This window comes from Streptomyces sp. NPDC052107, assembly GCF_040680215.1.
Lineage (GTDB): Bacteria > Actinomycetota > Actinomycetes > Streptomycetales > Streptomycetaceae > Streptomyces.
The window spans coordinates 113574-167961 of sequence record NZ_JBFAWG010000002.1 but is presented as its reverse complement, the minus strand read 5'-3'; the positions used below and the strand labels follow the sequence as shown (position 1 = coordinate 167961).

At 72.0% G+C, this 54388-nt stretch carries 54 protein-coding genes and 1 tRNA gene (2 of these 55 only partly in view); 29 read left to right on the top strand and 26 right to left on the bottom strand.

The genetic code is table 11. The features are described from left to right. On the top strand, positions 1 to 1474 hold the 3' portion of the coding sequence (locus AB0M27_RS02670; RefSeq protein ID WP_365717161.1) for a helix-hairpin-helix domain-containing protein. Its footprint begins 791 nt before the window's first position; only the last 1474 of its 2265 coding nucleotides appear in the window; its start codon lies off the left edge, out of view; it ends in the stop codon at positions 1472 to 1474. Between the two features lie 139 nt (positions 1475 to 1613). On the opposite strand, the gene AB0M27_RS02665 is transcribed toward AB0M27_RS02670, so the two are convergent. Next, a complete protein-coding gene (locus tag AB0M27_RS02665) occupies positions 1614 to 2291 on the bottom strand; it encodes a hypothetical protein (RefSeq protein ID WP_365717159.1) in 678 nt (225 codons plus the stop codon). A gap of 47 nt (positions 2292 to 2338) precedes the next feature. Between AB0M27_RS02665 and AB0M27_RS02660 the strand changes: the two genes are divergently transcribed. Further along, the gene (locus AB0M27_RS02660) at positions 2339 to 2527 is read left to right on the top strand and encodes a DUF5703 family protein (RefSeq protein WP_014671721.1); all 189 of its coding nucleotides are present in this window, start codon (positions 2339 to 2341) and stop codon (positions 2525 to 2527) included. 67 nt (positions 2528 to 2594) lie between these two features. Here AB0M27_RS02660 and AB0M27_RS02655 read toward each other — a convergent pair whose 3' ends face one another. The 3 genes from AB0M27_RS02655 to AB0M27_RS02645 all read right to left on the bottom strand — a co-directional run bounded on the left by AB0M27_RS02655 (position 2595) and on the right by AB0M27_RS02645 (position 5447). Beyond that, entirely contained in the window at positions 2595 to 3575 is a 981-nt protein-coding gene (locus tag AB0M27_RS02655; protein WP_365717157.1) for a chaplin, read from the bottom strand. A gap of 165 nt (positions 3576 to 3740) precedes the next feature. Then, entirely contained in the window at positions 3741 to 3974 is a 234-nt protein-coding gene (chpH, locus tag AB0M27_RS02650; protein WP_031162172.1) for a chaplin ChpH, read from the bottom strand. Between the two features lie 147 nt (positions 3975 to 4121). Further along, a complete protein-coding gene (locus tag AB0M27_RS02645) occupies positions 4122 to 5447 on the bottom strand; it encodes a M20/M25/M40 family metallo-hydrolase (RefSeq protein WP_365717155.1) in 1326 nt (441 codons plus the stop codon). Between the two features lie 216 nt (positions 5448 to 5663). On the opposite strand from AB0M27_RS02645, the gene AB0M27_RS02640 reads away from it, so the two are divergent. From AB0M27_RS02640 to polX, 4 genes are all read left to right on the top strand, one after another. Next, positions 5664 to 5751, top strand: a tRNA-Leu gene (locus AB0M27_RS02640). Between the two features lie 258 nt (positions 5752 to 6009). Then, a complete protein-coding gene (locus AB0M27_RS02635; protein ID WP_365717153.1) occupies positions 6010 to 9891 on the top strand; it encodes a Pls/PosA family non-ribosomal peptide synthetase in 3882 nt (1293 codons plus the stop codon). Positions 9892 to 9962: 71 nt separating this feature from the next. After that, positions 9963 to 11300: a M1 family metallopeptidase gene (locus AB0M27_RS02630; protein ID WP_365717151.1), complete on the top strand. Its 1338-nt coding sequence runs from the start codon at positions 9963 to 9965 to the stop codon at positions 11298 to 11300. Between the two features lie 40 nt (positions 11301 to 11340). Next, positions 11341 to 13062, top strand: coding sequence for a DNA polymerase/3'-5' exonuclease PolX (gene polX / locus AB0M27_RS02625; protein ID WP_365717149.1), 1722 nt, complete (start codon positions 11341 to 11343; stop codon positions 13060 to 13062). A 6-nt stretch (positions 13063 to 13068) separates the two neighbouring features. Here the strand turns inward: polX and AB0M27_RS02620 are convergent, their stop codons facing one another. After that, entirely contained in the window at positions 13069 to 13389 is a 321-nt protein-coding gene (locus tag AB0M27_RS02620) for a dsRBD fold-containing protein (protein WP_351804138.1), read from the bottom strand. An 86-nt stretch (positions 13390 to 13475) separates the two neighbouring features. On the opposite strand from AB0M27_RS02620, the gene AB0M27_RS02615 reads away from it, so the two are divergent. Beyond that, positions 13476 to 13850, top strand: coding sequence for a YchJ family metal-binding protein (locus AB0M27_RS02615; protein WP_365717147.1), 375 nt, complete (start codon positions 13476 to 13478; stop codon positions 13848 to 13850). A 27-nt stretch (positions 13851 to 13877) separates the two neighbouring features. Here AB0M27_RS02615 and AB0M27_RS02610 read toward each other — a convergent pair whose 3' ends face one another. Next, positions 13878 to 14579, bottom strand: a complete 702-nt coding sequence (locus tag AB0M27_RS02610) for a FadR/GntR family transcriptional regulator (RefSeq protein WP_365717145.1) — start codon at positions 14577 to 14579, stop codon at positions 13878 to 13880. A gap of 140 nt (positions 14580 to 14719) precedes the next feature. Between AB0M27_RS02610 and AB0M27_RS02605 the strand changes: the two genes are divergently transcribed. The 4 genes from AB0M27_RS02605 to AB0M27_RS02590 are packed head-to-tail and all read left to right on the top strand — an operon-like array spanning position 14720 to position 18483. Next, positions 14720 to 15238, top strand: coding sequence for a gluconokinase (locus AB0M27_RS02605; RefSeq protein ID WP_365717143.1), 519 nt, complete (start codon positions 14720 to 14722; stop codon positions 15236 to 15238). A gap of 38 nt (positions 15239 to 15276) precedes the next feature. Continuing rightward, complete coding sequence (locus tag AB0M27_RS02600; protein WP_365717141.1) at positions 15277 to 16674, top strand: gluconate:H+ symporter; 1398 nt, start codon at positions 15277 to 15279, stop codon at positions 16672 to 16674. Between the two features lie 13 nt (positions 16675 to 16687). Next, a complete protein-coding gene (locus AB0M27_RS02595) occupies positions 16688 to 17449 on the top strand; it encodes an SDR family oxidoreductase (protein ID WP_365717139.1) in 762 nt (253 codons plus the stop codon). 14 nt (positions 17450 to 17463) lie between these two features. Further along, positions 17464 to 18483, top strand: coding sequence for an L-idonate 5-dehydrogenase (locus tag AB0M27_RS02590; RefSeq protein WP_365717137.1), 1020 nt, complete (start codon positions 17464 to 17466; stop codon positions 18481 to 18483). A gap of 38 nt (positions 18484 to 18521) precedes the next feature. Here AB0M27_RS02590 and AB0M27_RS02585 read toward each other — a convergent pair whose 3' ends face one another. The 3 genes from AB0M27_RS02585 to AB0M27_RS02575 form a co-directional block, all read right to left on the bottom strand. Continuing rightward, the gene (locus AB0M27_RS02585; RefSeq protein WP_365717135.1) at positions 18522 to 19148 is read right to left on the bottom strand and encodes a cytochrome b/b6 domain-containing protein; all 627 of its coding nucleotides are present in this window, start codon (positions 19146 to 19148) and stop codon (positions 18522 to 18524) included. After that, entirely contained in the window at positions 19132 to 19860 is a 729-nt protein-coding gene (locus AB0M27_RS02580) for a molybdopterin-dependent oxidoreductase (RefSeq protein WP_365717133.1), read from the bottom strand. Before AB0M27_RS02580 ends, AB0M27_RS02585 begins: the two co-directional genes overlap by 17 nt. A gap of 101 nt (positions 19861 to 19961) precedes the next feature. Further along, positions 19962 to 20975 (bottom strand): hypothetical protein, encoded by a 1014-nt coding sequence (locus tag AB0M27_RS02575; protein WP_365717131.1) that lies wholly within the window; start codon positions 20973 to 20975, stop codon positions 19962 to 19964. A 329-nt stretch (positions 20976 to 21304) separates the two neighbouring features. Here AB0M27_RS02575 and AB0M27_RS02570 point away from each other — a divergent pair, with 329 nt between their 5' ends. The 4 genes from AB0M27_RS02570 to AB0M27_RS02555 are packed head-to-tail and all read left to right on the top strand — an operon-like array spanning position 21305 to position 23464. Beyond that, on the top strand, positions 21305 to 22201 hold the full coding sequence (locus AB0M27_RS02570) for a DMT family transporter (RefSeq protein ID WP_365717129.1): 897 nt from the start codon (positions 21305 to 21307) through the stop codon (positions 22199 to 22201). A gap of 22 nt (positions 22202 to 22223) precedes the next feature. After that, the gene (locus AB0M27_RS02565) at positions 22224 to 22739 is read left to right on the top strand and encodes an NUDIX domain-containing protein (RefSeq protein WP_365717127.1); all 516 of its coding nucleotides are present in this window, start codon (positions 22224 to 22226) and stop codon (positions 22737 to 22739) included. A 21-nt stretch (positions 22740 to 22760) separates the two neighbouring features. Beyond that, entirely contained in the window at positions 22761 to 23153 is a 393-nt protein-coding gene (locus AB0M27_RS02560) for a DUF202 domain-containing protein (protein ID WP_365717125.1), read from the top strand. Continuing rightward, positions 23141 to 23464, top strand: a complete 324-nt coding sequence (locus AB0M27_RS02555) for a DUF202 domain-containing protein (protein ID WP_365717123.1) — start codon at positions 23141 to 23143, stop codon at positions 23462 to 23464. The genes AB0M27_RS02560 and AB0M27_RS02555 overlap by 13 nt, the downstream gene beginning before the upstream one ends. Here AB0M27_RS02555 and AB0M27_RS02550 read toward each other — a convergent pair. Next, a complete protein-coding gene (locus AB0M27_RS02550; RefSeq protein WP_365717121.1) occupies positions 23461 to 24465 on the bottom strand; it encodes an NADP-dependent oxidoreductase in 1005 nt (334 codons plus the stop codon). The genes AB0M27_RS02555 and AB0M27_RS02550 overlap by 4 nt on opposite strands. A 114-nt stretch (positions 24466 to 24579) precedes the next feature. Here AB0M27_RS02550 and AB0M27_RS02545 point away from each other — a divergent pair, with 114 nt between their 5' ends. The 5 genes from AB0M27_RS02545 (at position 24580) to AB0M27_RS02525 (ending at position 28358) form a co-directional block, all read left to right on the top strand. Then, the gene (locus AB0M27_RS02545) at positions 24580 to 24879 is read left to right on the top strand and encodes a hypothetical protein (RefSeq protein WP_365717119.1); all 300 of its coding nucleotides are present in this window, start codon (positions 24580 to 24582) and stop codon (positions 24877 to 24879) included. Between the two features lie 167 nt (positions 24880 to 25046). After that, a complete protein-coding gene (locus AB0M27_RS02540) occupies positions 25047 to 26069 on the top strand; it encodes a phosphotransferase family protein (protein WP_365717117.1) in 1023 nt (340 codons plus the stop codon). Between the two features lie 7 nt (positions 26070 to 26076). After that, a complete protein-coding gene (locus AB0M27_RS02535; RefSeq protein WP_365717115.1) occupies positions 26077 to 27291 on the top strand; it encodes an acyl-CoA dehydrogenase family protein in 1215 nt (404 codons plus the stop codon). 54 nt (positions 27292 to 27345) lie between these two features. Then, positions 27346 to 27675: a LysR family transcriptional regulator gene (locus AB0M27_RS02530; RefSeq protein ID WP_365717113.1), complete on the top strand. Its 330-nt coding sequence runs from the start codon at positions 27346 to 27348 to the stop codon at positions 27673 to 27675. Next, positions 27654 to 28358, top strand: coding sequence for a LysR substrate-binding domain-containing protein (locus tag AB0M27_RS02525; protein WP_365717111.1), 705 nt, complete (start codon positions 27654 to 27656; stop codon positions 28356 to 28358). The genes AB0M27_RS02530 and AB0M27_RS02525 overlap by 22 nt, the downstream gene beginning before the upstream one ends. Here the strand turns inward: AB0M27_RS02525 and AB0M27_RS02520 are convergent. From AB0M27_RS02520 to AB0M27_RS02510, 3 genes are read right to left on the bottom strand one after another with little or no spacing between them, the layout of a single operon-like run. Then, positions 28297 to 28890 (bottom strand): TetR/AcrR family transcriptional regulator, encoded by a 594-nt coding sequence (locus tag AB0M27_RS02520; protein WP_228618572.1) that lies wholly within the window; start codon positions 28888 to 28890, stop codon positions 28297 to 28299. The two genes, AB0M27_RS02525 and AB0M27_RS02520, sit on opposite strands and share 62 nt — an antisense overlap. A gap of 26 nt (positions 28891 to 28916) precedes the next feature. After that, entirely contained in the window at positions 28917 to 30596 is a 1680-nt protein-coding gene (locus tag AB0M27_RS02515) for an AMP-binding protein (protein ID WP_365717109.1), read from the bottom strand. Beyond that, the gene (locus AB0M27_RS02510) at positions 30593 to 31366 is read right to left on the bottom strand and encodes an SDR family oxidoreductase (RefSeq protein ID WP_365717107.1); all 774 of its coding nucleotides are present in this window, start codon (positions 31364 to 31366) and stop codon (positions 30593 to 30595) included. Before AB0M27_RS02510 ends, AB0M27_RS02515 begins: the two co-directional genes overlap by 4 nt. A gap of 104 nt (positions 31367 to 31470) precedes the next feature. Here AB0M27_RS02510 and AB0M27_RS02505 point away from each other — a divergent pair, with 104 nt between their 5' ends. After that, the gene (locus AB0M27_RS02505) at positions 31471 to 32691 is read left to right on the top strand and encodes a DUF1343 domain-containing protein (RefSeq protein ID WP_365717105.1); all 1221 of its coding nucleotides are present in this window, start codon (positions 31471 to 31473) and stop codon (positions 32689 to 32691) included. Positions 32692 to 32784: 93 nt separating this feature from the next. Beyond that, on the top strand, positions 32785 to 34086 hold the full coding sequence (locus AB0M27_RS02500) for a serine-threonine protein kinase (protein ID WP_365717103.1): 1302 nt from the start codon (positions 32785 to 32787) through the stop codon (positions 34084 to 34086). Positions 34087 to 34272: 186 nt separating this feature from the next. On the opposite strand, the gene AB0M27_RS02495 is transcribed toward AB0M27_RS02500, so the two are convergent. Beyond that, on the bottom strand, positions 34273 to 37053 hold the full coding sequence (locus tag AB0M27_RS02495; protein ID WP_365717101.1) for a penicillin acylase family protein: 2781 nt from the start codon (positions 37051 to 37053) through the stop codon (positions 34273 to 34275). A gap of 208 nt (positions 37054 to 37261) precedes the next feature. On the opposite strand from AB0M27_RS02495, the gene AB0M27_RS02490 reads away from it, so the two are divergent. Beyond that, entirely contained in the window at positions 37262 to 37864 is a 603-nt protein-coding gene (locus AB0M27_RS02490; RefSeq protein ID WP_365717099.1) for a hypothetical protein, read from the top strand. Between the two features lie 119 nt (positions 37865 to 37983). Further along, positions 37984 to 38712 (top strand): 3-keto-5-aminohexanoate cleavage protein, encoded by a 729-nt coding sequence (locus AB0M27_RS02485; RefSeq protein WP_365717097.1) that lies wholly within the window; start codon positions 37984 to 37986, stop codon positions 38710 to 38712. Here the strand turns inward: AB0M27_RS02485 and AB0M27_RS02480 are convergent. Further along, on the bottom strand, positions 38658 to 39392 hold the full coding sequence (locus AB0M27_RS02480; RefSeq protein WP_365717095.1) for a hypothetical protein: 735 nt from the start codon (positions 39390 to 39392) through the stop codon (positions 38658 to 38660). The genes AB0M27_RS02485 and AB0M27_RS02480 overlap by 55 nt on opposite strands. Positions 39393 to 39559: 167 nt before the next feature. Between AB0M27_RS02480 and AB0M27_RS02475 the strand changes: the two genes are divergently transcribed. After that, on the top strand, positions 39560 to 40627 hold the full coding sequence (locus tag AB0M27_RS02475) for an RNA ligase (ATP) (protein ID WP_365717093.1): 1068 nt from the start codon (positions 39560 to 39562) through the stop codon (positions 40625 to 40627). Between the two features lie 132 nt (positions 40628 to 40759). Here the strand turns inward: AB0M27_RS02475 and soxR are convergent, their stop codons facing one another. Next, on the bottom strand, positions 40760 to 41218 hold the full coding sequence (gene soxR / locus AB0M27_RS02470) for a redox-sensitive transcriptional activator SoxR (RefSeq protein WP_365717091.1): 459 nt from the start codon (positions 41216 to 41218) through the stop codon (positions 40760 to 40762). A 116-nt stretch (positions 41219 to 41334) separates the two neighbouring features. On the opposite strand from soxR, the gene AB0M27_RS02465 reads away from it, so the two are divergent. Then, positions 41335 to 41796, top strand: a complete 462-nt coding sequence (locus AB0M27_RS02465) for a MaoC family dehydratase (RefSeq protein WP_351804079.1) — start codon at positions 41335 to 41337, stop codon at positions 41794 to 41796. Between the two features lie 13 nt (positions 41797 to 41809). On the opposite strand, the gene AB0M27_RS02460 is transcribed toward AB0M27_RS02465, so the two are convergent. From AB0M27_RS02460 to AB0M27_RS02450, 3 genes are all read right to left on the bottom strand, one after another. Continuing rightward, positions 41810 to 42433: a TetR/AcrR family transcriptional regulator gene (locus AB0M27_RS02460; protein ID WP_365717089.1), complete on the bottom strand. Its 624-nt coding sequence runs from the start codon at positions 42431 to 42433 to the stop codon at positions 41810 to 41812. A 73-nt stretch (positions 42434 to 42506) separates the two neighbouring features. Then, complete coding sequence (locus AB0M27_RS02455) at positions 42507 to 42794, bottom strand: YiaA/YiaB family inner membrane protein (RefSeq protein WP_365717087.1); 288 nt, start codon at positions 42792 to 42794, stop codon at positions 42507 to 42509. A gap of 68 nt (positions 42795 to 42862) precedes the next feature. Then, complete coding sequence (locus AB0M27_RS02450) at positions 42863 to 44014, bottom strand: acyl-CoA dehydrogenase family protein (protein ID WP_365717516.1); 1152 nt, start codon at positions 44012 to 44014, stop codon at positions 42863 to 42865. Between the two features lie 103 nt (positions 44015 to 44117). Between AB0M27_RS02450 and AB0M27_RS02445 the strand changes: the two genes are divergently transcribed. The 3 genes from AB0M27_RS02445 to AB0M27_RS02435 all read left to right on the top strand — a co-directional run bounded on the left by AB0M27_RS02445 (position 44118) and on the right by AB0M27_RS02435 (position 46700). After that, positions 44118 to 44777, top strand: a complete 660-nt coding sequence (locus AB0M27_RS02445) for a TetR/AcrR family transcriptional regulator (protein WP_365717085.1) — start codon at positions 44118 to 44120, stop codon at positions 44775 to 44777. A gap of 41 nt (positions 44778 to 44818) precedes the next feature. Further along, positions 44819 to 45532, top strand: coding sequence for a winged helix-turn-helix domain-containing protein (locus AB0M27_RS02440; protein ID WP_365717083.1), 714 nt, complete (start codon positions 44819 to 44821; stop codon positions 45530 to 45532). 229 nt (positions 45533 to 45761) lie between these two features. Beyond that, positions 45762 to 46700, top strand: a complete 939-nt coding sequence (locus AB0M27_RS02435; protein WP_365717081.1) for a DMT family transporter — start codon at positions 45762 to 45764, stop codon at positions 46698 to 46700. Positions 46701 to 46733: 33 nt separating this feature from the next. Here the strand turns inward: AB0M27_RS02435 and AB0M27_RS02430 are convergent, their stop codons facing one another. The 7 genes from AB0M27_RS02430 to AB0M27_RS02400 form a co-directional block, all read right to left on the bottom strand. Continuing rightward, a complete protein-coding gene (locus AB0M27_RS02430; protein WP_365717079.1) occupies positions 46734 to 47816 on the bottom strand; it encodes a Zn-dependent alcohol dehydrogenase in 1083 nt (360 codons plus the stop codon). A 15-nt stretch (positions 47817 to 47831) separates the two neighbouring features. Then, entirely contained in the window at positions 47832 to 49220 is a 1389-nt protein-coding gene (locus AB0M27_RS02425) for an aldehyde dehydrogenase family protein (RefSeq protein WP_365717077.1), read from the bottom strand. A 171-nt stretch (positions 49221 to 49391) separates the two neighbouring features. Then, positions 49392 to 50732 carry an ABC transporter ATP-binding protein gene (locus AB0M27_RS02420; RefSeq protein ID WP_365717075.1) on the bottom strand — a complete coding sequence of 447 codons (1341 nt, stop codon included), beginning with the start codon at positions 50730 to 50732 and terminating at the stop codon, positions 49392 to 49394. 138 nt (positions 50733 to 50870) lie between these two features. Then, positions 50871 to 51551, bottom strand: a complete 681-nt coding sequence (locus AB0M27_RS02415; protein ID WP_365717073.1) for a class F sortase — start codon at positions 51549 to 51551, stop codon at positions 50871 to 50873. After that, a complete protein-coding gene (locus tag AB0M27_RS02410; RefSeq protein ID WP_365717071.1) occupies positions 51538 to 52197 on the bottom strand; it encodes a hypothetical protein in 660 nt (219 codons plus the stop codon). The genes AB0M27_RS02415 and AB0M27_RS02410 overlap by 14 nt, the downstream gene beginning before the upstream one ends. A 100-nt stretch (positions 52198 to 52297) precedes the next feature. Further along, positions 52298 to 53533 carry an MFS transporter gene (locus AB0M27_RS02405; RefSeq protein ID WP_365717069.1) on the bottom strand — a complete coding sequence of 412 codons (1236 nt, stop codon included), beginning with the start codon at positions 53531 to 53533 and terminating at the stop codon, positions 52298 to 52300. 20 nt (positions 53534 to 53553) lie between these two features. Beyond that, positions 53554 to 54388: the 3' portion of a citrate:proton symporter gene (locus AB0M27_RS02400; protein ID WP_365717067.1), read on the bottom strand. It continues 551 nt past the right edge of the window; only the last 835 of its 1386 coding nucleotides appear in the window; its start codon lies off the right edge, out of view; its stop codon occupies positions 53554 to 53556.

The window sequence follows — 54388 nt, the reverse complement described above, 5'->3', positions numbered from 1 at the left end:
GCACACCGCGCTGGAACTGCCCACACTCACCGCGGCGCTGGGCCGGCAGGGCGCCCCCGACCCGGACGCGGCGGTGCGGAGCACGCTCGCGGAGGGCGAGGCCCTGGCGTTCCAGGACGCCCTGGAGGAACCGGGAGCCGCCGCGCCTCAGGCGGCGGAGGAGGGCGAGGACGAGGGCGAGGAGGAGCGGCCGGTCCGGGTCCTCGTCGGCCTGGAGCAGTACGCACTGGCCGAGGAGAGTCTCGCCGACGGCCTGGCCCGGCTGGTCAACTCGCTGTCCAAGGAGACCGAGCAGGCCTGGCAGGCGGCGGTCGGCGCCGTCTCCGGAGGTGCGGCCGAGCTGGTCCGCGCGGTCGCCGGGCACGGCCTGGTGCTGCACACCGGCGGGGAGGCGGCCCGCGCCGAACCAGCCGCGCTGCTCGGTGCCGCCCACACCGCCGGCCTGCGCGCCTTCGCTGTCTGCCACACGCCCGACGGACGCCACCGCCTCGCCGCGCTGCCGGGCGCGGACGCGGCGGAGCACGGCGTCGGCACGGTCGCCGGTCTGCTGTCCGGCGCCGAGGGACCGGGCCGGGACGCGGACGGCTCGCTGGACCTCGATCTGCTGATCGTGCTGGACGCGCCGCAGCTCGACGTGGAGAGCGCCGCGATGCTGGTGGAGTCGCTGCCCGACGGGGCCCGGCTGGTGCTCAGCGGCGACCCGGCGGTGCTGTGGTCGGCCGGACCGGGACGGGTCTTCGCCGACCTGCTCGCCGCCCGGGTCTGCCCGCAGTCCGCCTCCCGCCTCCCCGACCCGGGCCCGATCGGCGAGCTGGTCTCCGGCATCGGCATCGGTGAGCTGAACCAGGTCGCCGCTCCGGGCAAGGAGATCGTCATCGTCCCGGTGCGGGACGCGGCCGAGGCCGTGCACCGGACCGTCCAGCTGGTCGCCGACTCGGTGCCGCGGGCTCTCGGTGTCCCGGCCGACCAGACCGTGGTGATCACCCCCGGGCACGGCGGCGCCGCGGGCACCCGCGCCCTCAACTCCGCGCTGAAGGAGCGCCTCAACCCCGGCCCGGGCCGCTTCGGCGGCTTCGACCCCGGCGACCGGATCGCCTACTCCCCCGCTCCGGGCCGTACGGTGCCGGGCGTGGTGGTGAAGGCCGACGCGGACGGGCTGCATCTGTCGTGCGCGAGCGCCCCGGTGGTCGTACCGCGCGAGCGGGTGGAGGGCGCCGTACGGCACGGCTGGGCGCTGACCGCGCACCAGGCGGTGGGCGCGCGCTGGCCGGCGGCGGTCGTCGTGCTGCCCGGCGACGCCGCGCAGGCGCTCAGCAGACCCTGGGTGTACACGGCCTTCGGCCGGGCGGAGCAGCATCTGTCCGTGGTCCACGGCGTGGAGCAGGCCCTGCCGAAGGCGGTGGCGGAGATCCAGGCCAAGCCCCGCACGACCCGCTTGCAGACACTGCTGCGCACACAGGTACCGGCGACCTGATCGTCCTTCCGCCGCGGCGCCGGTCGATCAGCCACCCCGGTCGGCGGCGCCCCGGCGGCGGGATCCGGCGGCGGGATCCGGCGGCGGGATCCGGCGGCGCCGTACGGGCCTCGGGCCCCACGGCACCGCCGGGCGGAGGTCACCTCCCGGCGCCCTCCGTCTCGTCGTCCTCGACGAACTCGAGGTCGTCCTCCTCCTCGGACTCGTCCTCGTCGTCGAACACCGCGCTCACGTCGAACCGGCACACCACCCCTTGCGGATCGATGTGCTCGAACGGCGCCTCCAGCCACTCCCCCGCCTCGGGGGTCTCGTCCGACGCGGTGACCCAGAGCGTGGAGTCGCCCTCCTCCAGGCCGAACTCCTTGTGCCGGGAGGCGATCTCGTCCGGTTCGAACTCGCCGAACAGGATGCCCAGCGCGCCCGGGACCGTACCGGCGGCATCCTCGGCCAGGCCGCCCGCGGCCTCGTACTCCGCCGCCTCGACCCGCTCGGCCTGCGCCACCAGCCGCTGCGGTTCCACCACGGCGTAGTCGCGGCGGATCAGCACGCTGATCGCGTTCGGTTCCTCGGGGCCCGCGTACGGCGGCACCTCCTCCGCACCGGGGATCTCGAAGGGCGTGACCTCGTCGTAGCGGTCGTAGAGCAGCTCGTCGTACACCTCTGCGGCCGCGGCCAGCTGGTTGAACGCCTCCAGGACGGCCGGGTCGTCCTCACCCGACCTGCGTTCGACCGCGGCGAGATGACGGTCGAGCGCGGTCTTGATCGCCTCGGCGGCGGCGCGTACCTCGGCAGCGGTGGGCTGCGCAGCATCAGACATAGTGCAGACGCTATCCGTACCGGGCCCCAGCCCGCACAATAGATGCGATGCCGGAATACGAATTTGTCGACGTGTACGTGCCTCGCGGGGTGTCCCGCAAGGAGGCCACACGCCTGCTGACGGACCATGCCGAGTACGGACACTGGGAGTTGGACCGACTGAGCCTGCTGCGCGACGGCAGTCGCAGGGTGCGGTTGCGTCGCCGGATCATCCGCCAGGTGCGGGCCACCTGGTGAGGCCGGCCACCTGACGGAGCGGGCCCCGCCGGCACGGCAGGGCCCGCTCCGTACTCGACGCTGCCCGCTATGCCGCAGCCCGCGCCCTGCGGTAGAGCAGCGCGCCCGCGAGAAGTGCGCCCGCACCGACCGGCAGCGCGAGGCCGACCGGCAGATCGCTGCCGGTGTGCGCGAGCTGCGCGTTGGCCTTGGGCTGGGCGGAGCGGCCGCCCGTCTGCTTGACCTGACTGGACCCGTGGGACCCCTGAGGCGTGTGCCCGCCCTGGCCGGGCGGGGTCGTCGGGCCTCCCGGGTGGCTGGGCTTACCGGGCTGGTGCGGGGTGCCCGGCTGTCCGGGGTGACCAGGATGTCCCGGGTGACCGGGGTGACCCGGATGTCCGGGGTGGCCCGGCTGACCGGGCGGGTTGCCGCGCCCGCCGCCCGGCGGCCGACCGTGGTGGTCGCCGCCTCCGTTGCCGCAGTCGTTGCCCGTGGTGGCGTTGCCGGCCCCGACGACGTTCACGCTGTTGCCGCAGACGTTCACCGGGGCGTCGATCGGCACCTGGACGGTGTTGCCGGAGCCGACACCGGGCGAGCCGCCGCTGTGGCCGCTCGCGTGCGAGCCGCCGTGGCCCGCCGAGGCGCCGCCGTGGTTGGCGCATGTGTTGCCCACGGACGGGTTGAGCAGCCCGACGACGTTCACGCTGTTGCCGCACACGTTCACCGGGGCGTCGATCGGCACCTGGACGGTGTTGCCGGAGCCGACACCGGGCGAGCCGCCGCTGTGGCCGCTCGCGTGCGAGCCGCCGTGGCCCGCCGAGGCGCCGCCGTGGTTGGCGCATGTGTTGCCCACGGACGGGTTGAGCAGGCCGACGACGTTCACGGTGTTGCCGCACACGTTCACCGGCACGTGCACCGGTGCCTGCACCGTGTTGCCGGACAGTACGCCGGGCGAGCCGGCGGCGGCGCCGGACGCGACCGCGTCGGCGTGGGCGTAGCCGCTCGCGGCGGTGATCATGCCGGTCGCGGCGGCCATGGTCATCAGGCCCTTGCGGGTGCTCTGTCGCATGGTGAGTTCCCCCCTGCCTTCGTTCTTTCGATCCTTCGGATCCTCGGGACCGGATCCGAATCCGGGTGAAAAGACCGGTCGGCCCCGGAGCGCGTGGCGCACTCGGAGGCCGACGGCTCGTAGAAGACGCCCCCTCGGGACCAACGCCCCCTCAGGGAGCCGACGTCACTTGTTGACGCAGGTGTTGCCGAAGGCGGGGTTCAGGAGCCCGATCACGTTGACCGTGTTGCCGCAGACGTTCACCGGCACGTGCACGGGGACCTGGATGACGTTGCCGGAGACGACACCCGGAGAGTGCACGGCGGCACCCTGGGCACCGGAGTCGGCGACGGCGAGGCCCGCTCCCGCGAGAACCAGCCCACCGGTGGCAGCCGCAGCAGCGACGACCTTCTTGATCATTCTTCCTCCTTGTTGGCAATGCGACCCCAAGGTGCGGGATCGCATCACCTGTAACGAGGAGGGAGTAATGGAGCTACGAGCTTATGGTCGCATTCACCCTTCTCAGTCGATGTCGTACGACTGCCCGAATATCCGCAGGCCACAGCCTCACGACGCGTCGATGAACCGGTCGAGCACCCGCACGCCGAACTGCAGCCCGTCCACCGGCACCCGTTCGTCCACACCGTGGAACATGCCGGCGAAGTCCAGCTCCGGCGGCAGCTTCAGCGGGGCGAAGCCGAAGCTGCGGATGCCGAGGTCGTCGAAGGACTTTGCGTCGGTGCCGCCGGAGAGCATGTAGGGGATCGCCTTGGCGGTGGGGTCCTCGGCGACCAGCGCGGACTGCATGGCCTCCACCAGCGCCCCGTCGAAGCCGGTCTCGACCGCCTTGTCGGTGTGCACGTCCTCGCGCCGGACGTGCGGCCCGAGCAGCCGGTCGAGGTCGCCGAGGAACTCCTCCTCGTGGCCCGGCAGGAAGCGGCCGTCGATGTGCGCGGTGGCCTCGCCGGGGATGACGTTGACCTTGTAGCCGGCGTTGAGCTGGGTGGGATTGGCGGTGTTGCTGAGGGTGGCGCCGATGAACTTGGCGATGCCGCCGAGCCGGACGAGGGTGGACTCCATGTCCTCCGGGTCCAGCTCGGTGCCGAGGGCGTCGCCCAACTCGTCGAGGAACGCCCGGGTGGTCTTGGTGACCCGCACCGGGAACTTGTGCCGGCCGACCCGGGCCACGGCCTCGGACAGTTCCGTGATGGCGTTGTCGCGGTGGATCATCGAGCCGTGCCCGGCGGTGCCGGCCACGGTCAGCTTCATCCAGTGCATGCCCTTCTCGGCCGTCTGGATCAGATAGAGCCGGCGCTGCTCGTTCACCGTGAACGAGAAGCCGCCGACCTCGCTGATCGCCTCGGTGACGCCCTCGAACAGCTCGGGGTGCCGGTCGACCAGGTGGCGGGCGCCGTACTTGCCGCCCGCCTCCTCGTCGGCGAGGAAGGCGAGCACGATGTCCCGCGGGGGCCGCCGTCCGCTCCTGAGCCGGTCGCGCACGACCGCGAGGGTCATGGCGTCCATGTCCTTCATGTCGACGGCCCCGCGCCCCCACACGCACCCGTCGGCGACCTCGCCGGAGAACGGGTGGTGGGTCCAGTCGCCGGCGTTGGCCGGTACGACGTCCAGGTGGCCGTGGATCAGCAGCGCGGGCCGGGACGGGTCCTCCCCCTCGATGCGGGCCACCGTCGAGGCGCGGCCCGGGTGCGACTCGAAGATCTTCGGCTCGAGACCGACCTCGGCGAGCTTCTCGGCGGCCCACTCGGCGGCCTTGCGCTCGCCGGGGCCGGAGTGGTCGCCGTAGTTGCTGGTGTCGAATCGGATCAGCTCGCGGCAGAGGTCCACGACCTCGTCCTCGCCGGTGACGTTCCTGGCCGTGTCCGTCTCGCTCACGTGCTTCCTCCCGCGCTGTCGCTGCTGGTGGTCCTCCTCATCCTCCCTCTCCCCCGGCCGCGGCCCAAGACCGGTCCCGGCCCGTCACACACCGTTCACGGGCGACCGGCGCTGCGGGCGGGGGGTGATCAGCCACCCCCGAAAGCCTGGTAATGTTTCCTTCGTCGCCGCGAGGGAAACCCCGCCGAAAGGGTTCCCCAGCACGACAGACACCTTGTCCGGGTGGCGGAATGGCAGACGCGCTAGCTTGAGGTGCTAGTGCCCTTTATCGGGCGTGGGGGTTCAAGTCCCCCCTCGGACACCAGTGAGGACCCCTGCTCAGCAGGGGTCCTTTCGCTTTGCCCGTGAGCCGGTGGAACCCTCAACTGCCCCGGAATGTCCCCTCCTTGACGGTGTGTGAGGCATGTCTCGCCCGGCGTGAAGGTCGGCAGGTCAGGGGCCCGGAGTCGGGGCACCGCGGTCACCCGAACGGCCCTCCCGGGCGGCTGGGCGAAGGGGCGAAGCCTAACGTCGTACTAATATTTCCGGCTTGTTACTCAGCCGGACCCGACGTGAGGACCCGATGGCAGCCATAGACGAGAGCAGCGCTCTCGGCCTGCTCGACGAAGAGATCCGCACGCAGTTCGGCGACCGGGCACGCTTCTCCGCCGGGCCCGCCGCCTCGCCGCGGACGCTGGTCGACGTCTTCGACGCGACCGTGCGGTCCCATCCGGACGAACCGGCGCTGGACGACGGCACGACGTGCCTCACCTACCGTGCGCTGGCCGTCGAGGTGGAACGACTGCGGCGGCGGCTCGCGAGCGCGGGCGTCGGGCTCGGGGACCGGGTCGGGGTCCGGGTCCCCTCGGGGACCAACGAGCTGTACGTCGCCGTCCTCGCCGTGCTCGCCGTCGGTGCCGCCTACGTCCCCGTCGACGCCGAAGACCCGGACGAGCGGGCGGAGCTGGTGTTCGGGGAGGCGGAGGTACGGGCCGTCATCGGCGCCGGGCACAGCATCGGCGTCCAAGGCGGCTCCGGCACCGGCATGGGCACCTCCGGCTCCCCCGCCGCGCGGCCGGGCATCGAGCACGATGCCTGGATCATCTTCACCTCCGGGTCCACCGGGAAGCCCAAGGGCGTCGCCGTCACGCACCGCAGCGCCGCCGCGTTCGTGGACGCCGAGGCGGCCCTGTTCCTCGCGGAGGAGCCGATCGGACCCGGTGACCGGGTCATGGCCGGACTCTCCGTCGCCTTCGACGCCTCCTGCGAGGAGATGTGGCTGGCCTGGCGGTACGGCGCCTGTCTGGTGCCGGTGCCCCGGTCGCAGGTCAGGAGCGGTGCCGATCTCGGGCCTTGGCTGGTCGAGCAGGAGATCACCGTCGTCTCGACCGTGCCCACACTGGCCGCGCTGTGGGAGCCGGAGACACTCAACGACGTACGGCTGCTGATCTTCGGCGGTGAGGCCTGCCCGCCCGAGCTGGCGCAGCGGCTGGTCACCGAGGGGCGCGAGGTGTGGAACACCTACGGGCCGACCGAGGCGACCGTGGTGGCCTGTGCGGCGCTGATGACCGGCGAGGAGCCCGTCCGGATCGGGCTGCCGCTGCGCGGGTGGGAGCTCGCCGTCGTCGACGACAGCGAGGACCCCGTGCCCATGGGCGGCAGCGGGCAGCTGGTGATCGGCGGGGTCGGGCTCGCGCGGTATCTCGATCCCGAGAAGGACGCCGAGAAGTACGCGCCACTGCACTCGCTGGGCTGGGAGCGGGCCTACCGCAGTGGTGACCTGGTCAGGGCCGAGCCCGAGGGGCTGGTCTTCCTGGGGCGGGCCGACGAGCAGATCAAGCTCGGCGGGCGGCGGATCGAGCTCGGGGAGGTGGACGCCGCGCTGCAGGCCCTGCCCGGGGTCGCCGGCGCCGCGGCCGCCGTGCGCACCGCCCGCGGCGGCAATCAGCTCCTCGTCGGTTACGTGGTCACGCAGGACGGCTGGGATCAGGCGGCCGCCGTGGAGAAGCTGCGCGCCGAGCTGCCCGCCGCGCTGGTGCCGCTGCTCGCGCCCGTCGCCGAGCTGCCGACCCGGACGTCCGGCAAGGTGGACCGGGGCGCCCTGCCCTGGCCGCTGGAGGGCGTGGAGTTCCCCAAGGCGGAGCTGTACGGCACCGAGGCCTGGCTCGCCGAGCAATGGGCCGAGGTGCTGGGCATCCCGGTGACCAGCGCGTCCGACGACTTCTTCGCGATCGGCGGCGGCTCGCTGGCCGCCGCCCAGCTCACCACCCGGCTGCGCACCCGTTACCCGAGCGCAGCCGTCCTCGACGTCTACCAGCAGCCCACCCTGCGCAAGCTGGCCCGGCGGCTGGAGGCCTCGGCGCAGGACGACGGCCGGGCCCGCTCGATCGCGCCGGTTCCGGTCCGCGCCCAGGCCGTCCAGCTCCTGCTGCTGCTCCCGCTGGTCACCCTGCTCGGGCTGCGCTGGACAGTGGTCCTGGCGGCCGTCGGGAACGTGCTGCCCGGCTACTCCTGGCTGCCGACCGCCCCCTGGTGGCTGCTCGCGGCCGCGGCGCTGCTGTTCTTCACCCCGCCCGGCCGGATCGCGCTCGCGGCGGGCGGGGCGCGGCTGCTGCTGCGGGGCGTGCAGCCCGGCCGGTACCCGCGTGGCGGAAGCGTGCATCTGCGGCTGTGGACGGCCGAGCGGCTGGCCGAGTTCAGCGGGGCCACCTCGCTGACCGGATCCTGGCTGGAGCGGTACGCCCGTGCGTTGGGCGCGAAGGTCGGGCCCGAGGTGGACCTGCACTCGCTGCCGCCGGTCACCGGCATGCTCAAGCTGGGCCGGGGCGCGGCCGTGGAGTCCGAGGTCGACCTGTCCGGGCACTGGCTGGACGGCGACCGTCTGGAGATCGGCCCGGTCAAGGTGGGCGCACACGCCACGGTCGGCACCCGCAGCATGCTCTTCCCGGGCGCCCGCATCGGCAAGCGGGCCGAGGTGGCCCCCGGCTCGGCGGTCGGCGGGCAGATCCCCACCGGCCAGCGCTGGGCCGGCGCGCCCGCGGTCAAGCTCGGCAAGGCCAAGCGCAACTGGCCCAAGGAGCGGCCGCAGCGGGGCACGTACTGGCGGGTGATGTACGGCATCACCGGCCTCGCGCTGAGTTCGCTGCCGCTGCTCGCGGGGGTGGCCGCGCTGCTGGTCGCCCGGGCCTTCGTGGCGCCCGGACGCTCGCTCCCGGGGGCGCTGCGCGGAGCCGCGCTCGGGCTGGGGCCGGCCACGCTCGCCTACGGACTGGCGTACGCGCTGCTGATCCTGGTCGCCGTGCGCGTGCTCGGTCTGGGGCTGCGCGAGGGCACGCATCCGACGCACAGCCGGGTCGGCTGGCAGGCGTGGAGCGTGACGCAGCTGATGGACCGGTCCCGGGAAACGCTGTTCCCGCTGTACGCGGGGCTGGTCACGCCGGTGTGGCTGCGGCTGCTGGGAATGCGGATCGGGCGCCGCGCCGAGGTGTCGACCGTGCTCGCGCTGCCGAGCCTGACCACGGTGGGCGACGGGGCGTTCCTGGCGGACGACACGCTGACGGCGCCGTACGAGCTCGGCGGTGGCTGGGTGCGGATCGGGCGTGCGGAGATCGGGCGGCGGGCCTTCCTCGGGAACTCCGGGATGACCGGGCCGGGCCGGAGCGTGCCGGACGGCGGCCTGGTCGGCGTGCTGTCGGCGACGCCGAAGAAGGCGAAGAAGGGCACCTCGTATCTGGGGCTGCCGCCGGTGAAGCTGCCGCGCAGTGCGGCCGGCGGGGATCAGAGCCGTACGTACGAGCCGCCCGCCCGGCTGCTGTGGGCGCGCGGCCTTGTGGAGCTGTGCCGGATCGTGCCGGTGCTGTGTTCGGCGGCGCTGGCGGCGGCGACGGTGGCGGCGCTGTGTGCGCTGGGTCCGTGGGTCTGGGCGCTGTCGGGGCCGGTGCTGCTCGGGGCGGGTGCGGTCGCGGCGGCCGTCTCCGTGATCGCGAAGTGGCTGCTCGTGGGGCGGCACCGGGTCGGCGAGCATCCGCTGTGGAGTTCCTTCGTGTGGCGTAACGAGCTGGCGGACACGTTCGTCGAGGTGCTGGCGGTGCCGTGGCTGGCCGGGGTCGTGCCGGGGACGCCGGTGATGACGGCGTGGCTGCGCGGGCTCGGCGCGCGCATCGGCCGGGGCGTGTGGGTGGAGAGCTACTGGCTGCCGGAGACGGACCTGGTCACGCTGGAGGACGCGGCGACCGTCAATCGTGGCTGTGTGCTGCAGACACACCTCTTCCACGACCGGATCTTGCGGACGGATACTGTGGTCCTCCGTGAGGGCGCCACGCTGGGCCCTGGCGGGATCGTGCTGCCCGGCAGCACGGTCGGGGCCCGTACGACCCTGGGGCCCGCGTCGCTCGTCATGGCCGCGGAGTCCGTCCCGGACGACACCCGCTGGCTCGGCAACCCGATCGAGGCATGGCGTCCCTGAGCGCGGGCCGCGCGGGGTCGGTGGGCACACCGGCACCCAGAGGTGGCACAGCGCAGGGAGCGAACACAGCAGTGGCAGTTCAGCAGTCGGCCGGCCCAGGCCCGTACTTCCCGGACAACGGTGACTCCCGCTACCGGGTCCACCGCTACGAACTCGCGCTGGACTACCGCCCCGGCCCGAACCGGCTGTCCGGCACGGCCCGGATCAACGCCATAGCGGGACACGCGCCGCTCACGGAGTTCCAGCTCAACCTGGCCGACTTCAGGATCGGCCGGGTGCGGGTGGACGGCCGGCAGCCGCACTTCACGCACCGCGGCGGACGGCTGCGGATCCGCCCGGCCAAACCGGTCCGGGCCGGCGCCGCGTTCACGGTGGAGGTCCAGTGGTCCGGCAACCCCAGGCCGGTGACCAGCCCGTGGGGCGGGCTCGGCTGGGAGGAGCTGGCCGACGGGGCGCTGGTGGCGAGCCAGCCGGTCGGGGCTCCGTCCTGGTACCCGTGCAACGACCGGCCCGCCGACAAGGCGTCCTATCTGATCTCGGTCACCACGCCGTCCGCGTACACGGTGGTCACGGGCGGGCGCCTGCTGACCCGGACGACGAAGGCCTCGACGACGACCTGGGTGTACGAGCAGTCCGCGCCCACGTCCAGCTATCTCGTCGGCCTGGCGATCGGCAGGTTCCAGACGGTGCTGCTGGGCGACCCCGGTCCGGGGGGCGTGCCGCAGCACGGGCACATCCCGGCGCGGCTGCTGCCCGAGTTCTCCCGGGACTTCGCGCGGCAGCCGGCGATGATGGAGCTGTTCCAGGAGCTGTTCGGGCCGTACCCGTTCGACGGTTACGCGGTCGCGGTGACCGAGGAGGAGCTCGATGTGCCGGTCGAGGCACAGGGGTTGTCGCTGTTCGGCTCCAACCACGTGGACGGCGTCAGGGGTTCGGAACGGCTGGTGGCGCACGAGCTGGCGCACCAGTGGTTCGGCAACTGCGTGACCATCGCCGACTGGCGGCACATCTGGCTGAACGAGGGCTTCGCCAAGTACGCGGAATGGCTGTGGTCCGAGCGCTCCGGGGGACGCGGTGCCCAGCAACTGGCCGCGGCGGCACACCGGTTGCTGTCGACGCTGCCGCAGGACCTCAGGCTGGCCGATCCGGGCCGCAAGGCGATGTTCGACGACCGGCTCTACGAGCGGGGCGGCCTGACCCTGCACGCGGTGCGCTGCGCGCTCGGCGACGACGCGTTCTTCCGCATGCTGCGCGGCTGGGTGCGGCTGCACCGGAACGGGTCGGTGACGACGGCGGCGTTCACCGAGCACGTGGCCCGGTTCGCGCAGGAGCCGCCGGACGGTCTGTTCCAGGAGTGGGTGTACGGGGCGGAGCTGCCGCCGCTGCCGGTGCTCCGGAACGTTCCGTAGAGGTTTTCCCGATCCGTGGCGGCCTTTCTAGACTTGAAGGGTGGCCCGGCCCAATGACGAGGTCGAGGCGCTCCTGCGGGAGTACGCGGACCTCATCGCGATCACCGGAGGCGACGCCTTCAAGGCGCGCGCCTACGAGAAGGCGGCGCGTGCCATCGGCGGGTATCCGGCCGACATCTCCAAGCTGGGCGAGGACGGCCTGAAGGAGATCCCGAACGTGGGGAAGTCGATCGCCGACAAGGTGACCGAGTACCTGCGCACGGGGAAGATGGCGGTGGTCGAGGAGCGCCGGGCGAAGATCCCCGCCGGGGTGCGGGAGCTGATCACCATCCCCACCCTGGGCCCGAAGAAGGCGCTGCGGCTCTACGAGGACCTGCACATCTCCTCGGTGAACGAGCTCGCCGCGGCGATCGAGGCGGACGCGCTGGCCGACCTGAAGGGCTTCGGGGAGAAGACGCAGGAGAACATCCGGCACGGCATCGAACTGCTGCAGCGGGCGGGCGCCCGGGTGCCGCTGTCGCTGGCCCTGGACACCGCCGAGGAGATCGTCGCGGAGCTGTCCGCGGTGACCGGCTGCGAGCGCTGCGCGTACGCGGGCTCGCTGCGCCGGATGCGGGAGACCGTCGGGGATCTGGACGTCATCGTCGCGGCGAAGAAGTCGGAGCCGTTCATGGCGGCGCTGTGCGAGCTGCCGGCCACCGCGGAGGTCATCGCACGGGGCTCGAAGAAGACGTCGATCCGCACCGCCAAGGGGCTCCAGGTCGATCTGCGGGTGCTGCCGCCGGAGTCGTGGGGCGCCGGGATGCAGTACTTCACCGGTTCCAAGGCGCACAACATCCGTACCCGCACCATCGCTGTGCACCAGGGGCTGAAGCTGTCCGAGTACGGCCTGTTCGACGCCGAGAGCGGGGACTCGCTGGCCTCCCGCACCGAGGAGGAGGTGTACGCCCGGCTCGGGCTGCCGTGGATCGAGCCGACGCTGCGGGAGGACCGCGGGGAGATCGAGGCGGCCCTGAACGGCGAGCTGCCCGAGGTGGTGACCGAGAGGGACATCCGGGGCGACCTGCACTCCCACACGGACCTCACCGACGGGCTGGCGCCGCTGGAGGAGATGGTGGCGGCGGCCGCCGAGCGCGGTCACAGGTACTACGCGGTCACCGATCACGCGCCCAACCTGTACATGCAGCGCATGACCGACGAGAAGATCCTCGCCCAGCGGGAGCGGGTGCGGGAGCTGGACGGCGCCCATCACAAGATGCGGCTGCTGCACGGCACGGAGCTCAACATCGACCCGGGCGGCGGGGTGGACTGGCCCGAGGAGTTCCTGGCCGGCTTCGACCTGTGCGTGGCCTCGCTGCACTCGCACTTCGACCTGGACCGCAAGGCGATGACCCGGAGGCTGGTGCGGGCCTGCGAGAACCCGTACGTCAACATCATCGGGCACCCGACGACCCGGCTGATCGGCAAGCGGCCGGGCGTCGACGCCGACTGGGACGAGGTGTTCGCGGCGTGCGCGCGTACCGGCACCGCGCTGGAGGTCAACGCGCAGCCGGACCGTCTCGACCTGTGCGACGAGGACATCCTGCGCGCCAGGGAGCAGGGCGTGAAGTTCGCCGTGAACACCGACGCGCACTCCGTCCCGCACCTCGCGCAGCTGCGCTACGGCGTCGGCACGGCGCAGCGGGGCTGGCTCACCCGGGACGACGTGATCAACGCCTGGCCGCTGACCCGGCTGCGGCGGTTCCTGCGGAAGGGGAGGTGAGGGGCGTCACTCCCGGTCCAGCCACAGGGGTGACAGGTCCTCCTCCTCTTCCGTGTCGGCCGCTCCCACAGCCCTGATGTCCCCGTCGGCGGCGCGCAGCAACCTGCGGCCCATGGCGATCAGGGCGCGTCCGGCGGCGAGTTCGTCGCCTATCTCCGGTACATCCGGGTCGTACGGGTTGCGGCGGGCCTCCGCGTGACTCTCCAGGACGTTGTCCCCGGTGTCCAGGACGATCCGGGCGGTGGTGTCCGGGTCGTGCTCGGACAGGTACAGGTTCAGCCGCCATTCCTTGACGGCCGGAGGACGGCTGGTCATGGGTCGAGTCATAGTCCGCCTCCCAGGACTGCATCGCCCTTCCACTGTGCACCCCGCCAACGTCGGACGCCTCCCCTGGTACGGGCAGAATGTGGCCCATGACCTCGCGTACCTGCCCCTGTGGACTCCCCCAGCCCTACGACGCCTGCTGCGGCCGTTTCCACGCGGGAGCGGCCGCCGCGCCGAGCGCCGAGTTGCTCATGCGGTCCCGGTACAGCGCGTTCGTGAAGGGGGACGCGGGGTATCTGCTGCGCACCTGGCATCCGCAGACCCGGCCCGAGGGACTGGACCTCGACCCGCGGATGAGGTGGACGGGGCTGGAGATCCTGGACACCACCGACGGCTCGGCCTTCCACAGCACGGGCACGGTGACCTTCCGCGCCTCCTACCGGGGCGGCTCGCTGCACGAGCGGAGCCGGTTCGAGCGGGTCGACGGGGCCTGGGTGTACGTGGACGGGGACTTCCTGGACTGAGACGTGCGGGACGGAACTGCGGACGAACTAGGGCGCCAGGATGTCCAGTTCCTGCAGGGCGCCCGCGGTGATCTCCCTGGTCAGCCGCTCGGCGCGGGTCGCGTCGCCGCCGCGGACCGCCTCCGCCAGCTGCACATGCAGGGTGACCGCCGCCGGGTCGGGGTCCTCGAACATAACCTCGTGATGGGTGCGGCCGGCCAGGACCTCCGCGACGACGTCGCCGAGCCGGGCGAACATCTCGTTGCCGGAGGCGTTCAGGATGACCCGGTGGAATGCGATGTCGTGGACCAGGTACTTCTCCAGCTTGTGGCCGCGTGAGTTGGCCACCATGCCCAGCGCGCACTCGGTGAGTTCGGCGCACTGCTCCGCCGTGGCGTGCTTGGCGGCGAGGCCGGCCGCGACCGGTTCGATCGCGGAGCGCAGCACGGTCAGCGAGCGCAACTGGTGCGGGCGGTCGGCGCCGGCCAGGCGCCAGCGGATGACCTGCGGGTCGTAGACGTTCCACTCGGACTTGGGGCGGACCGTCACGCCCACTCTGCGGCGGGATTCGACCAGGTGCATGGATTCGAGGACCCGGACCGCTTCGCGCATCACGGAGCGGGACACCTCGAAGTGCTGTGCCAGCTCGTCGGTGCGCAGCACGCTGCCCGGCGGGTACTCGCCCGCCGTGATCGCGGGGCCGAGGGTGTCCAGTACATGGCCGTGCAGCCCCCGGCCCGGTGTGGTCATGCACTCAGCGTACGGCGTGGATCACCGACGGAAAAAGTCAGACTTATATGTCACACACTCTTGAATTCGTCGTACCTAATAGGTTTCAGTGTGGCGACGCCGCTGTGGCGTCGGATGTCGAGGAAGACAGCGAGGCAGTGATGCGAACCCCCCAGGTCGTCGTCGTGATGGGCGTCGCGGGGACGGGCAAGACCACGATCGGTCCCTTGCTCGCCGCGCGGCTGGGCGTCCCGTACGCCGAGGGCGACGACTTCCACCCGCAGGCCAACATCGACAAGATGTCGGCCGGCATCCCGCTCGACGACACCGACCGGTGGCCCTGGCTGGACGCCATCGGTCACTGGGCGCACGGGCGGGCCGGACTGGGCGGGGTGGTCAGCAGCTCGGCGCTGAAGCGGTCGTACCGCGACCGGCTTCGGGCCGCCGCTCCCGGAGTGGTGTTCGTGCACCTCTCCGGCGATCGGAAGCTGATCGAGGACCGGATGAGGCAGCGGCAGGGGCACTTCATGCCGACCGCGCTGCTGGACTCCCAGTTCGCCACGCTGCAGCCCCTGGAGCCGGACGAGGCGGGAGTCGCCGTGGACGTCACCGGCAGCCCCCAGGAGATCACCGAGCGTGCCGTGAAGGCACTCGAGGCGCTTCCCGACACCACCGCGTAGCACTCACCCCCGTCCCCCCGTAACGCAAGGGAACACCCGTGACCAGACTCAGCGTCGAGATGCTGGCAGCGGACACGCCTCCGCCGATCACCTCCGCCGGACACGCCCAGCTGGGCATCGCCGTCCTGGTGGGCATCGCCGTCATCGTCCTGCTCATCACCAAGTTCAAGCTCCATGCCTTCCTGGCGCTGACCATCGGGTCGCTGGCGCTGGGCGCGGTCGCCGGAGCACCGCTCGACAAGGCCATCACCAGCTTCACCACCGGGCTCGGCACCACCGTGGCCGGCGTGGGCGTCCTGATCGCGCTCGGGGCGATCCTGGGCAAGCTCCTCGCCGACTCCGGTGGCGCCGACCAGATCGTCGACACGATCCTCGCCAAGGCCGGCGGGCGCGCCATGCCGTGGGCGATGGTGCTCATCGCCTCGGTGATCGGCCTGCCGCTGTTCTTCGAGGTCGGCATCGTGCTGCTGATCCCGGTCGTGCTCATGGTCGCCAAACGCGGCAACTACTCCCTGATGCGCATCGGCATCCCGGCGCTCGCCGGTCTGTCCGTGATGCACGGCCTGATCCCGCCGCACCCCGGCCCGCTGGTCGCGATCGACGCACTCCACGCCAACCTGGGTGTGACGCTCGCGCTCGGCATCCTCGTCGCGATACCCACCGTGATCGTCGGCGGTCCGCTGTTCTCGAAGGTCGCGGCCCGCTGGGTCGACGTCCCCGCGCCCGAGCGGATGCTGCCGCAGCGCCCCTCGGAGGAACTGAAGCGCCGCCCCGGTTTCGGCGCGACCCTGGCGACCGTGCTGCTGCCGGTGGTGCTGATGCTGGCCAAGGCGCTGGTGGACATCGTCGTCGACGACGCGACCACCCCCACCCAGCGCGTCTTCGACATCGTCGGCTCCCCGATGATCGCCCTGCTCGCCGCCGTGATCGTCGGCTTCTTCACGCTGGGCCGGCCCGCCGGGTTCAGCAAGGAGCGGCTGCAGCAGACCGTCGAGAAGGGCCTGATGCCCATCGCGGGAATCCTGCTGATCGTCGGCGCGGGCGGAGGCTTCAAGCAGACCCTGATCGACTCCGGTGTCGGCCAGATGATCCTGGACATCTCCAAGAGCTGGTCGATCCCGGCGGTGCTGCTGGCCTGGCTGATCGCGGTGGTGATCCGGCTGGCGACGGGCTCGGCGACGGTGGCGACGGTCTCGGCGGCCGGTCTGATCGCGCCGCTCGCGGCCGGCACCTCGACCACCCACACCGCCCTGCTCGTCCTGGCGATCGGCGCCGGCTCGCTCTTCTTCAGCTTCGTCAACGACGCCGGCTTCTGGCTGGTGAAGGAGTACTTCGGGCTGAGCGTCGGGCAGACGGTCAAGACCTGGTCGATCATGGAGACGATCCTCTCGGTGGTCGCAGGCGGTCTGGTCCTGCTGCTGTCCCTCGTGATCTAGGAGCGCTCCGGCGATGACGGCTCACCCTCTCTTCGACATCGGCGGCCGCACCGCCCTGGTCACGGGCTCCAGCCGGGGCATAGGCCTCGCGCTGGCCCGGGGTTTGGCCGAGGCCGGCTGCACGGTCGTCCTCAACGGCCGTGACCCCGGCCGGCTGGCCAAGGCCGCGGCGGACCTGCCCGGTGACATCCGTACGGCGGTGTTCGACGTGAGCGACGGTCCGGCCGTGGCCGCCGGGATCGCGGACGTCGAGGAGCGGGTGGGCCCGCTCGAGATCCTCGTCAACAACGCGGGCATGCAACTGCGCGCCCCCCTGCTGGAGTTCACCGACGCCGACTGGCACCGGATCCTGGACGCCAACCTCACCAGCGCGTTCCTCGTCGGCCGCGAGGCCGCCCGGCGGATGACGGAACGCGGCCACGGCAAGATCATCAACATCTGCTCGCTGCAGAGCGAGGTCGTACGCCCCGGCATCGCGCCCTACGCCGCCACCAAGGGCGCGCTGAAGATGCTCACCAAGGGCATGTGCGCCGACTGGGGGCCGTACGGCGTCCAGGTCAACGGCCTCGGCCCCGGCTACATCGAGACCGAGCTGACCCGGCCGCTGGTGGAGGACGAGGAGTTCAGCGCCTGGGTCCGCCGGCGCACCCCGGCGGGCCGCTGGGGCCGCACCGAGGACCTGGTGGGCGGCCTGCTCTTCCTCGCCTCGCCGGCCTCCGACTTCATGGGCGGGCAGATCCTGTACGTCGACGGCGGCATGACGAGCGTGCTCTGAAAGGGGCTGCGGCGATGCTGGGTTGTGTGATCCACGGCGCGGGCGATCTGCGGGTGGAGGAACTGCCGGTGCCCGAACCGGGGCCCGGCGAGGCCCTGGTGGCCGTCCGTTACGGCGGGGTGTGCGGCTCCGATCTGCACTACTGGCGGCACGGCGGGGTCGGGGACTTCCGGCTCCGGGGGCCGATGGTGCTCGGGCACGAGGTGGTGGGCACGGTGGTGTCCTACGGCGCCGGGGCCACGGGTCCCGCGCCGGGCACGGCCGTCGCCGTGCACCCCGCCACCCCGTGCGGGCACTGCCCGGAGTGCTCCGACGGGCGGGCGAACGTGTGCCGGGACACCCGGTATCTGGGCAGCGCGGCCCGCTTTCCGCATGTCCAGGGCGCCTTCGCCGAGCGGATCGCCGTGCCGGCCGGTCAGCTGCGGGCGCTGCCGGACGGACTCGGGCTGCGGCGGGCCGCCCTCGCCGAGCCGCTGTCGGTGGCGCTGCACGCGGTGCGGCGGGCCGGGGACGTGTCCGGCCGGCATGTACTGGTGACCGGGGCGGGGCCCATCGGGTGCCTGGTGGTCGCGACGGCGAAGGCGGCCGGCGCGGCACGGGTGACGGTGACGGATCCGGTGCCGGAGGCGCTGGGTCACGCGGCCGTGACCGGCGCCGACACGCTGGTACGGGCCGACGATCCGGATGATGCCGGGTGGCCGGAGGAAGTCGACGTGGCCGTCGAGGCGTCGGGGGTCGCTCCCGGGCTCGACACCTGCCTGCGGCGCGTACGGCGCGGTGGTGTGGTCGTACAGCTCGGGATGCTGCCGCCGGGGCAGTCGCCGTTCGCCGGGAACCTGCTGGTGAGCCGGGAGATCGAGTTGCTGGGGGCGTTTCGCTTCGACGCCGAGTTCGATGACGCGCTGGAACTGCTGGCCGCGCGGGGGGAGTTCGACGGGCTGGTCAGTGCGGTGGTTCCGGTCCGGGAGGCCGCGGACGCGTTTGTCCTGGCTGCGGATCGGAGCCGCTCCTGCAAGGTGCTGTTGGAATTCTGAGGGGCAAGAGCGGCCGGCATGAGGCCGCACCACGAGGGCTACGGGCGCCACAGCGGGTGTTCCCGCTTCGCCCACTCCCTGCTCACCGTTCCCGTGCGCAGCCCCCTTCGCGCCTCCGGGTCGCCCAGGGCCATGCCGATGTGGCCGGCCAGGACCACGCCGATGGTCAGGGCGAGCCAGTCGTGGACGAAGGTCGCCGAGGTGCGCCACTCCAGCGGCGCGAGGTGGGTGAACCACATCAGCAGGCCGGTGCCGAGCATGACCAGGGTGGCGCCGGCGATCCAGGCGGCGTAGACCTTCTGGCCGGCGTTGAACTTGCCCGCCGGGCGCGAGGAGTGCCGCTTGTCACGGCGCAGGGCGGCGCGCAGCCAGAGCCGGTCGTGCGGGCCGAAGCGGTTGAGGAAGCGCAGGTCGGAGCGGAAGACGCGGGAGGCCAGACCCAGCAGGACCGGGACGGGCAGGGCGAGTCCGGCGCACTCGTGGACGCGGACGACCAGTTCCCGGCGGCCGACCATGACCGCGAACTGGGGGATGTAGAGGACGGCCGCCGTGACCACGCAGACGCCCATCAGCGCGGCCGTGGCGCGGTGCACCCAGCGTTGGACCGGGCCGAAGCGGCGGATACGGGTGCCGGGCGGGGCCGGGGTGTCAGCTCGTAGGCTCATCGGTCCGTCCGTTCGACCGGCCGACCCAGGCGTCGACGTCGTAGCCGAGGCGCTCCCAGTAACCGGGCTCGACCCGGTCGGTGACCGTGATCCCGGAGAGCCACTTGGCCGACTTGTAGAAGTACATGGGGGCGACATACAGGCGGACCGGGCCGCCGTGGTCGTGGCCGATGTCCTTGTCCTGCATGCGCAGGGCGACCAGGACGTCCGGGCGGCGGGCCTGGGCGAGGGTGAGGCTCTCGGTGTAGGTGCCGTCGAAGCAGGTGAAGTGGATCGCCTTCGCCCCGGGACGGACCCCGGCCGCGTCCAGGAGGTCGGAGAGGCGTACGCCCTCGAAGGGGGTGCCGGGCACCCGCCAGCCGGTGACGCACTGGACGTCCTTGACCAGCCGGGTCTGCGGGAGGGCGCGCAGATCGGCCAGGGTGTAGGTGTGCGGGCGGTCGACCAGGCCGCCGATCTTCAGGTGGTAGTCGGTGGCGTTCAGGCGCGGCACCGACGCGGCGACGGAGTAGTAGCGGAATCCGCCGCCGTTGGGCAGCAGGCCGGTCAGGCCAGTGGGGTCCTTGCCGGCGACGGCGCCGAGGACGCCCTCAAGGCCGCGTTGCAGCATGGGCGCCGCGACGACGCCGAGCGCGCCCAGGCCGAGGGTGCCGAGGAAGACCCGGCGGCCTATGGGTGTGCCGTCCCGTTCCTCGGACTGTTCAGAGTTCACGCGTTCATTCGAGCACTCGGGGCCCCGGGGGGCCAGGGGGTCCGGTCAGTGGTCAGGGTTCTGTAATCACTTCTTACGTACGTCGCGCAGAGGCGTGACGTTCAGTGCCCCAGCGCGCGGGCGCGGGCCGTCCGGAAGGCCGCGCCAGGATCGCGGTGGGCGTAGGACCAGGGTGCCGGGGTGGCGTGCCGGCCGATGCGCCGGAACAGGGCCGCCGCCTCGGCCGGGCGGCCGGCGCAGGACAGGGCGAAGGCGAGGTGGTTGAGGTCGATGTGGCGGCGGGGGTGTTCGTCGTGCTCCCACTCCAGCCACCAGTCGAAGCAGGCGCGCAGGATGCGGCGGGCCCGGGGGCCGGACCAGTGACTGGAGGCGGCGGGGTCGGCCGGGGCGAGACCGGTGGTGGCGAGGACGCGGTAGCGCTCGGCGTAGGCGACGACCGGCAGGACGGCGAGCGGGGAGTCGGCGGGGGCCTCGGCGGCGGCCAGTTCGGCGAGGTCGTACACCTCGTGGTCCTCGGCGGCCCGGCCGCCGGAGGGCCGTTCGGCGAGGCGGGCGAGGAGCAGATGGTGGGCGTGGTGGTGCTCGGGGTGGCGGCGGCGCAGTTCGGTGAAGGTGCCGAGCACCTCGCGCTCGGGGCCGAGGGTGCGGGCCAGCTGGAGTAAGCCCAGCCAGGGGGTGGGGTCGGCGGGGGCGAGCGCGGCGGCGGTGGCGCAGGCCTCGCGGGCCCGGCCGGGGTCCTCCTTGCCGCGCAGGGCGCGCTGGACCCGGGCGAGGGCGTACAGCGCGGAGGCGTCGGCGGAGCCGGGTTCGGCGTGCAGCCAGTCGCGGGCCCAGGCCACGGCGTACGGCTCCCGGGCGAGCACGGTGAGGCGGTGGCCACGGCGGTCCCAGTCGTCGCCGGTGTGCCGGAGCAGGGAGCGGGCGGCCTGCCGCCGGCCCTGGGTGAACGCGGCGCGTGCGGTGCGCAGTTCGGCATCGTCGAAGGTGTCGTCGAAGGTGTCGTCGAAGCCGCCGTGCAAGCCGCCGTCGAAGGCGCCGGAGTCGTCCGGGGCCGTGTCACCGGACCGGTCCGTCGGGGCCCGGCGGGCGCCGAGCAGGGGTGGGAGAGGGGGCACCGCGGGACTTCCTGTTTCTCGGGCTGCCATCGGCCGATCACGCACAGCAAACCCTCAGCCAAGGTTTGCGTCAAGCGGAACAGGGCTGTTACTGGGTTCAACTACCGTGATGGATAGGAAAGTTGGGGAACTCGGCGCAGGCGGGCCGGGGCCGGGCCGGGGTACCCGACGGCCCGCTGTGGCGTACGCCATGGCGCCGGGCCGGCCGGCCCCGCAGCATGGCGAGTCAACTGCCCTGTTCCGCGCACTTCCGGGTCAATGCCGTCCCGGGGACGCTACAGTCGGCCACTACGCACCCGTGGTCCGGCCGGATGATCGAGGTACGCAGCGTGTCCGTTCTGGTTCTCCTTCTCGCCGTGAGTGCTGCCTGCTGTCTGGGCTTCGGGTTCGTGCTCCAGCAGAACGCGGCGCAGAAGGCACCGCTGAGCGACTTCCTGTCCTTCCGGCTGCTGCTCGACCTGATGCGGGTGCCGCGCTGGCTGGGCGGGCTCGGTCTGATGATCGCCGGCATGGTGCTCGGTGCGATCGCGCTCGGCAAGGGCGAGATCTCCCTGGTCGAACCGCTGCTCGCGACCAATCTGCTGTTCGCACTCGCGCTGTCCCGGTACCAGACCAAACAGCCGCTGGGCCGCCAGGGCTGGGCCGGACTGCTGCTGCTCGCGGGCGGCGTGAGCGCGTTCATCATGGCGGGCGAGCCGCGGGCCGGCAGCGCCGTCTCCGATCCGCTGCGGCACTGGCTGATCATCGGCGCGATGGTCGGCGCGGCCCTGGTGCTCACGGCGTACGGCAAGCGCTCCCGGCTGAGCTGGGGCCCGGTGCTGCTGGCCACCGCCGCCGGGTTGCTGTACGGCGTACAGGACGCCCTGACCCGGGTGAGCGGCACCCGCTTCTCCGAGGGCGGCTTCGCCGAGCTGTTCAGCGGCTGGCAGCCGTACGGCGTGCTGGTGTGCGGGGTCACCGGGCTGGTCCTGGTACAGAGCGCCTTCGAGACCGCCCCGCTGCGCATGTCGCTGCCGGCGCTGACCGCGGCCGAGCCGCTCGCCGGGATCCTGTGCGGCGTCGGCTTCCTCGGTGACCGGCTGCGCACCGACACCGGGGCGCTGGCCTGGGAGGCGGCCGGGCTCGCGGCGGTGGTCGTGGGCATCGTGCTGCTCGGGCTGCACCCGGCGATGCCGTGCGGCGCGGCGGAGACCGAACCCTCGGCCCGGGACCTCCAGCGGCGCTGACACCGGCTGCTTGGATGAGGGCATGAACCCTGCTGACGAGATCCTCGACATCGTCGACGAGCACGACCGGGTCGTCACCCAGTGTCCCCGCGGTGAGGCGTACGCCCGCGGGCTGCGCCACCGGTGCGTGTTCATCCAGGCCCGGGACGCGGTCGGCCGGCTCTTCGTCCACCGGCGCACCGCGACCAAGCTGGTCTTCCCGGCCCTGTACGACATGTTCGTCGGTGGCGTCGTCGGCGCGGGCGAGTCCTACGACGAGGCCGCGCTGCGGGAGGCCGAGGAGGAGCTGGGGGTGACGGGGCTCCCCCGGCCGACGTACCTCTTCAAGTTCCTGTACGACGACGGGGCCGGGAACAGCTGGTGGTCGGCGGTGTACGAGGTGCGCTGCGAGCTGCCCGTACATCCGCAGGTGGAGGAGGTCCAGTGGCACGACTTCCTGCCCGAGGAAGAGGTCGAGGGGCGGCTCGGCGACTGGGAGTGGGTGCCGGACGGGCTGGCGGCGTACGAGAGGCTGAGGGCGTTCCGGGCGGGGCGGTGACCGCCGGGTAAGGTCGGCCGCGTGAGCGAATTCGTACGGAACATCCGGCTGTGGTTCGCGCCGGAGCAGGTGCGGGACGAGGGCGCCACGCCCGACTACCGGTTCTCGCTGGCCAACGAGCGCACCTTTCTCGCCTGGCTGCGCACGGCGCTCGCACTGATCGGCGGCGGATTCGCGGTGGACCAGTTCCTGCCGGACCTGCGCTGGGCGTGGCGGGTCGGTCTCGCGCTCGCGCTGCTCGGCGCCGGCGTGCTGTGCTCGCTGCGCGCGGTGAACCACTGGGTGCGCTGTGAGCGGGCGATCCGGCGCGGTGAGGACCTGCCCGCGTCCCGGTTCCCGGCGCTGCTGAGCCTGGTCGTCGCGGTGGTGGCGGTGACGATGGTCGTGGTGGTGCTGGCCGGATGGGCGAGGTGAGCACGGCCGGGCGCGACCCGGGGCTGCAGCCGGAGCGCACCCGGCTGGCCTGGCGTCGTACGACCCTCTCGGCCACCGTGGCCGCCGTACTCTCCGTCAAGACCGCCCTGCACAATGGCGCCTCGGCCACCGGGATGACCGTCTGCGCCCTGTGCTGTGTGCTCTTCCTGGGCTTTCTGGCGGTGGCCCACCGCCGGATCCGGGCCCTCGCGACCGGTCCCCGCCCGCAGGCGCTCGCTCCCCGGCAGGCGACGGTGGCGGCGCTGTGCGCGATGGCGCTGGCCTTGTGCGCGGCGGTGCTCGTGCTCTAGAAGGTGCCCTCCTGACTCGAGCTGTAGAGGGTGCTCTCTTCTCCCCTGGCCCAGACGGCGCCCTCCGTTTCCTCCCGGTCCACCGTGACCACGATCTTGCCGCGGGTGCGGCCCTCCTGGTTCATCCGGTGCGCGTCCGCCGTCCGCTCCAGCGGGAAGGTCTCCTGGACGTGTACCGAGATCACGCCCCGCTCGGCCAGGTCGCAGAGCCTGCCCAGGTCCTGGGCGTCCGGGCGGACGAAGCAGTAGCGGCCGCCGAGGCTCACCACCTCCGGGTCGGCGATCGACGCCAGCCGGCCTTCCGGGGCGAGCAGGTTGGCCGAGGTCTTCAGGGTGTCCCCGCCGACGGTGTCGAAGACCGCCTCCACGCCGTCCGGGGAGAGCGCGCGCACCCGTTCGGCCAGGCCCTCGCCGTAGGTCACCGGCTCGCCGCCGAGGCCGCGCACATAGTCGTGGTTGTGTTCGCTCGCCGTACCGATGACCCGGGCGCCGAGGTGGGCGGCGATCTGGACGGCGAGGGAGCCGACACCGCCGGCCGCCGCGTGCACCAGCACGGTCTCGTCGCGCGCCACCTCCAGCGCCCTGACGAGCACCTGATACGCGGTGAGCCCGGCGAGCGGAAGGCCCGCGGCCTCCTCGAAGGACAGGTTGCGCGGCTTGCGGGCCAGGGTACGCACGGGCGCGGCGATGTACTCGGCGAAGGTGCCGCGGGAGAGGAAGTCCTCGCGGCAGTAGCCGATGACCTCGTCCCCGACGGCGAACTCGGTGACCGCGGCGCCGGGCTGGACGACCACACCACTGACGTCCCAGCCGGGGATCACCGGGAAGACGGCGTCCAGGACCGCGTCGAGATAGCCCTCGCGGCACTTCCAGTCGACCGGGTTGACGGCCGCGGCACGGACCTTGACGAGCACCTGGTCGGGGCCGACCTTCGGGTCGCGCACCTCGCCGTACTCCAGCACCTCGGGTCCGCCGTAGTGGCGGTAGCTGATGGCCTTCATGCCCTCGACCCTCCGGGGTACTCGTACGCCACGCAAGCCGTATGCACTGATATACACCGCTTCGCCCCATAGCCTGTCCGTCGTGGGCACCCCGTATCCCCGAAGGTGAGCACCATGACCACCCTCCACCAGGAACACACCGAACACGGCACGCACAGCCACGGTCCGGGCTGCGGGCACAACGCCGTGCCGCACGGCGACCACCTGGACTACGCGCACGACGGGCATCTGCACCGCGAGCACGAGGGTCACTGGGACGAGTGCGAGCCGTCCGGGCACACCGTCCACGAGGGCCATGAGCACGTGCACTACGACGAGTGCGGGCACGCCCAGGTGCAGCACGGCGATCACATCGACTATCTGCACGGCGGCCACCGGCATGCCGAGCACGACGGCCACTGGGACGACCACTGACGTGGGACCGCGACCGGGCCGACGGCTCCCCGGGCAGCGCGCCGGGGGCCGTCGGCCTATCGTGGCTCCGGTCACGTTTGGCCGCGTGATCGCTCCGCACACTGGACTACATACCGACCGGTCGGCATCATGAGTGGGTCCTGTTCACCCGTTCATAGGAGTGATGTATGAGCGCCGACCACCCGCCCGGACTCGACCTGGACCGGCTGCGCGCCCACCTCGACCGCGAGCGCCCCGGACTGGTGACCGGCCCCCTCACCGGCCGGCTGATCGAGGGCGGACGGTCGAACCTCACCTACGCGCTCTCCGACGGCACCGCCAACTGGGTCGTACGCCGGCCCCCGCTCGGTCATGTGCTGGCCACCGCGCACGACATGAAGCGCGAGCACCGGGTGATCAGCGCCCTGCACCCGACCCGGGTACCGGTCCCGCGCCCGGTGCTGCTGTGCGAGGACGAAGAGGTGCTCGGGGCGCCGTTCTACGTCATGGAGTTCGTCGAGGGCACGCCGTACCGCACGGCCCAGCAGCTGGCCCCGCTGGGCCCCGAGCGCACCCGGAACGCGGTGCTGTCCCTGGTGGACACGCTCGTCGAACTGCACGCGGTCGACCCCGCCGCAGTCGGACTCGCGGACTTCGGGCGCCCCGAGGGCTTCCTGGACCGGCAGCTGCGCCGCTGGGGCAAGCAGCTGGACGCCTCCCGCAACCGCGAACTGGCCGGCATCGACGAACTGCACGCCGCCCTCGGCCGCTCCCTGCCCGCCTCCCCGACCCCGGCCGTCGTCCACGGCGACTACCGGCTCGACAACGTCCTGATCGGCGACGACGACAAGATCAAGGCGATACTCGACTGGGAGATGTCGACCCTCGGCGACCCGCTCACCGACCTGGGCCTGCTGGTGATGTACAGCCGGCCGCTGGGCATGGCCGAGTCCCCGGTCTCCACCACGGCCGAGGCCCCGGGGCACCCGTCCCCCAGAGAGCTGATCGAGCGGTACGCCGAGCGCTCGGGACGCGACGTCTCCGGCGTCTCCTGGTACACGGCGTTCGCCTGGTTCAAGCTCGCCGTGATCCTGGAGGGCATCCACTACCGGTACACCCTGGGCCAGACGGTCGGCCGCGGCTTCGACCGGATCGGCGACCTCGTGCCCGTCTTCATCGACCACGGACTGACCACTCTTCAGGAAGGCTGATCCAGAAATGGACTTCGCGTTCGACGCGCGCACCGAGGAGCTGCGCGCCAAGCTGCTCGCCTTCATGGACGAGTACGTCTACCCGGCCGAGGCGGTCGCCGAGGAGCAGCGGGCCGCGCTCGCCTCCCCGTGGGACACTCCGGCCGTGGTCGAGGAGCTGAAGGCCGAGGCCCGCAGGCAGGGCCTGTGGAACCTGTTCCTGCCCGACGCGGAGTACGGCGCGGGACTCACCAACCTCCAGTACGCGCCGCTCGCCGAGATCACCGGCCGCTCCCCGCATCTGGCGCCCACCGCGACCAACTGTGCCGCGCCCGACACCGGGAACATGGAGGTGCTCGCGCAGTTCGGCGACGAGCGGCAGAAGAAGCAGTGGCTGGAGCCGCTGCTGGCCGGTGAGATCCGCTCGGCGTTCGCGATGACCGAGCCGGAGGTGGCCTCCTCGGACGCCACGAACATCACCACGCACATCGAGCGCAACGGCGACGACTATGTCATCACCGGGCGCAAGTGGTACATCTCCGGCGCGATGAACCCGGACTGCAAGGTCTTCATCCTGATGGGCAAGACGGACCCGGACGGCGCCGACATCCGCCGCCAGCAGTCCCTCGTCCTGGTTCCGCGCGACACCCCGGGCGTCACCGTCAAGCGCGCCATGCAGGTCTTCGGATACGAGGACCACTCGCACGGCGGCCACGCCGAGGTGATCTTCGACCACGCGCGCGTGCCGGTCACCAACTTGATCGGCGAGGAGGGCGGCGGATTCGCCATCGCCCAGGCCCGGCTCGGCCCCGGCCGGATCCACCACTGCATGCGGCTGATCGGCATGGCCGAGCGGGCCATCGAGCTGATGTGCCGGCGGGCCGTGTCCCGTACGGCGTTCGGCAAGGCGCTGGCCCAGCAGGGAGTCGTCCAGAACTGGATCGCCGACGCCCGGGTCACCGTCGAGCAGCTGCGGCTGCTGGTGCTGAAGACGGCCTGGCTGATGGACACCGTCGGCAACAAGGGCGCCCACACCGAGATCCAGGCCATCAAGATCGCCACTCCGCGCGCGGTGGTCGGCATCCTGGACCGCGCGATCCAGCTGCACGGCGCGGGCGGGGTGAGCCAGGACTTCCCGCTGGCCGAGCTGTACGCGAGCGCCCGCACCCTGATGCTGGCCGACGGTCCGGACGAGGTGCACCAGCGGTCGCTGGCGCGGCGGGAGTTGAAGAAGTACGTCTGAGCCGCGCCGCTCGGCGGGGAACTGCGCGCAACCTGTGGCTGTGGAGCGTGCCGAATGCGGCGCGCTCCACAGCCACAAGGCGCTCGTGGGGTTCCCTGCCGGAGGTCCGGGGGCTTTTCCCCGGGCAAACACGGTACCGCCGCCGCACGCGCCGAGCTCATCGTGCAGTCGGCGCTCAGTACGTCCGTCCGGAACCTGGAGCGGGAGCTGGGCGCCGACCTGTTCGACCGTACGGGCCACCGGGTGGTGCTCACCGAGGCGGGCCGGGCCCTGCTCCCCCAGGCGCGTGCGCTGCTCGCCGGCGCCGAGGCGGCCGGGACGCGGTCGCGGCCGTGGCCTGACTTGCCGCGGGCCGGGTGTCCGTGGGGACGATCCAGACGCTGACCGGCGTCGACCTGCCCGCCGAACTGGCCGCCTTCCACCGGGAGTTCCCCGGCATCCAGGTCTCGGTGCGGAACGCGACCGTCGCCGAGCTGACCGAGGCGCTGCGAGCCGGTGAGCTGGACCTGGCGTTCGTCGCCCCGGAGGCGCGGGACCTGCCCGAGGGGCTGCACGCGTACGCCCGCTGGCACGAGGAACTGGTGCTGATCAACGCGCCGGGGCATCCGCCGGCCGAGGCGGGCCGCACGCTCACCAAGGACCTCGCCGAGGAGGCGTTCGTCGACTTCCGCGCGGGCACCGGGCTGGAGACGGCCGTACGACGCTTGCCGCCCTCCCCCACTCTCGACGGCGCTCGAGCGGGGGGACCCCCAGCGGCCTCGAACGCCGTGTCACCTGTGACGTCACCAAGATCGGGCTGCCTGGTGGACCTCGTCCGGGCCGGGACCGGGGTGGCGTTCGTGCCCCGGGCCGTCGGCGAGCGGGCCGGGCTGCCGTGCGTGCGGATACGGCAGCCGGAGCCCGGCCGTACGGTCGTCCTCACCGGACGCGGCGAGCGGCCCCGGAACCCGGCGGCCGCCGCCCTCGTCCGTCACCTCACGGACGGTGCCTTCACGCACGGTCGCGTCACGGACGCAGCGCCCGCAGCAGCAGGTCGGCGAGGTGGTCGGCGACCTGCTGAGGGGTGAGGGGGCCGTCCGGGCGGTACCAGGTGGACAGGTGGTGGACGGAGCCGAAGTGGTAGTCCACGACCAGGTCGGCCGGCGTCGCCGTGGAGAAGACGCCCGCCTTCTGGCCCTCCTCGATCAGCGCGCGGAACCGTTCGTGGTAGCGCCTGCGCTCGGCGCGGACCTGCTTGTTCTTCTCCGGGCTGAGGTGGTGCATGGAGCGGAAGAAGATCATCGCGTCGTCGAGGTTGTCGATCGTGGTGACGACCACGTCCGCCGCGGCGGCTCTGAGCCGTTCCTCCACCGGCGCGTCCATCCCGGCGAAGTGGTCCAGCCGCTCCTGCTGGATGCGCAGTACACGCGCGTACACCTCGTGCAGGAGGTCGTCCTTGGAGCCGAAGTAGTGGTAAAGCGCCCCCTTGGTGACGCCGGCCGCCTCCACGATCTCCTGCACGGAGGTGCGGTCGTATCCCTGCTCGGCGAAGAGCCGGGTGGCGGCGGCCAGCAGCCGCTGCGGAACGGGCGTCCCGTCTCCGTCCGTCGTCCTGGGCACTGCCGCCACCTGCCTTTCCTCGTCGCCTACTGACCGGCGTTGCTGTTGTCGTGCGCGCGGGAACGCAGTTCCCGCCGGAGGATCTTCCCACTCGCCGTCTTGGGCAGGTCGGGCAGGATCTCCACCTGGCGCGGGTATTTGTAGGCGGCCAGTCTCTCCCTGCAGTACACCGCGAGGTCATCGGGGGCCGCCTCCGCGCCCGGACGCAGGCTGATGTAGGCCTTCACGGTCTCACCACGGTAGCCGTCGGGGACGCCGACGACGGCCGCCTCGCGCACCGCCGGGTGGGTGTAGAGCACGTCCTCGACCTCGCGGGGCCACACCTTGAAGCCGGACGCGTTGATCATGTCCTTCTTGCGGTCGACGACGTACAGCCAGCCCTGGGCGTCCATGAAGCCGATGTCGCCGGTGCGCAGCTCGCCGTCCGGGAAGGACTCGGCCGTGGCGTCCGGGCGCCGCCAGTAGCCGGGGACCACCTGGGGCCCTCGTACGACGATCTCGCCCTGCTCCCCGAAGGGCACCTCCGCGCCCCGCTCGTCCACGATCCTGACGACCGTGTCGGCGCCGGGCAGGCCCACCGACAGCGTCCCGGAGACGGGGTCCACGGGTGCCTCCAGGCCAGGCGGGACCGAGGCGCAGGGGGCGGTGCACTCGGTCAGTCCGTAGCCGACGCGTATGTACGGCCCGAAGCGCTCGCGGAACTTCTCCACCAGGGCCGGGGGCACGGGCGCACCGCCGGAGGAGATGTTCACGAAGGAGGCGAAGTGCTCGCGGGTGGCGTCCGGGTGGGCGGCCAGCGCCATGAACGCGGTGGACGGCCCGACCGTGTAGTGCGGGTGGTGCTCGGCGAATGCCTCCAGGACGAGTCCGGGCTCGAAGCGGTAGGCGAGCACCAGGGTGCCGGCGCTGTTCAGGCAGGCGCCGAACTGGCAGACCATGCCGGTGATGTGGAACAGCGGCGCGAGCGCGTAGTAGACGGGCGCCTCGGGCAGCGCGAGCCCGGTCCGCTGCCGCTCGGCATTGTGCATGATGTTGCCGTGCGTGTTGGTGGCGCCCTTGGGGGTGCCGCTGGTGCCGGAGGTGTAGCTGATCAGCGCGATGTCGTCCGGGCGCGGGTCACGGCCCTCGGGCGCCTTGCCGCCCTGCCGGGCGACGGCCACGAGGTCGTCGGTGTCCGGCGCCTGGGGCAGCCGCTCGAAACCGAGCACGCGCGCGTCGGCGCGGGTTTGGAAGTCCAACTCGCTCGCGGTGAGCACGACCCGCACCGGCGAGTCGGCGGCGGTCTGCTGGAGGTACGACTCCCAGGCCCGGTCGGAGCAGACCAGCGCGGCCACCTCGCCGTCCCGCAGGATGTGGCCCATCTCGGCCGACTTGTACATCGGGTTGACCGGGACGACGGTCGCGCCGGCCTTCCAGGCGCCGAGGACGGCGAGCACGAAGTGCGGGGAGTTCTGCAGCAGCACCGCCACCCGGTCCCCGCGCTCCAGCCCCCGCGCGGCGAGGTGGGCGGCGACGGAGTCGCTCAGCTCGTCCACCTCGCGGTAGCTCAGCCGGGCGTCGAAGTAGGCGAGGAAGGCGCGCTCGGGCGCCTCGGCCACGGCCGCCCGCAGGGCGTGCACCAGCGAGTCGGCGGGGTCGATCGGACCGCGCTGGGCGTCGTCGAGCAGGGCCAGCCAGGGCCGTGCGGCGTACCGGGAGGCCGTCACCGGGCCTCCTCCCACTTGCGCTGGATGTGGTTCATGCCGCTCAGCCAGCGATCCGGATCGGTGGCACGCGCCTGGTAGTACTCGGCCACCTCGGGGTGCGGCAGGATCAGGAAGCGGTCCTCGGCGATGCCCCGGAACAGGGCGTCGGCGACGGCCTCCGGCTCGATCGCGGTCGGCTGCAGCACCAGGTCCCCGGCGCTGCCGGTGGCGGCCAGCATGTCCGTCCGCACACCCTGCGGGCAGATCGCGTGCACCTTCAGACCCTGGTGGCGGTACGTCAGCGACAGCCACTCGGCGAAGGCGTGGGCGCCGTGCTTGGTGACGCTGTACGAGGGCGCGCCGATCATGGTGAGGAGCCCGGCGGCCGACACGGTGGACACGAACCGCCCGGCGCCCCGCTCCAGCCAGGACGGCAGCAGCTCGTGGGCGGCGCGGACGTGCGCCATCACATTGACGTCCCAGGCGACTGCCCACGACTTCTCGTCGAGCGGCCCGCCCGCGCCGCCGTCCTCGAAGGCGACACCGGCGTTCGCGCAGTAGACGTCGACGGTGCCGCCGAGCGCGTCACGGGCGTCGCCGACGATCGCGGAGGCGTCGCCCGGCACGGCGATCCCGCCGATCTCCCCGGCCACCGCCTTGGCCTTCTCGCCGTCCAGGTCGTTCACGACGACCCGGGCCCCCTCGGCGGCGAACCGCCGGGCCAACGCGGCTCCGATCCCCCCGCCGGCCCCGGTGACAACCACTCCCGCATCCTGCACGGCTTCCACCATCGGTCTCCTTCGACACGACTCAGCGCGGCGCGCATCGGCTCTGGTCGGGCCAGACTAACCGGTCGGTATGTGTGAAGGAAGGGCCACCGCACCAACCTCTAGCCATGCATCTGTCTCGACGGAACTTGCTCGCATCGGCCTCGTTGGCGGCCCTGCCGGCCGCCCCCGCACACCGCGAAGAACTGCGCACCGGCTTCGAGAGACTCGCAGCCGACGGCTACTGCCTGCTCAAGGGCCGGCGCGTCGGCATCGTCACCAACCCCACCGGCGTCACCCCCGACGTCCAGCACATCGTCGACGTCATGCACGCCGACCCCCGCGTGAACCTGACGGCCGTCTTCGGCCCGGAGCACGGCTTCCGAGGCACCGCACAGGCCGGCGGCTCCGAGGGCCGCTACGACGACCCCGCCACGGGACTGCCGGTCTATGACACGTACCTGAAGAGCGGACAGCCGCTCGCCGACATCTTCACCGCCGCCGGCGTCGACACGGTCGTCTTCGACATCCAGGACGTCGGCGCCCGCTTCTACACCTACATCTGGACCCTCTACGACTGCATGGAGGCCGCGCAGCTCGCGGGCAAGCGGTTCGTCGTCCTGGACCGGCCCAATCCGGTCACCGGCCGCGAGGCCCAAGGTCCGGTCCTGCACAAGGAGTTCGCCACGTTCGTCGGCCGGCAGCCGATCGCCCAGGCGCACGGGATGACCGTGGCTGAGCTGGCGCGGCTGTTCAACGGGGAGTTCCTGAGCAAGCCGGCCGCGCTGGACACCGTCCTGATGACGGGCTGGAAGCGAAGCCGGTTCTACGACGCCTGCGGGCTGCCGTGGGTGCCGCCGAGCCCGAACATGCCGACCCCGGACACCGCTCTCGTCTACTCCGGCACCTGCATCTTCGAGGGCACCAACGTCTCGGAGGGCCGAGGTACGACCAGGCCGTTCGAGCTGCTCGGCGCTGAGGGCGTCGACGGCCGCTGGGCCGCCGCGGCGAACGAACTCGCGCTGCCCGGTGTCCGGTTCAGGGAGGCGTACTTCGCGCCCGCCTTCTCCAAGTTCCAGGGCAAGACGGTCGGCGGGGTGCAGATCCATGTGCACGACCGGGCCGCCTACGACCCGGTCCGCACCGGGATCGCGCTGCTGGTGACCGTCCGGAAGGTCTGGGACGGCTTCGCGTGGCGGCCGGACAACTGGATCGACAAGCTCACCGGCTCCACCCGGGTGCGCACGATGATCGACGCGGGGGCCGGCACGGACGAGGTGGTCGGCGCCTGGCAGGAGGAGCTGGCCGCCTTCCGCCGGGTGCGAAAGGAATATCTCCTCTACAGGTGAGGCGCCGTGTATGGCCAACCTTGCCCCGGAGCAGGACGATGCGTCCGCAGCACATGGTTACGCATCGTTTCAGGCGGGACGAGGGAGCCTGGCATGGCGGATCCCGGGATGAGCGTGTCTCCCTACTGGGAGCTGACCTTCGACGCGGACGGGGACGTGGACGGCCCCGAACGCGACCATCTGACGACGCAGGTCACGGAGCACGGCGTCCGTGACCTGCTCGTCTTCGCGCACGGCTGGAACAACGACCGCTCGGGTGCGACCGCGCTGTACCGGCGTTTCTTCGCACCGGTCCCGGCGCTCGCGCCACGGGCCAGGCTCGGCTACGTCGGCGTGATCTGGCCGTCGATGCGGTTCAGCGACGAGCCGATCCCGGACTTCCCGAAGTCGGTGGCGGCCGTGGCGGCTCAGACCGCACCGGGTCCGGCGCTGGACAAGGACACCCGGCGTGCCCTGCTGGAGACCTTCCCGGGACGGGCCCCGGTGATCGACCAACTGGCCCGGATGCTGGACGAACGGCCCGTCGGGGACGGGGGACTGACCGAGTTCGGGCGGCTGGTGCGGCTGCTGGTGGACGACGGGCGGCGGCCGGGCGCGGCCGACACCGACGAGGAAGGCGAGCCCACGGTGTTCACCGAGGACCCGGCGGCCGCCTGCGACGAGTTCGCCGGTGCGCTGGCCGCCGTCCGGTCGCCCGGCGCACCGGCCGGGTTCAGCATCCCCAACCCCTGGGACGGCGCCAAGGAACTGCTGCGGCAGGCGACCTACTACACGATGAAGCGGCGGGCCGGGACGGTCGGCGAGCACGGGCTCGGGCCGGTGGTCGGGCAGTTGGCGCAGGCGGCGCCCGGGGTGCGGGTGCATCTGGTCGGGCACAGCTTCGGCGGCCGCCTGGTGTCGTTCGCACTGCGCGGGCTGCCCGACGGGGTGGGCACGGTGAAGTCCGTGACCCTCCTCCAAGGCGCCTTCTCGCACTACGCGTTCGCGGACCGGCTGCCGCAGGACCCGGGCAAGGCGGGCGCGCTCAGGGGCCGGCAGCGGCGCATCGACGGCCCGCTGGTGTGCTGCTACTCGCACTTCGACTCGGCGCTCGGCACGTTCTATCCGCTGGCCTCCCGGCTGTCCGGGGACGACCGCTCGTGTGCGGGCAGCGAGATCGCGGCCGTGTTGGGGCCGGAGTGGGGGGCCATGGGGCACGACGGGGTGCAGGCGGTGCCGGGCACCGCCCGGCTGGACCTCGCGTCGGCCCTCGCCGGACCGCTGCCCGCATCAGGGTGCGTGAACGTCGACGCGGCCGCGGTCGTCTGCCACGGCGGCCCGCCGTCCGGGGCGCACAGCGACATCGTGCATCCGGAACTGGCACGGCTGGTGCTGGCGGCGGGCCGCGTCGCGTGACCCGCCGCCGACGGCCGTTGACCCGCTGATGTCGGCCCACGATCGTTGGCCCACCGGTGTTGGCCAACGGCCGTGGGCTGCAGGCGTTGGCCAACAAGCGTTGACCGAACAGGTGGCGGCCCACCGGTGTTGACTTACCGGCGTTGGCCAACAGCCGTTTGCCAACGCCGGTTTGCCCACACCTGGTCACCGGTGCGACGTGTACTCCACCACCTGCTGGAACGTCGGCCGGTTCTGCCAGCTGATCTTGCCGTGCTTGATGCCGCCCAGGGTGCGCTGGACGATCGAGTCGGCGCACCACTGGTCGCCGGCCGAGCACTGGTCGTCGCCCGGGTAGACCTGGGCCGCGGTCGTCCCGGCCGCCTGGTCGAGGGTGCTGATCAGGGCGTCCCGGCAGGCGCCGAGGCTGCCACCGCCGCAGTACTTCTCGGCGAGGCCGCCCCGCACGTTCTCCCCGAGCACCGCCCGGATGTCCTTGTCGACATAGCTCCACCAGCCGTACTGGAAGGAGCTTCCGGCGTGGGAGCCGGTCGGGCCATGTCCGGCGGACGGGGCCTCGTCCACGGGGATGTTGTTGGTGATCGCGCTGTACAGATCACTGCCGAGGCCCGGTTCGAACTCCGCCTTGACCAACAGCGGCCACCAGGCGTCCAGGATGCGGATCGCGTCGGCGTCAGCGTAGGCCTTCGATCCGGCCGACGTCTCCGTGCGCTTGGCGCCCGCGCTCACCCACGCCTGCAGCTTGCTCACCGCCGCGGCGGCCGTGGAGTCGGTCACCGGCGAGGAGTCGATCACCTTGAGCAGCTTCGGCAGCACGTCCTCGGCGCGCAGGTCGGCGACGGCCGCGTCCGCCATGGCCTGCACCAGCTTCGTACGGGTCACCCCGCCGGCCGCGACCAGCTTCTTCACCCGGTCCTGAAGCAGATTGCCCCGGTGCACGGACCCGTCGCCCCAGGAGGCGGTCGTGTAGTCCTTGGCCTGCTTGTTGTTCCAGGAGATGTAGTAGTCCTGGTCGATGGAGTTGGGGTGGGCGGAGGGCGGGGTGTAGTCGGCCGTGTTGGTGGCCGGGTCCCAGTTCTGCCACTCGTACGCCGGCTGCGCCCAGACCGGGAACTCGGTGTCGACGCCGGCCGCCCGGACCGGGTTGTCACCGCTGTTGTAGTACGCGGTGTGCTGGGAGTCGGCGTAGAACCAGTTGAAGGTGTAGTTGATGTGCTGGGCCGCGCTCTGGAAGTCCTTGGGGCCCTTGACGTAGTCCGGGTCGTTCAGCATCTGGAAGCCGATGATCGAGTCGGCCTCGTGCAGATACGAGGACCGCAGTGTGGTGTAGGCGACCTTCTTGCCGCCGACGGTCGCGCGGTACTCCACCGGGCCGTACTTCGTCCGCCACGCCCGCATGGTGTACGACCCCGCCGGCGTGCTGTCGGCCGTGGTCGGCGACCAGGAGTTCTTCTGCTCGACCTTGTCCATGGCCGTACAGGTGCCGTGGTACAGGTAGTGGTAGTCGTCCTGGCACAGTTCGACGGCGTAGGTGTCGATGATGTCCTGGCCGGAGGTGGTCGCGCTCCAGGAGTAGTCCTGGCCGCGGCCGAGTTCGACGTACATGCTCAGGCCCGCGAAGGAGGCGCCGCGGGCGCTGATGCCCGGGCCCTGGATCTCCTGGAGCATGAGCAGCTGCGGGGCGAAGTAGCCGGTCTGCGGTCCGAAGACGGCGATCGGGTGACCGCTGGCGGTGTACTTGCCGCTGACCACGAGCGCGTTGGACATCCCGCGCTTGGCGGAGCCGAGCGTGGTCTTCGCTGCGGTGGCGGAGGTGCTCTTGGCGGCCGCGGTGGCCGCGCTCCCCGTACGGTCGTAGACCAGCGGTTCCTGGGTGACCGAGCCGGCGTCGGGGAGGGCCTCGCCCTTGGCGTCGGCCGGCTCGGTGCCGTACGGGAAGCTCGTGCCGTCGTGGACGGTCAGGGCGGCCTCGGGGTCGTTGCGCTCGCGGAAGGACTCCCAGACCTTGGTGCCCTCCTCGACGCCGTACTTCTGCTGGGCGGCGAGCAGGGAGAGGGCGTTGTTGACCTCGCCACCGCCACCGGAACCGAACAGCGAGCCGATGACGGAGGCCAGCGCCACGAGGTCGGTGACCTTGAAGTGCTCGATGGTGCCTGCGTTGGTGATCGGGTCCTTGTGGCCGGTCAGGTCGTACTCGCCGGGGAAGTAACGGCCGCTGTCGGAGGCGTCGATGTAGGCGTTGACGCCGTCGAGGTAGGCCTTGACGTCGGCCAGGGCCTGCTGGCCGCGGGCGCCGTTGTTCGCGACGGCGTTGTCGATCTGCGCCTGCAGGTCGGCCTCGGTGTAGGGCGCGTTGCGGTAGAACTCCTGCTCCAGGCCCTGGTTGGCGGCCGCGCCGCCGGCGAAGGAGGTCAGCTGGCCGCGGCCGACGTGCCGGAAGACGTCCATCAGCCACAGCCGGTCCTCGGCCGCCGCGTAACCGGCTCCGTACTCGGTGCCGTACCGGGTGGTGCCTGTGATGTGCGGCACACCGGTCTTCTTGTCCCGGACGATCGTCACGTCACCGCGACCGCCCGGCTTCTCGCTGGAGGCGACCTGGTCGGACGGGACGCCGAAGGAGGCGTCGTTGAAGAAGTTGTTGATGGTGGAGTCGGTCAGGCCCGAGTAGCCGGTGGCCAGGCTGGCGTACGGGCCGAGCTGGTCCTCGGCGTGCGAGGGCTGGGTGCCGAAGGCCTGGTTGAGCAGGATCTGGGCGAGGGTGGCGTTGCCGTTCTCGCCGGGCGGCAGGATGTCCGAGCACTGGCCGCCGCAGTAGTCGTTCGAGGCGGTGGCGGCGGCCGCGGTCTGGGTGAGGGGGGAGAGAAGTCCGGCGACGAGAGCGCATATCGACGCCGTCTTCAGGAACCCGGAGAAGCGGCGGGACGTTCTCAGTCTGTCAAGGGTGGTACGTGGGGTTCGCCGTGGCATGGCAGCTCCTAGCGACAGAGGTGGCCGAACGTTACCGCCGGTATCCCCAGCTTTAAAGATGAACATGCGTCACTTTCCGGAGTACGCAAGCAGAACCACGAGAAGAGATGGAGCCGAATCGCCTGTCGATACGTCTATTCGGCGACGTCCGTGCGACGACGCCGAAGTGACCGAAGTACAGGTGCAGGTGTGACGGAGGTGCAGGGCGATGGCAGGTTTCCGGAGTCTGGCGAGACAGGTACGCGATCCGGGCTGCGATCTGGCACTGCGGCGGTACTCACTGCGCAAGTGCCTTGAGAAGTTCGCCCCTTACGGGCATCGGGCGACCTGGGACCATCTGTGCTCCCGGGCGGGCTTCGGCCCCGAGGACCGCTCCCCCGACCCGGCGCGGCTCGTGGCCGCACTAAAGGAACTGGAGGAGGCGCGGTCCGTCTGGCTCGCCTATGAGACCGACTTCACCGAGCGGCGCAGGAAGGAGAAGCACGACGGGCTGCGCCGGCCGGGCAGCGTGGACGACTGGCACCGGCTGACCTGGGGGGGCTTCGGGGTCGCCTGGTGCGACGACCCGCGGCTCCACCCCGACGAGCCGCTGGCCGAGGTGCTGCGCCGGCTGATCGCCGCCCTGGAGCGGGAACCGGGCTCGGGCTGCCCGGTGTGCGGCGGGCACCGCCTGGTCTGGCGGTACGGCCTGGACCACGAGCCGTCGTCCGGCCCGGTCTGCACGGACTGCGGCATCCTCGTGCCGCGTCCTGTGCTCACGCCGCGTGCGCTGGAGTTCGCCCGCCGGGGGGCGTTGCTGATGTCGGCCTGAGCGGCCGCGGCATTGCAACGGGGGGTTTCTTGGGGGCGTGCAGGGGATGCCGCGCCCCCTGCTGTGCGGCGACCGCGGAGACCGCGGCCGTTGTCGGTGGTGGCTGGCACCATCGGGGCATGGTGCAGGTGTGTCTCAACGGAAGCCGTTCGGCCGCTGAAGGCGCGGTGCTGCCGATGTCGCCCGGGGAGATGGCCCGTTCCGCGGCGAAGGCCGCGGCGGCCGGCGCCACCTCGGTCCATGTCCATCCGAAGACGCCGTGCGGGCACGACAGCCTCTCCCCACGTGTCCTCGCCCCGACGCTGGAGGCGATGCGGGCGCGCGTGCGGGTGCCGGTCGGGGTGACCACCGGTGCCTGGGCGGAGCCCGATCCGGCAGCGAGGCTCGCCCGGGTGCGCGGCTGGTCCGTGCTGCCCGACTTCGCCTCGGTCAACTGGCATGAGCCGGGCGCCGAAGCGGTCGCCGAGCAGCTCCTCGCCATGGGCGTGGGCGTCGAGGCGGGCATCTGGTCCGGCACCGACGGCGCGGCCCGGTTCGCGGCCTCTTCTCTCGGGCCGAGGGTGCTGCGCGTGCTGGCGGAGGTGACCGACCCGGATCCGGCGACCGCCGAGGCCTCGGCGCGGGCGCTGCTGGCCGAGCTGGGCACCGCCCACGGCCGGCCGGTGCTCCTGCACGGCGAGGAGGGCGGCACCTGGCCGGTGCTGCGGCTGGCCGGACGGCTGGGCCTCGCCGCCCGGATCGGTCTGGAGGACACCCTGTTCCTGCCGGACGGTCAACGGGCGGCGGGAAACGCTCAGTTGGTCGCGGAGGGACTGGTCCAGTACGGGTCGTTCCAGCGCTCGTCGTAGGGCAGCCCGACCAGCCGGGCACGGATCGCCAGATCCGGCTCTCCCTGGGCGCGCAGCCGCTCGGGGGCGTGCCGGGCGAGCCAGGACTGGGCCTCGGCGACGGCGACGGCCTGGTCCTGGGGCTCCCACCAGGTGAACGGCCAGTCATCGGTGACCAGCTCGTACAGCCAGGAGCGGGCACAGGCGACGAGGTGGGCGTCGGCGACCGGACCGGGCTCCCACCGGTCGAGCAGCGGGGTCATCGTGCGCAGGATCGAGGCGCAGGTCTCGAAGACGTGCTCGGCGCTGTACGGCGGCTCGGGCGAAGCGAGCACCTCCTGCCACCAGGCGAGCATGAACGCCTCGACGGCCGAGGCCTGCTCCGCCGGCCAGGACCGCCAGTCCACGCGGCTCAGCCCGTGCGGCGCCCAGCCGACGTCGTCCAGGGTGCCGTCCACCATCGCGTGCGCGCACTGGGGCAGCAGGCGCCGCATCACGGCGGCGTGGTCCTCGAAGTGGTCCGGCACCTTGCGGACGAAGCGGCTCAGCAGGCCGGCCGGGAGACGGGTGTAGGGCGTGCGCAGATACGCCGTCTCCTCCGGCGCGAAACAGCGCTCGCACCCTACCTCGGTGGGGCTGGAGAAGCCGTTGAACACGGTGTCGATGTCCGCGAGGGCGGCGTCAAGGGCGGGCGTGGACATGGGAGTGGGCTCCCGTCGGTACTCCGCGCACGGCGTCGCCGCCGGCCGAAGATCGCGACGCTACCAGCCGCTAATCCGCTGGCTCCACCGATTTCCGCTGCGGAGAGTGGGACGTGATGAAACACGTCTGAGGGCCGTCAACGCGCCCATTCGTACCAGGAGTTGTGATGTCGACGCTGCGCGTCACCGCCGAAGTGCTGACCGTCCACGAGCATCCGAACGCCGACGCGCTGGAGCTGGCCCAGGTGGGCTTGTACCGAGCCGTCGTCGCCAAGGGCGCGTACCGCACCGGTGAGGCCGCCATCTACATCCCCGAGCAGTCCGTGCTCCCGCCCGATCTGGTCGAGGAGCTGGGTCTGACCGGACGGCTGGCGGGCGGCGAGGCCAACCGGGTCAAGGCGGTCCGGCTGCGTGGCGAGCTGTCGCAGGGCATCGTGTGCCGGCCGAAGGCGCTGGCGGACGTGGACCTGGCGCGGGCGGCGGCCGAGGGGACGGACTTCGCCGGGCGGCTGGGCATCACCAAGTGGGTGCCGCCGATCCCGCCGACCATGAACGGCGAGGTGGAGTCCGCTCCGGACCTGCTGCCGTGGGTCGACATCGAGAACATCCAGCGCTACCCGGAGATCTTCACCCCGGGTGAGCCGGTCGTCCTGACCGAGAAGCTCCACGGCTCGGCCTGCCTGCTGACGTATGCCGCCGACGAGGGACGGGCGTTCGTGTCCTCCAAGGGCTTCGGCGCCAAGTCGCTGGCCCTGAAGGAGGATCCGCGGAACCTGTACTGGCGGGCGATCCGGGGACACGGCGTCGCGGAGGCGGCGGCCCGGCTGGCCGAGCGGCTCGGGGCACGCCGGGTCGGCATCTTCGGGGAGGTGTACGGCGCGGGGGTGCAGGACCTGTCGTACGGCGCCGACGGGCGGCGGGACACGCTGGGGTACGCGGCGTTCGACGTCTCGGCGGACGTGGACGGCACCGTGCGCTGGCTGGCCGCGGCGGAACTGCTGGAAGGGGAGCTGCCCGTGGTGCCTCGGCTGTACGCGGGGCCGTACGACATCGACCGGGTGCTGGAGTTCGCGAGCGGCCGGGAGACGGTGTCCGGGCGTGGGCTGCATCTGCGGGAGGGCGTGGTGATACGGCCCGCCGTGGAGCGGTACAGCGCGGTGACGGGGGGCCGGGCGATCGCGAAGGCGGTGAGCCCGGCGTACCTGACGCGCAAGGGTGGCACCGAGTACGAGTGAGGCGACGGCGCAGCAGTTCCGCAAGGGGCGCTGGGCTGTGTCGATGTGCGGCTCCGCAGGGTGGGCGCGAGGCCGGCCGCAACGCGCCCGCACTCGGCAGGCCGCCGTACTGACCTCCCCGGCAGCCGAACCTCAGCGCCCCTCTGCGAACAGCCGCGACCCCGTCAGCCGCTCGCCGAACACGTCGTCCGGGTTGGACAGGACACAGGTCTCCAGGGACAGACACCCGCAGCCGATGCAGTCGGTGAGGTGGTCGCGCAGACGGTTCAGCTGCTTGATGCGTTCGTCGAGCTCCGACCGCCACTTCTCCGACAGCCGCGCCCAGTCCTCCCGGGTCGGTGTCCGTTCCTCGGGAAGCTCGGCCAGGGCGTCCCGGATCGTGGACAGCGGGATGCCGACCCGCTGCGCGGCCCGCACGAAGGCGACCCGGCGCAGGGTGTCGCGGCCGTACCGGCGCTGGTTGCCGGGCGTGCGGCGGCTGCTGATCAGGCCCTTGGACTCGTAGAAGTGCAGGGCGGAGACGGCGGCGCCGCTGCGCGCGGACAACTGGCCGACGGTCAGCTCGTGGATCTTCTCGGGGATCTGGGGCACCCCTCAGAGCGTAGTCGCCCGGTACCGGCCGGGATCCGTTGACAGGCGCCCCTCACCCGACCATGCTAAGCAGTTGCTTAGAGACGTGAGCGGTACGCGAGCGAGAGGCCGGAACCATGGCAGAACCGAGGACCTTCACCTCCCCCGACGAGCTGAGGGCGGCCGTCGGCGAGCAGCTGGGGTACACCGACTGGCTGGAGGTCGACCAGAAGCGCATCGACCTGTTCGCCGAGGCCACCGGCGACCACCAGTGGATCCACGTGGACCCGGAGAAGGCCGCCGCGGGCCCCTTCGGGACGACCATCGCCCACGGCTATCTCACACTCTCCCTGCTCCCGCTCTTCGGCCCGCAGCTGATCCGGGTCGAGGGCGTGAAGATGGGCGTGAACTACGGCACCAACAAGGTCCGCTTCCCCTCCCCCGTCCCCGTCGGCTCCCGGCTGCGTGCCACCGCGACGATCAGCGGCGTCGAGGACGTCACCGGCGGTGTGCAGGTGACGGTCGCCTTCACCGTGGAGCGCGAGGGCGGCGACAAGCCGGTGTGCGTCGCGGAGTCGGTGTCCCGGTACTACCTGTGACCCGGTGGGCGCCCTACTTGGCGCCCACCATCCGGAGCACGAGGTCGGCGTAGAGCGTGCCGACCTCCTCGGGGGTGAACGGGCCGTCCACGTTGAACCAGCGGGCCACGTCGATGCACAGCGACAGCACGGCGAGGGTGGTGCCCTGCACGTCCAGCACGTCGAACTCGTCCGAGGCCACGCCGTCCTCGATGATCCCGCGCACCTCTGCGTCGACCTGGCGGCGCAGCGCGACGATCTCGGCGCGGGCCTCGGGACCGAGGGCGTCGAGTTCGTACTGTACGACCCGGGCGGTGGTGCGCCGCCCCGCGTGCCAGCGGACGAAGGAGCCGACCGCGTCGGCCAGCCGCTCGGTGGCGGTGCCCTCGCGCCGGGCGGCCGTGCGCAGGATGTCGAGGGCCTTGTCGTGGCCGATGCGGCTGATCCGGTGGAGCAGCTCTTCCTTGGTCTTGTAGTGGATGTAGAGAGCGGCCGGGCTCATGCCGGCGCGGCCCGCGATGTCGCGGGTGGTCGTCGCGTGGTACCCGCGCTCGGCGAAGGCCTCCACGGCGGCGACGAGCAGCCGCCGGGCCGCGTCCGGGGTGACCTCTTCCCACGGCTCCACTTCGCCGCCGGTCGTCTCCTCCGCCGTACTCATCGCTCGCTCGCCCCTCTCGGTGACAGGAGCACCACCATACCGCCGTCGGTGAGCGAGCGCTTAGTGCGCCTGCTCAGATCTTCTCGAAGGGGTCGTGCTCGGCGAGGAGCTTCTCCAGGCGTGCCTGGTCGACGCGGCTCACGATCTGCCCCGCCTCCTGCCGGTCCCTGATCACCTTGGCGAGGGTGAAGGCGGAGGTGACGAGGTACAGCACCGCGATGGCGAGGAAGGCCCGGACCCATGCGTCGGTGTCGAGCTGGTAGATGCCGACGGTGGTGGCCGACATGGCGACCGCGAAGGAGGCGACGGCCTGGCCGTAGAAGGCGGCCGTGCTCTGCTGCTTGACCGGTGTGTCACTCATGGAGAAGAGCATCGGCGGACGTGGTCCACGCCACATCCGCCGAAGTACTCAGGTGCGTACTCAGATGCTCAGAACGCCGAAACCCCGGTCAGGGAACGGCCGATGAGCAGCTTCTGGATCTGGCTGGTGCCCTCGTAGAGGGTCATCACGCGGGCGTCGCGAAGGAGTTTGCCGGCCGGGTACTCGTCGATGTAGCCGTAACCGCCGAAGACCTGCAGGGCGTTGTTGGCGGCGCGGACGGCGGCCTCGGAGGCGAACAGCTTGGCCTTGGCGGACTCGACGGCGAACGGCTGACCGCGGTCGATCAGATCGGCGACGCGCCACGTGAGCAGCCGGGCGGCGTCCACGTCGACGGCGATGTCGCTGATCAGCTCCTGCACCAGCTGGTGGCGGGCGATCGGCTTGCCGAACTGCTCGCGCTCACCGGCGTACCGCACCGCCGCGTCCAGCGCGGCCTGGGCGATGCCGACGCAGCCCGCGGCCACCGACATCCGCCCCTTGGCCAGTGCGGACATGGCCACGGAGAAGCCCTTGCCCTCCTCGCCGAGCATCGCCGACGCGGGCACCCGCACGTCCTCCAGGACGAGTTCGGCGGTGGCCTGGCCGCGCAGGCCGAGCTTGCCGTGGATGGTGCGGCGGGTCAGACCGGGGGTGTCGGTGGGCACGAGGAAGGCGGAGACGCCCTTGTGGCCGGGGGCGTCGGTGGAGCGGGCGAAGAGGAGGACGACGTCGGCCCAGGTGCCGTTGGTGATGAACATCTTCGCGCCGTTGATGACGTAGTCGTCGCCGTCGCGCACGGCGCGGGTGGTGAGGTTGCCCGCGTCGGAGCCGGTGCCGGGCTCGGTGAGGCCGAAGCAGCCGACGTACTCGCCCGCGGTCAGCCCCCGCAGCCAGCGCCGCTTCTGCTCCTCGTCACCCCAGGCGCCGATCGTCTTGGCGACGAGCCCGAGGGACACGGACACGATCCCGCGCACGGAGGAGTCGCCGCGCCCCAGCTCCTCGGTGACCAGGCAGTACGCGAGATGGTCGCCGCCGGAGCCGCCGTACTCCTCCTCGATGGTCAGACCCAGGAAGCCGACCCCGCCGAGCTTCTTCACGATCCCCCGGTCGACCTCCTCGGCCCGGTCCCATGCCACGACATGCGGGGCGATCTCGCGCTCCACGAAGTCCCGGGCGAGCTGCCGTACGGCGGCCTGCTCCTCGCTCAGCTCCAGGTTCACCACGTGATCACCCCACAGAGAAAGGATCCGTCCAACGGATCTTGAAAGCCGTACATTTAAATTAGCACTGCTAGTTTACGGCCGCAGCCCTACTATGTGCGCCATGGCCCGACCGCGCAAGCCCCTCCTCAGTACCGACCGGATCGTCGAGACGGCCCGGGACCTCGTGGACCGGGAGGGCCTGGCGACCGTCTCCACTCGTCGGCTCGCCGCCGAACTGGGCGTGAGCGGGCCCTCGCTCTACAACCACTTCCGCACCAAGGACGAGATCCTGGAGGCGGTCGCCGACTCGGTGAGCGGTCTTGTCGATCTGTCGATGTTCGAGGACGGCCGGGACTGGCGGACCGCGCTGCACGACTGGGCCGTCTCCTACCGGGCCGCCCTGCGCGACCACCCGAACATCGTCCCGGTCCTGGCGCGGGGTCCCGGGCGCCGCCCTGCCGCACTGCGTCTGGCCGACGCCGTGTACGGCGCGATGGTCGACGCCGGCTGGCCGCCGGCCCAGGCGACCTCCATCGGCGCGCTGATGCGGTACTTCATCATGGGCTCCGCGCTCGGTTCGTTCGCCGGGGGGTTCGTGGACGACGCGAGCGCGTACGACCCCGCCGACTATCCCCACCTGGGGCAGGCCCATCTGCTCGCCGAGCAGCAGGAGAGGATCGACGAGCGGGCCTTCGAGACCGGCCTGACGGCGCTGCTGGACGGGCTGGCGCAGCAGTACGAGCAGGTACGGCAGCAGGTACAGCAGGGCGTGCAGCGATAATTCGGTGGGGGCCGAAGTGTCCGTGCCCCATGCTGGACGGCATGACCGCCAAGGATCCGCAGGCGGCCGGCCTGGCCGCGCTCGCCTCCCTGATCGCCGACGAGACGCGGGCCGCGTGTCTGCTGGCGCTGCTCGACGGGCGGGCCTGGACGGCCGGTGAGCTGGCCCGGCGCGCTGGGGTCGCCGCGTCGACGCTCAGCGAGCACCTGGGCAAGCTGGTGGCCGGCGGCCTGCTCGCGGAGGAACGGCAGGGGCGGCACCGGTATGTGCGACTGGCGGACGCGCGGGTGGCGGCACTCGTCGAGGATCTCGCCGCGCATGTGCCTCCGGCGGCTGTACGGCGGCCTCCTCGCAGCCTGCGTGAGTCGAGTGCCGGGTCGGCCATGGCTCGGGGGCGTACCTGTTACGACCATCTCGCGGGGCGGCTCGGGATCGCGGTCACCGATGCGCTGACCCTCCGGGGGTTGCTGCGGCAGGACACCGGGTTCGCGCTCACGGACGCGGGCGTGGAGTGGTTCCGCGCGGCGGGGATCGCCCTCGAGGTTTCGGGTCGGCGTCCGCTGGCCCGGGCGTGCCTGGACTGGACCGAGCGGCGGCCTCATCTCGCGGGGGCGGCGGGGGCCGCGCTGTGCCGGCATGCGCTGGATGCGGGGTGGTGCGTGCGGATCGGGTCGGAGCGGGCGGTGAAGGTGACTCCGTCGGGGGAGCGGGAGTTGTCGGCGCTGCTGGGTATCTCGCGGGAAGAGCTGTGCTGATGGCGGCTACGGGGTGGGGCGTGCTCTCGCCTGCCGGGTGCGGGTCCGCTGTGGCCGTTCGCGCCCACGCGGTGGAGCCGCATAGCGACACAGCCCCGCGCCCCTTACGGGCGCTTCCCGCCGTCGCAGCCTGCGCCGACAAGCGTCCCCACGCCCGCCCGGCCGCAGCACCGGGACCCTGTCCGATTTCCGCCAGCCCAGGCAACGACCGATACCCAACCTCGGGAGCATGATGAACGCCGCCCCACGTCACCACCTGCTGCCCGCCGGCGCAGCCGTCGTCACCGTCGTCCTCTGGGCGTCGGCCTTCGTGGCGATCCGGAGTGCGGGGCAGGAGTACTCCCCCGGCGCGCTTGCTTTGGGACGGCTGGCTTCGGGTGCCCTCGCGCTGTGTGTCATCTGGGCCATACGCCGGGAAGGGCTGCCGCCCAGGGCCGCCTGGCGCGGCATCCTGCTCTCCGGACTGCTGTGGTTCGGGTTCTACATGGTCGCCCTGAACTGGGGCGAGCAGCAGGTGGACGCCGGTACCGCCGCCCTCGTCGTGAACGTCGGCCCGCTGCTGATCGCCCTGCTCGGCGCACGGCTGCTCGGTGATCCGATGCCACTGCGGCTGCTGGCCGGAATGGCCGTGTCGTTCGCGGGCGCGGTGACCGTGGGGCTGTCGATGTCGGGCGGCGGCCGCAACTCCGTACTCGGCGTGCTGCTGTGCCTGCTCGCCGCCGTGGCGTACGCCTCCGGTGTCGTCGCGCAGAAGCCGGCCCTGGGGCACGCGAGTGCCCTGCAGGTGACGACGTTCGGGTGCCTGGTCGGCGCCGTGGCCTGTCTGCCGTTCGCCGGGCAGCTGGCGCACGAGGTCGCCCACGCGCCCGCGTCGGCGACCCTGAACATGGTCTACCTGGGCGTCTTCCCGACCGCCCTGGCCTTCACGACCTGGGCCTACGCCCTCGCCCGCACGACCGCCAGCCGGATGGGCGTGACGACGTACGCCGTGCCCGCGCTGGTGGTGCTGATGTCGTGGCTGGTGCTCGGCGAGGTACCGGGCGTGCTCACGCTGGGCGGTGGTGTGCTGTGCCTCGCGGGCGTGGCGGTGTCGCGGTCCCGGGCCCGTGGTGGCCGGACGGTCCGGGTCGCGGCCGGTGAGGAGCCGCGACCCGAGAAGGTCACCTGAGCCGCCGTACCGGCCGGCGGCGGGCGACCGGCGTCAGAACACCACCAGCGCCCGGCCTCCCTTGCCCGCGAGCATGTTCTCGAAGGCGGCCGGGATGCCCTCCAGCGCGATCCGTTCCGTCACCAGCGCGGAGAGGTCCAGGCGGCCTTCCCGCACGTGCTCGGCGAGCACCGGCACATCGCGGGCGGGGTCCGTGTTGCCGTAGACGCAGCCGGACAGGGTGCGGCCCCAGTGGAAGATCTCCAGGGCGTTGAACGTGACCTCCTGGTCCTTGCCGCCGATGCCGACGACCGTGGTACGGCCGCCCCGACGGGTGGAGTCCCAGGCCGCGCGGATCGACATCGCGCGGCCCACGCACTCCACGGCGACGTCCACGCCCTGTTTGCCGGTGAGGGCGCGGATCTCCCGGGGAGTGTTCTCGGAGGCGAGGACGTAGTCCGTGGCGCCGGCCGCGCGGGCCAGTTCCTCCTTCTCCGGGGAGACGTCGACGGCGATGATCCGGGACGCGCCCGCGATGCGGGCCGACTGGAGGGTGGCGAGGCCGACTCCGCCCGCGCCGAAGACGGCGACCGTCTCGCCCGGGCGGACCTTCGCCGAGTGGTGGACGGCGCCGTAGCCGGTGAGGACGGCGCAGCCGAGGAGGGCGGCGTCCACCAGCGGCACGCCCTCCGGGAGGGGCAGCACGCAGGACGCGGAGACGACCGTCTCCTCGGCGAACGCGGCCACGTTCAGACCGGGGTGCAGGTCGGTGCCGTCGGTGGTGCGGGCGTAGACGTCGGCGGCGCCGTTCAGGGCGTTGGCGCACAGCCAGACCTCGCCGAGCGCGCAGGCGTGGCAACTCCCGCAGGACGGGGCCCAGTTGAGGACGACGGGGTCGCCCTCGGCGACATGGGTGACGCCCTCGCCCACGGCCACGACCGTGCCGGCGCCCTCGTGGCCGAGGACGGCCGGGACCGGGACGCGCATGGTGCCGTTGGACAGGGACAGGTCGGAGTGGCAGACGCCGGCGGCGGCGAGGCGGACCCGGACCTGTCCGGGGCCCGGGTCGGGCAGGTCGATGCCGGTGATCTCCAGGGGTGCGCCGATGGCGGGCAGGACGGCGGCTCGTACGGCCATGGGTCGCGTACTTCCTTAGAACTGGAGGGACTTGGTCTGGAGGTACTCGGTCAGTCCGTGCGCGCCAAGTTCCCGGCCGACTCCGGACTGCTTGTAGCCGCCGAAGGGGGCGCGGGGGTTGAACCGGCCGCCGTTGATGTCGACCTGGCCGGTGTCCATGCGCCGGGCGAAGGCCACCGCCTCGGCGTCATCACCGGCCCAGACGGCGCCGGCGAGGCCGTACACCGTGCCGTTGGCGATGCGCAGGGCGTCCTCCTCGTCCGCGTAGCGGAGGATGGACAGGACCGGACCGAAGATCTCCTCCTGGGCGATGGTCATGTCCGGAGTCACGTCGGCGAAGACCGTGGGGCTGATGAAGTAGCCCTTGTCCTGCGGGGATTCGGGGCCGCCGGCGACCAGGCGGGCACCCTCGGCGATGCCCTTCTCGATGTAGCCGCGCACCCGGGACTGCTGCTTGGCGTTGACCACGGGGCCGATGCGGTCGCCGTACTTGGCGGCGGCAGCGGCGGCCAGCTCGACGGCCTCGTCGTACTGGTCGCGGTGAACCAGCATGCGGGTCCAGGCGCTGCAGGTCTGGCCGGAGTTGGACATCACGTTGGCGACACCGACATTGACGGCCTTGGCGAGGTCGGCGCTCGGCAGGATGACGTTGGCGGACTTGCCGCCGAGTTCGAGGGCCACCTTCTTGACGGCCGCGCCCGCCACCGCGCCGATCTGCCGGCCGACCGCCGTGGAGCCGGTGAAGGAGACCAGGTCCACGCCCGGGTGCTCGGCGAGCGCCTGTCCGGCGACCGGGCCGAGGCCGGTGACCAGGTTGAACACACCGGCCGGCACGCCCGCCTCATGGACGGCCTCGGCGAACAGCCGGGCGGTGAGCGGGGTGTCCTCGGCGGGCTTGAGGACCACCGTGCAGCCCGCGGCGAGCGCCGGGGCGACCTTGGCGACGATCTGGTGCAGGGGGTAGTTCCAGGGGGTGATCGCGGCGACCACGCCGATCGGCTCGTGCAGGACCGTGGAGTTGCCGACCTTCTCCTCGAAGGAGTGGGTCGCGGCCAGCTCTGCGTAGGAGCCGGCGACCGCGATCGGCACCGCCGCGTGCACGGCCTGGGAGAACTGCAGCGGGGCGCCCAGTTCGGCGGTGACCGTCTCGGCGATCTCGTCCTTGCGTGCCACGAGGACGTCACGGAGGGCGGTGAGTCGCGCGGCGCGCTCGGCCGGCGGCGTGGCGGCCCAGGCGGGCAGGGCGGCGCGGGCCGCGCGTACGGCGCTGTCGACGTCCAGGGCGCCGCCCGCCGGGACCCTGGCGATGACCTGCTCGTCGGCCGGGTTCACGACCTCGATGACATCCGGGCTCTCGGCGGGGCGCCAGGCGCCGTCGATGTACAGGCCGTCGTGTGCCTTCATGGTGCTTCCTCCCGGCGGGTCCGCGTCGTCCGGACACACAAACTAGCGACGTTAGTTTTTTGGCGCCAGACGTACCCGGACATCATCGCCGGGCCGGCCGGTCCACATTCGCCGGGGTGCCGGTGCTCACTCGCCCCGGGTGCCGGTCCGCACTCGCCCGGGTGCCGGTGCTCACTCGTCCAGGTCGGGCAACCGGTCGGGGGACGGGCAGATGCGGTCGCCCTTCTGGTCGAAGACGAAGAGATGGGCGAGGTCGACGAGGAGCGGCACCTGCATGCCGTGGTGCAGCCGGAGGTCCGGAGTGGTGCGCACCACCAGATCGCCGGGGAGCCGGCCCTCCGGGGGTGCGGGCTCGGGCCCGCCGTCTGCCCCGTGTTCAAGTACGACTACCGGCCCGGCGCGCCGCGCACCGGCCCGTTCCCGCAGCCGGTCCAGCGCGGTGGGGCCTTCCCTGCGCCGCCGTCGCGTCGGCCGGGCGGCGGGGCGCGGGGCCTCCAGCTCGGGCACGAAGGCGGGCCGGGAGCCGGTGCTGAAGTGGACGAGGATCTCGTGCCCCTGGAACTCCACGTGCTCCACCAGCCCGGTGATCGCCACCTCCCCCGGCCGGGCGGAGCTGTGCTTGGCGATGCGGACCGCCTCCGAGCGCAGTCCCACGATCACCTCGCGGCCCTGCTGCACGCGCAGCAACTGATGGTCCAGGCAGAGCGGTTCGGGCAGCCGCAGGGCCTGCTTGCCCAGGCTGATGGTCATGGCGCCGTCCAGCGGGGCGCGGACCAGGCCGCGCAGCAGGTTGATGCGCGGGGTGCCGATGAAGGCGGCGGTGAAGACGTTGCGGGGCAGGGCGTAGACCTGGCGCGGGGTGCCGACCTGCTGGAGCACACCGCCGCGCAGTACGGCGACCCGGTCGCCGAGGGACATCGCCTCCGCCTGGTCATGCGTGACGTACACCGTGGTGACCCCCAACTCTCGGGTGAGCTCGGATATTTCTGCGCGCAGGTGGTTGCGCAGCTTGGCGTCGAGGTTGGACAACGGCTCGTCCATCAGGAAGGCGGAGGGGTGGCGCGAGATGGCCCGGCCCATGGCGACCCGCTGCCGCTCGCCGCCGGAGAGCTGGCTCGGGAACCGGTCGAGCAGGTCCTCGATGCCCAGCATGCGGGCGGTGGCGGAGACACGCGGGGCGGGGTCGGCGCCGGGGTCCTCGATGCGCAGCGGGAAGCCGATGTTGTCGCGGCCGGTCATGTTCGGATAGAGGGCGAAGTTCTGGAAGACCATGGCCATGCCCCGCTCGGAGGGCTGCCAGTGGTTGGCGTACTCGCCGTCGAGCAGCAGCTCGCCCTCGTCGATGTCCTCCAGACCGGCGATCATCCGCAGCACGGTGGACTTGCCGCAGCCGGACGGGCCGAGCAGCACCAGGAACTCGCCGGGCGCGATGTCCAGCGAGAGCCCGTCGACCACGCGCGGGCCGCGTGTGTAGGACTTGCTCACGTCGTGCAGTTCGATGGCGCGTGTCATGCCTGCCGCCCCCGGGGGCTGTCCGGAGCGCCGCTGCTCCGTGGTCCGAAGACCCCGCGCGGGTCGAACGGGGCCTGTGGGTCACGGAAGTTAACGGAATGTACCCGGCCGGGGGAAGACATCGCGCGGCCCGGCCCGTCACTTGGTCGCGGTCAGGTGGGCGAAGACCACCACGTTGCTGGTGTAGCCCCTCCGCCGGCTGAAGAAGCCGCCGCAGGTGAGCACGCGGAGTTCGGGGCGCCGGGTCCGACCGTAGACCTCCTTGTCCGGAAAGCCCGCCTTGTCGAAGACCTTCACCCGGTCCACGGTGTAGACGGCGGTACGGCCGTCGGCGCGCCTGACCTCGATGGGTTTGCCGGGTTTGACATAGGCGAGCGCGGCGAAGACGGCGGGACCGGTACGGGTGTCGCGGTGACCGACGGCGACCGCGGTGCCGGACTCGCCCGGTGTGGGGCCGCCCTCGTACCAGCCGACCACCTGGGGTTTGTCGACCGGCGGCGTGTCCAACTGCCCTTCCCCGTTCAGCCGGACGCCGACGACCGGGGCGTTGATCCCCAGCGAGGGGATGCGGAAGGACGTCGGCCGGGACCGGGGCAGCGGACGGGGCGGGGGCGTGGGGCGTCCGTCGGCAGGAGAGGAGCCCGGTCCGGCGGCCGCCACCCCGGCCGGGCCGCCCGCCTGGTCGGCCCGGCCGGATCCGCCGTGTCCCCCGCACCGGTTCCCGGCCGTCACCAGGAGGGTCAGCAGCAGGGCCGTCCTGGTGAGGCGGTAGGCGCGGGTCCGGTACCAGGGCCTGCGTCTGCGCCTACGCGGCGCCATGGGGCCGCCGGCGGTTGCGCCGGATGTACACGGCACCGCCGACCGCGGTCAGACCCACGACGCCCGCTGCGGCCACCGGCGAGTACGCCGCGGCCGTGTCGATCAGGCCGCCGCCACCCGCGTGCACGCCGCCCCTCGGGTCGTAGTGGTCGCCCCGTCCCCAAGCTCCGTCGTCCCGGTGGTCGTCCGAGATCTGACCACCCGGGTCGTGTCTCTCCTCGTGGCTCCTGCCGTGGCAGTTGACGCGGAAGATCTTCTCCTTGGTGGCGCCGGACACGACCCAGGTGAGCGTGTACTGCCCGTCGGCCAGCCCCATCGTTTCCGTGTGACCGGCACCCCCGCCGAGCTGGAGGGTGCCGGTCGTCGTGGCCGCGGTGGGCAGCGGGGGCTGCGGCATGATGGTGTAGGCGATGGTGGGCAGAGCATCGAAGTTGATGGCGTCCAGCTTGAACTTGCAGACCACCGGGGCATCGTTCATCTCTTCGTGGTGCATGCCCACGGGTTGGATCCTGATGTCGCCGTTCTCCCCGACGGCCGCCGCAGTCGGTGCCACCGCCCACGACACGCCGACCGCGCCGAGGGCGGTGAGGACGACAGTGGCGCCCGCGCGGGAGCCGAACGCACGTGGTGAGGTCAGGGTGGGCATGCACGTTCCTCCGCGTCAGACGATTTTCATACAAATCGCTTGTTCGTCTGGACTGTGCTTGATGGGCATGACATCTGACGAACCGACACCCGGCGCGTCGTCAGAGATCGCTCGTGCGGCGCAATCGCCGGCGCCTCGGCCCCTGACGCGCGGTCCGCCCCCGGCCTTGCGGGTTCTCCGGCGATCTCGACGCCACCCCCGAGGACAGCAGCAGCAACGCCCCCAGCATCACGAACGGCGCCGCCACGCCTGCGAGGCCCGCGACCAGGCCCGCCGCGGCCGGCGCGGCCACCTGGCCGAGCCGGTTGCCGGTCAGGCGCAGCGCGAGCGCCGTGGAGCGGGCCTCCTCCGGCGCCGCCTGCACCACCGTCGTCATCGACAGCGGCTGGCCCACTCCCAGGCAGAAGCCCAGCACCGTGAGCATCAGACCGAGCGCCCACACCGGCACCGGAAACGCGACTCCCGCGCACAGGACCGCCGCCAGGAAGCAGGTCGACGTCAGCAGTACGGGACGGCCGAGCAGCCGGAGCAGCGGGGTGAGGACTAGACGGCAGGCGATCGTGGCGCCCGCGCGCAGGCTGAGCAGGACGCCGATCACCGAGGGGGCGATGGCCCGGTGTTCGCCGACCACCGGCAGATACGCGGTGAGGATGTCCGTCGCGGACAGCACGGAGAGGCTGATCAGCATGCCCGCGGGCACGCCCCGGGCGCGCAGGATGCGGCCCACCGGCACGGGCTCGCCCTGCCGCGCAGCGGACTTGATGGCCGTACGGTCCTCGATGCGCCACAGCGAGGTGAAGGCGACCGCCGCGCCCGCGCCCGCCACCACGAGGGTGAGCGCGCTGCTGTGCGCCATGTCCGGCCCGCCGATCAGGGCGCCGGCGGCGATGGGGCCGATGAGCTGGCCGAGGGAGGCGCCGATGGTGAAGTGCCCGAAGTTGCGGTCCTGTTCGTGCGGCGCGGACTGGCGGGCGACGAGCGACTGGGCACCGATGACGAAGCACAGATGGCCGAGGCCCATCACCCCGCTCCACAAGGCCATCGCCCAGAGGGAGTTCACCAGCCCGCTCAGCGCGCAGCCGCCGGAGATCAGGACCACACCCACCGGCAGCAGAGGGGCACAGCGGCCGTGGTCGGTGCGCCGGCCGAGCGGTACGGCGGCGAAGAGGGGCAGCAGGGCGTAGACGCCCGCGATGACGCCCACCGCCCGCTCGTCGGCGCCCAGCGCGAGGGCCCGGTAGGAGACGGCGGGCCGGGCCATCGACACCGCCCCCTGCGCGAAGCCGAAGGCGAGGACGAGGCGGAGCAGCCAGCCGCGGTTCCCACCGGGCACCATGGAAGATCCCTCCTGGAGAATCAGATGATGCCGAAGAGCATTCCCGCCCCGAGGACCACCAGCGATGTCAGGGCGGCCCACTTGACCACGAACCGGGTGTGGTCGCCGAACTCCACCTTGGCCATGCCGACCAGGACGTAGACCGCGGGGACGAGCGGGCTGGACATGTGCAGGGGCTGGCCGATGATCGAGGCGCGGGCGATCTCCAGGGAGGAGACGCCGTGCGCGTGGCCCGCCTCGGCGAGCACCGGCAGGATGCCGAAGTAGAAGCCGTCGTTGGACATGAAGTACGTGAGCGGGATGCTCAGCACACCGGTGACGAAGGCCATGTGCGGGCCCATGCCGGCGGGGATGTTGTCGACCAGCCACTTGGCCATGTGGTCGACCATGCCGGTGCCCTGGAGGACGCCGGTGAAGACGGCGGCGGCGAAGACCATGCCGGAGACGTTCAGGACGTTCTCGGCGTGGGCGGCGATCCGGGCCCTCTGATCCGGCATGTGCGGGAAGTTGACGGTCAGGGCGAGCGCCGCGCCGAGCAGGAACAGCACCGGGATCGGCAGCCACTCCATGATCATGGAGGTGAGCAGGACGACCGTGAGCAGCCCGTTGAACCAGTACAGCCTGGGGCGCAGGTTGGCACGGTTCGGGTCGAGACCCTGGAAGCCCTCGCCGCCGTCCGGCTCCTCCGGGAGGCCGGGCCCCGAACCGCCGGCGCGCGCCGGGGACTTGCCGGAGCCGGCACCGACGAGGACGGTCTCCTTCTCCTCCACCAGCACCTCGTCCAGCGTGAGCACGCCGAGCCGCTTGCGCTCTCGGCGGCCGAGGACGCAGGCGAGGCAGAACACGAACAGCAGG

What these genes read in the sequence shown, in the direction of transcription:
- AB0M27_RS02665 (WP_365717159.1), bottom strand. Translation starts at nt 2,291, where the DNA reads ATGTCTGATGCTGCGCAGCCCACCGCTGCCGAGGTACGCGCCGCCGCC.
- AB0M27_RS02660 (WP_014671721.1), top strand. Translation starts at nt 2,339, where the DNA reads ATGCCGGAATACGAATTTGTCGACGTGTACGTGCCTCGCGGGGTGTCC.
- AB0M27_RS02655 (WP_365717157.1), bottom strand. Translation starts at nt 3,575, where the DNA reads ATGCGACAGAGCACCCGCAAGGGCCTGATGACCATGGCCGCCGCGACC.
- chpH (WP_031162172.1), bottom strand. Translation starts at nt 3,974, where the DNA reads ATGATCAAGAAGGTCGTCGCTGCTGCGGCTGCCACCGGTGGGCTGGTT.
- AB0M27_RS02635 (WP_365717153.1), top strand. Translation starts at nt 6,010, where the DNA reads ATGGCAGCCATAGACGAGAGCAGCGCTCTCGGCCTGCTCGACGAAGAG.
- AB0M27_RS02620 (WP_351804138.1), bottom strand. Translation starts at nt 13,389, where the DNA reads ATGACTCGACCCATGACCAGCCGTCCTCCGGCCGTCAAGGAATGGCGG.
- AB0M27_RS02615 (WP_365717147.1), top strand. Translation starts at nt 13,476, where the DNA reads ATGACCTCGCGTACCTGCCCCTGTGGACTCCCCCAGCCCTACGACGCC.
- AB0M27_RS02610 (WP_365717145.1), bottom strand. Translation starts at nt 14,579, where the DNA reads ATGACCACACCGGGCCGGGGGCTGCACGGCCATGTACTGGACACCCTC.
- AB0M27_RS02605 (WP_365717143.1), top strand. Translation starts at nt 14,720, where the DNA reads ATGCGAACCCCCCAGGTCGTCGTCGTGATGGGCGTCGCGGGGACGGGC.
- AB0M27_RS02595 (WP_365717139.1), top strand. Translation starts at nt 16,688, where the DNA reads ATGACGGCTCACCCTCTCTTCGACATCGGCGGCCGCACCGCCCTGGTC.
- AB0M27_RS02590 (WP_365717137.1), top strand. Translation starts at nt 17,464, where the DNA reads ATGCTGGGTTGTGTGATCCACGGCGCGGGCGATCTGCGGGTGGAGGAA.
- AB0M27_RS02585 (WP_365717135.1), bottom strand. Translation starts at nt 19,148, where the DNA reads ATGAGCCTACGAGCTGACACCCCGGCCCCGCCCGGCACCCGTATCCGC.
- AB0M27_RS02565 (WP_365717127.1), top strand. Translation starts at nt 22,224, where the DNA reads ATGAACCCTGCTGACGAGATCCTCGACATCGTCGACGAGCACGACCGG.
- AB0M27_RS02555 (WP_365717123.1), top strand. Translation starts at nt 23,141, where the DNA reads ATGGGCGAGGTGAGCACGGCCGGGCGCGACCCGGGGCTGCAGCCGGAG.
- AB0M27_RS02550 (WP_365717121.1), bottom strand. Translation starts at nt 24,465, where the DNA reads ATGAAGGCCATCAGCTACCGCCACTACGGCGGACCCGAGGTGCTGGAG.
- AB0M27_RS02545 (WP_365717119.1), top strand. Translation starts at nt 24,580, where the DNA reads ATGACCACCCTCCACCAGGAACACACCGAACACGGCACGCACAGCCAC.
- AB0M27_RS02540 (WP_365717117.1), top strand. Translation starts at nt 25,047, where the DNA reads ATGAGCGCCGACCACCCGCCCGGACTCGACCTGGACCGGCTGCGCGCC.
- AB0M27_RS02535 (WP_365717115.1), top strand. Translation starts at nt 26,077, where the DNA reads ATGGACTTCGCGTTCGACGCGCGCACCGAGGAGCTGCGCGCCAAGCTG.
- AB0M27_RS02530 (WP_365717113.1), top strand. Translation starts at nt 27,346, where the DNA reads ATGCGGCGCGCTCCACAGCCACAAGGCGCTCGTGGGGTTCCCTGCCGG.
- AB0M27_RS02510 (WP_365717107.1), bottom strand. Translation starts at nt 31,366, where the DNA reads ATGGTGGAAGCCGTGCAGGATGCGGGAGTGGTTGTCACCGGGGCCGGC.
- AB0M27_RS02505 (WP_365717105.1), top strand. Translation starts at nt 31,471, where the DNA reads ATGCATCTGTCTCGACGGAACTTGCTCGCATCGGCCTCGTTGGCGGCC.
- AB0M27_RS02500 (WP_365717103.1), top strand. Translation starts at nt 32,785, where the DNA reads ATGGCGGATCCCGGGATGAGCGTGTCTCCCTACTGGGAGCTGACCTTC.
- AB0M27_RS02495 (WP_365717101.1), bottom strand. Translation starts at nt 37,053, where the DNA reads ATGCCACGGCGAACCCCACGTACCACCCTTGACAGACTGAGAACGTCC.
- AB0M27_RS02490 (WP_365717099.1), top strand. Translation starts at nt 37,262, where the DNA reads ATGGCAGGTTTCCGGAGTCTGGCGAGACAGGTACGCGATCCGGGCTGC.
- AB0M27_RS02485 (WP_365717097.1), top strand. Translation starts at nt 37,984, where the DNA reads ATGGTGCAGGTGTGTCTCAACGGAAGCCGTTCGGCCGCTGAAGGCGCG.
- AB0M27_RS02480 (WP_365717095.1), bottom strand. Translation starts at nt 39,392, where the DNA reads ATGTCCACGCCCGCCCTTGACGCCGCCCTCGCGGACATCGACACCGTG.
- AB0M27_RS02475 (WP_365717093.1), top strand. Translation starts at nt 39,560, where the DNA reads ATGTCGACGCTGCGCGTCACCGCCGAAGTGCTGACCGTCCACGAGCAT.
- AB0M27_RS02465 (WP_351804079.1), top strand. Translation starts at nt 41,335, where the DNA reads ATGGCAGAACCGAGGACCTTCACCTCCCCCGACGAGCTGAGGGCGGCC.
- AB0M27_RS02460 (WP_365717089.1), bottom strand. Translation starts at nt 42,433, where the DNA reads ATGAGTACGGCGGAGGAGACGACCGGCGGCGAAGTGGAGCCGTGGGAA.
- AB0M27_RS02455 (WP_365717087.1), bottom strand. Translation starts at nt 42,794, where the DNA reads ATGAGTGACACACCGGTCAAGCAGCAGAGCACGGCCGCCTTCTACGGC.
- AB0M27_RS02445 (WP_365717085.1), top strand. Translation starts at nt 44,118, where the DNA reads ATGGCCCGACCGCGCAAGCCCCTCCTCAGTACCGACCGGATCGTCGAG.
- AB0M27_RS02440 (WP_365717083.1), top strand. Translation starts at nt 44,819, where the DNA reads ATGACCGCCAAGGATCCGCAGGCGGCCGGCCTGGCCGCGCTCGCCTCC.
- AB0M27_RS02435 (WP_365717081.1), top strand. Translation starts at nt 45,762, where the DNA reads ATGATGAACGCCGCCCCACGTCACCACCTGCTGCCCGCCGGCGCAGCC.
- AB0M27_RS02430 (WP_365717079.1), bottom strand. Translation starts at nt 47,816, where the DNA reads ATGGCCGTACGAGCCGCCGTCCTGCCCGCCATCGGCGCACCCCTGGAG.
- AB0M27_RS02425 (WP_365717077.1), bottom strand. Translation starts at nt 49,220, where the DNA reads ATGAAGGCACACGACGGCCTGTACATCGACGGCGCCTGGCGCCCCGCC.
- AB0M27_RS02420 (WP_365717075.1), bottom strand. Translation starts at nt 50,732, where the DNA reads ATGACACGCGCCATCGAACTGCACGACGTGAGCAAGTCCTACACACGC.
- AB0M27_RS02415 (WP_365717073.1), bottom strand. Translation starts at nt 51,551, where the DNA reads ATGGCGCCGCGTAGGCGCAGACGCAGGCCCTGGTACCGGACCCGCGCC.
- AB0M27_RS02410 (WP_365717071.1), bottom strand. Translation starts at nt 52,197, where the DNA reads ATGCCCACCCTGACCTCACCACGTGCGTTCGGCTCCCGCGCGGGCGCC.
- AB0M27_RS02405 (WP_365717069.1), bottom strand. Translation starts at nt 53,533, where the DNA reads ATGGTGCCCGGTGGGAACCGCGGCTGGCTGCTCCGCCTCGTCCTCGCC.